Here is a 57,671-nt window from a genome sequence, read left to right as displayed (position 1 = left end):
TTCCTCCCTAAAATCTTTCTCTAATGTGAAACGATGAGCAATAACTTTACCCAATAAAAAAAAGAGATTGGATGTTCTCCAATCTCTTAGGTCTAAGAATAACAAATAATATTTATCATGCTAACGATTATCAGCATAACAAATAAATATTCAGTACTCTTCTGTCCTTTTGCCTGAGATTGTGAACCCTTCGGCGCCGCTTAATTCCAGCGGTCTCTCCAGAAGCTGCTCCTGCTATAGTGTGATCCATAGCAATCATAGCTGCTAATTATTAAATTTTTTATTGCGATAATTATTTTCAAATATTTTTTAATATTAATAGTAGTTAAATACTTTGTCAACAACATTTTAGTTTCGTTTATTTATGACATAGTTCTCCTTAAGCTTGCTAAATTATGTTTTTTAGCTGTTAAATCCCCATAAAGTTTTTCAATAAGCCTCTTAATTTCTCTAGATTTTCTAACCAAATAATAACTTTGTTGCTTGTATCCATGTTTTTGCCATCAGCATGTTCCCCATAGAATTCATATGGACACCATCTATTGTAAGAGTATTGTCATTATTAGACTTTAAAAATTCAATAAATGCTTTATGTGTTGGAACTATGGTTACATTATATTTATCTGCTAATCTATGAATAACTTCAACGTATTGGATGAGCTTCTTATTCCCTTCGGACTGAACATCTTCTCCAATAATCGTAGGCTCCATTAGTACAATAGAAGCATTGGTATTTTTATTGACGCTTGTTAAGAGAGATTCTAAAATTTCTTCAAATTGCTCTGGAAACACTTGATCGATCTCTGGAGAATCAAATTGCCGCGCTACATCATTGATACCGATTGAGATAGAAACAATATCCGGATTTATGGAAATGACATCACGCTCCCACCGCTCCGCCAAGTCTGTCACACGATTCCCACTAATACCTTTATTAAAAATTTCAAAATCCCACTCTGGATAGGTAACCTTTAAATAATCATGAAGTAAACGAACATAGCCAGTACCGATGTCATCACCTTCACTGATTCCCCACCATGTAATACTATCACCAATAAAAACAATTCGTTGGTTCATGCCTTTCCTCCGTTGTTCTAGTATCCTATTTCTTTTTTTCATTCCACTTAGATAAGTAATCATCTAATTTTTCATATAAATAATGAATATAAAAGCAAACCATGCTATATGGATCGACAATATCTTTTACAGCATTTCCTTTTATTTGTTCGATATCGTTTTTCCACTTTATTATTTCGTTGATAATCAAATGTAAGTCAATATGGTTTTCCACTTTTTCTGGATCGATTATCCGATTCGGAAATAATGGCACATTCCATTTAGATACTTCCGAGATTAAATTTTCAATTTTCCCAAGTGCTTGTTTTACTTCAGATTGATGTTCTTCAAAAATCGAATAAAAATCGTTTTCTATTTCTTCAAAAGCATCTCCCCAACTTAATCGTGCAAAATAATAACCATTCATTAACTGAATCGATTTCCACGGATACAACAAATCCAATTCAGCAGCATTTTGTTTAGGAAGATATGGAACAATAAGATTGACAATATGTTCTATCCCTAGCTCATAAAACAACTCGATATCTTCATGAATTCGTTTAAATAATGGTGGGAATAAATCACCAAGCATAAAATGATCACTATAGTATTCAAAAACAGTTAACTCCTTTTGCCTCACATTAGCGGCATCACGCCATTTTTGTAATGCTTTAATTGCCCTTTCTTCGTTTGCGAAAGATTGCTCATAATTTCTACCCCAATAAGCAAATAAAGTATTCACCGATTTCAAGCTTTCTACATTGTCTGTCAACTCTAACATTTTCCACGAAAGGCCTGCATTGTAGGCAATATGTTCCACTTGTATTTTAGGTAGCAGCTTTTGGATTTGTTCATTAAACTCAATATAATGACCTAAAAATGGTTGATCATCTTCTATCCCAATATCTGCTGGCCATAATGATAATCTTTCAATAGAAGTTGTTTCATCGCAATAATCGCTTATTTTATTGATGATCAAGCCTTTCCAACTATCATCTGCAAAATCTATCTGTTTTTTCTCCGAAACTGACATTTCCTTTAATAAATAGTGCATGCTATGTCCGCCCAAAGTGATGGACAATCCACGTTTTATAATCTCTTTTGCCACAATATGTTTTACTTTATCCCATAACATGAAAGTAAAGAATAGTTCATTTATATATTGTTTAGCCGCCCAGTCAATTAACTGCAAAAGAAAATCAGGATCATCATAATTCTCAACAACCAACCCTCTTCGTTTCATTTTTCCACTGTTAATAGTAGGAACAAGTATTTTCTGGTCATGATATTTTATTTTTTCATTCGAAAAAAAACTAACCCACTTATACCCAAACAATTTTTTACAAACATGATAAACACCAAAAAGGACCGAACGTGGATTTGTTCCAATAATATAAATTTCGCTTTCTTTTTGAAGCAGTTCAAAAGCATCAATTGAGCCGCCATCTTGAAATAAAGGTTGATCGATAAGCCCATTTTGAATAAAATCTTTATCCAATCCTAATACAAATGAATAATTGATGGGTTGTTGAACTTCTTCGGCATATTTGTGTAACTCTTCTTTCGCAAACTTAATAGGGGTTTCATCATTTAAAATTGTACAGATAATCGCCGGCACATAGCCCACTCCTTACTTTTCCTTTGCATCAAACTCTAGTAGTGACTGATTCAATTCCTTTAATAATAAACCAGACAATATAATAGCATTCGTCCAACCGCCTTCAATTACATAAGCACCCCAGCCGGTATCGCCATTATTACCAAAATACTCACCACGATTTAGGTGAAAGGAACGCATCCAGCCACCATCAAATTCGTGCCTTGGTGAAGAGATTTGAATAGAAGAGATAAATTGAACGATATTTTCATGGAAATTTTTGAAATCTAAATCTCCAGTTGCTTTCACTGCTTCCCAGGCATTTACACTTAAGAAATTATTTGTATATAACTGATCAGCAATGCCTTCATTATTCAATCGAAAAACACCCGTATCTTCCGTACCATACCGGTCTGGATCTGGATTATCGGCTTCCTCAATTCCACCTAATTCATGTTGATGTCCAGATAAATAATCAATAATTTCATCTAAACCTTTGCGGATTACTTCATCTTTTGTTACTGCATAGAGTTGGGCTAATGATAATAGGAATCTGCTATATCCGGCAGTTTTGCTATACATAAACTTCATTTTCTCTTTATTGTTCAACAATGTTAAAGTACCCTTATAGGCAGCCTGTAGAAATTTTTTATCATTTGAAACATAATAGGCTTGTATGAATGCAGCATGGACAACTGCTTCAAAATGGGGATTCATGCTGGCTTCCGTTGAATTTTGGAAATATGCTATTCCGTTATCTATTAATTCTTGTTCTCGGATACATTCCGGACGTAGTCCATTTACATTTTGCGTGTTTAATAGAGCGTACGCCGTTAGGAGACCCCTTTTTTTATATTCATCATTCCCTGTTTTTCGATAAAGATATAATAGAACAAGCGCCACCCAGCTATTATCATCTGAAAATATTTGATCAGGCTTACTCCTTGGACTTTGGAACCACTTCCAAAAACCAAATGTTACCGAATTTGAATCATCATCCTGGTAGCCTGCATCAAACAAATAGGTTAGTAAACTTGCAGACATGTTTATCCATTTACTATCCTTCGTATATTCTCCATACAAGTAAAACATTAAAGCAGTATGTGCATGACAATCAGGCCGTAAATCCTTACTAAAATCACTTCTAATCGAATGAACATTTTCATAAACTCCTAGACTTCCATCATTCTTCGGCAAAATACCAGAATTTAAAAACCAGTTCACACCTTTTTCAATGGTTTTTTCAATGTCGGTATCCTTTGAAATTTGAATGATCGGATCTATCATCTTAATTGGCAAATGATAATCATTTTGCAGCCATTTCACGACATCATTCCATAACGAGTTAGGTCGTAACGTCCAGATTTGTTTATTACTTAAAAAGGAAAATGTTGAAAAAATAGCTTTCCCTTTACCATGATTTTTTACTACGATTCCAGGATATTCCCCTTCCTCTTCCGTCCTATGGGTTTCTTTAAAATGACCAATATCCAATAATCTCGCTGTATCAAATGTAAATCCAGTTAGAAAGGGACCTTGCCATTCGAGCAGCTGTCCTTTTTTACAATAGTGGCTATCGTTGGAAATGACTAATTTCTCAAGACGGCGATTGGTCACAGCAAAATCTTGTTTGAACCCAAAAAGTCTTGATGTTGGAAATTCCTCACAATTAATAAGTTCCCCATATAAAGTTCCGCCATGCTCCACAAATTCCCATAACTTTTCTATCATTTCATAAGGCAATTTCATTGGTGTCCCATTGTCGTTACCATTGATCATAATATACTCATACTGTAGTAGATTTTTTTCTTTTAACTCTTCGATACTGGAAAAATAGTTTGTAAAGTTCACAAACTCTTTCATTTGCTTACTTTTATCAACCAGAGCGATCAAAGCTATCCACTCCATTCTAAAATAGGGTTATACTTTATGAATTTTTGGCCATTCTAGTTCGATTCCTGCCGTTACTAATCGTGACTGAAAGTCCTTTAAAAATGGTTCTTTATTTCTCACTTCATGTGGAACTATATTTTGATCAATACAATAAGAAGCTAAATGTCCCGCCGCTTCACCGATATTCCATTCAACGGGATGAAGCCGGTAACAGCCATTGGTAAGATGTGTGGTGCCGATATTTTTACTCGCAGGCAATAAATTCCGAACTCGTATTGGAATTAAACTGCCAAGTGGAATTTGGAATGGATAGGCAGAAATATCAATGTAACTATTCATTCCTGTGCTTGGATGGAGGTCTAAACGGTAACAGCCAATCCCTACACTATCTTCAAAAAATGTGGCACTATTCTTCCCATCGATTTCACCACTAATATGCTGTTCCTTCACTGTAAATTCTGCTTTAATTCTTCTTGATTCACGTATATATGGGTACATCGCCAAACCATCTTCTGTGCCTAAAACATCTTTTCTTAACCGTAAACCAGGATAACCGAAGCCTCCATCTGGTCGGAGAGCTTCGGTTTGCATCCAATATAATAAAGATAAGCTTAATTGTTTTGCATTAAATAAATGCTTTTCTCTTTCTTCATCATTAACATCAATAATAGGTCCTAACCAATAATCATTTTGTGGCCAATTGACAATTGTAATATCACTTTGAAAAGTTCCCGGTACAAAATTTGTTTGATTAATAATTCTCCGGTAATTCCATAATGAAAAACGGTTTGGCTCGTAAAAAAATGAATACTCAATCGGTTCTAATGTATGTGGTACAACCCCCCACCAGCTTAATTGCTTTGCTGGCCAAAAGTGCGCCTGATAGTCTTTCCAAAACTCATATTGGGCAGGTTTTTCGATTGTATGGTCTTCCGTTTCGAGATAATCCATAGCAAAACAATAAGTAAAAGCCTGCATATTAAAAGTTTCTGCATCCCCACTTACCGCATGGTCTTCACCGGTTTCTGCCTTTGATTCGGCTCCAATTACATACTCAACATTCGCAAGAGGCAATACATCTCCTGTTTCTGTTGCATCCAAAAAATACTTTCCGGTTAATAAGAGCGAATGTCCTGTCAATGGTCTATAAACTGTAAGGGCTAGCACTTGATCCTTTTCAGTTTCAGCCCTGATAATTTTGTACTCCAAAAGCAATGTGAGCTTGCCACTACTCAAATAAGGAGCCAACAAATCATATAGAACACGCAATGCTACTCTTGGCTCATGGCTAATATTACTTACGAGTGCATTACCAGGATTAAATTGCTGGTTGTTCTGTTGGTTATTCTTTACTGGATAGTTATTAAAATAGTAGTCTCTAATTTTTCTTCGGAATGTTCGATAATTTCTCGTAGCACCGAAACTCTCTATCCATGGATGTTCATCGGGTGGTACTCCTTGGTTCGTTAATTGACCACCAATCCATTTTGTTTCTTCTGTTAAAATCACCGTTTTTCCGGTCTGCAGTGCAGCAAGTGCAGCTGCACATCCTCCAAGACTGCCGCCAATAATGACAAGATCCGCAGATATTTCTTGTGTAACTGTCAATGTATTCACCCCTTCATTTTCAACACTCTTTGCAAAACAATTAAGGAACCAAGTGATTTCCTTGATTCCTATCATTATTAGCTCAGTTTTACAGGGGTCTTTTTTTCATTAGACTGATAGGCTGCAAGTGCTACCTCAACTGCCTTCATACCAGAAAAGCCAGTTGCCAGTGGAGATTTCCCTTCTCTTACACTCTTAACAAAATCCTCGATAAGTCCTGCGTCCATATCATCTCCCCAGCCAATCCATTTGACACCATCGTGATCAGAATATAAATCTATTTTTTGTGAAAAGGCATCCACCTTTACCGTTCCATTTGTTCCAATAATTTCTAATGTTACATCGCCCCATGTAGGATAGTAACTATTCCTAGACCAGCTGCAATCTAATGTAGCAAACATCCCATTATTAAATTCCATCGTAATAATGCCACAATCATCAATGGGATGATTCGTATAAACACTGCCTATTTCCGCATAAACTTCTGTCACTTCGGCACCTGTGAACCATCTCATAATATCAACAACATGGACGGTATGGTCAAGAACAGCTCCACCACCTGATTTCTCTTTTTCAATAAACCAGCCTCCAGGATTGGTTCCACGGTTTGTTCCTTTTATGGCTAAAATTTCACCTAACACACCCTGTTCAATCATCTTTTTTGCCTGTTGAATGGGGGTGTTAAATCGAACTGGAAAAGCTGTTCCTAATAAAACTTTGTTTTCTTTACATACTCGAATCATTTCTTCCATATCTTCTAATTTCGTAGCCAATGGTTTTTCACATAGTACATGTTTTCCAGCATTGGCTGCAGCCAACACATGTAAATGATGTAAACTGTTTTCTGATGTAACCACAACTGCATCTATATCGGTTTTTAGCAAATCTTGATAGTTTTTATAATAGGTCGTGTCAAAAAAGTGAGAATACTTTTTACCTCTTTCTTCATTATCATCGGCTATTCCTGCTAGTGTGACACCTTCCATACCTTTCAATACGGATGCATAACTATGTGCATGCATATGGGCAAAACTGATGATTCCAATTTTCATATCAGATCGCCCCTTTCTCTATCTAGGGATATAGGTAAACCTGTTTTTAAAGATTGTAGGGCAGCGACTGAAATTTCCATTGCTTTATATGCATCTTCCGCTGTGACAATTGGCGTTCCATTCGTTTTCAAACATTTTAAGAAATGTTCAAGTTCAATATAATAAGGTGATTTTTTCAAAGGACTTTGTGGTACAGCTACACCGTTTTTTTCTTCATTCGATTTCCTAATAGAAAGTAAAACTGGCTCTTCTTTTAAACTATCATATTCGAGAATGCCGCTTTTTCCTGCAAATTCAAATTGTGAAGAAAAAGTTTGATGAGCCCATGTTCCTTCTACATGTGCAATAACACCAGATTTAAATACTAACGTAACTAACGCATAATCAAGGTGTTCGATTTTTCGTTCAGCAAGACCTTTCGCAAACACTCTCTCAACTTCTCCAAAGCTCCAGCGTAAAAAGTCAAAATCATGGATGATTAAATCAAGGATCACTCCGCCACTTTTCGTCTGGTCTGCATACCAATCGCCCCATCCTGCAGGAAAGTTCCCTCCCCGTTTCGTACGAACGACACCTATATCTCCAATCGTTCCATTCGAAACGAGGTCGCGTACTTTTGCGTATTGCGGGAAAAACCGAACGACATGCCCTACAAATAATCTCACATCTTTCTTTTCACAGTAATCAATCATTTCTCGCGCGTCTTCCAGTGTATACGCTAACGGTTTTTCGCATATTACATCAATTCCATAATCCGCTGCTTTCTGCACATATTCTTTATGCAAAAAAGTAGGAACACAAACATCAATCACATCAATATGTTCCAAATTGTTTACTGCTTCATCTAAGGTTTGAAAAATCTTTGTATCATTATGACCAATAATTTGTTCAGCTTGTTCTTTCCTTAAATCTACGATCCCAACTAAATGAACATCTTCCATAGAATAATAGGAAGTCGCATGTTCCCTCCCCATGGTTCCTGCACCTATCAATAATATCTTTTGCATACTATTAATCCCTCTTTCGACTTATTCCGGATCGTACCAGCCAATTTTAATATTATTTTTTTTTAATCAGATTATATTGCTTGCTGTGGCAATCCGATGATAGAAGTGGTTTCAGAAAATATTATTTCTTTACTTAAAGTAAATTAGTTTTGTAAGTGTTGTAGATTCTTTATTAAACAATTTTTCAAATTCTTGTGGTGCTTCATCAAATTCAATTACTTCTGAAATAAAGGGGCGAACGTCGATTCGTTTTTCTTTTACTAGCCGGATATATTCTTCCACATTTCTACCTTCCGTCCAGCGAACATATTCATATGGATAGTCAATTGCTTCTTTTTCATAAACTTTGTCATATCTGCCCGGCCCGCCTGCACGAGAAATAAGCAGCTGTGCTTCTTTAGCAAACATTAAATCTCTTGGAAAATCTGGTTCAATATCTCCAACTATGACTGCCTTGCCTTTATTACGGATCCATTTCAAACATTCTTGTGTTAGTGGAGACCGTTTGCCACCCGCACATAATAGGACAGCATCTGCACCACGGGATTTGGTTTCTATTCGAATGGCCACTTCCATCTCTTCAATCGTCGAAAAGGATTTAATATTTTCACCCTGCAACATTTCAACTCGACTTTCATGAAGATCATAGGCGATGACATTGTACGCAGCAGCATTAGCGATTTTGGCAATTAATTGACCTAATACACCTAAACCTACAATAACTGCTGTTTCACCAAACTGAAGGTTTGCGATACGCAGTGCATGGATGGCAATAGCACCGAGTCCACCTAGAGCTGCTTCCTTTGGATCAACGGATTCAGGAACTTTTGCATATAAGGTTTTTGGAACTAACAAATATTCATCATGGTGTACATATGGAGCCCCATAACATGCTACCAAATCCCCTTTTTTCACATCAGTGATTTCACTTCCACATTCAATCACTTCCCCCATCGCACTATAACCAAGATGAACTTGTTTATTTTCACTATTTGAAAGAATAGTAAGTTCCGTTCCTGGAGAAATGACGGAATATAACGTTTTGATTAATAGATAAGAAGGTTTTCCTTCTATTTTTGGTAATTCATCTTCAATGATTTCAACCTTCTTGTTGTGTGCTACAATTCTTTTCATTTGAAATCAGCCTTCCGTCTATTATTTAGCGAACCACTTTGATAAATTTGCTCTCACAAATTCATCATCATGTAAGTGTGGATAGCTAGCATAAACCCGATTCAGTTCGTCTGCCTGCCCCGGACTTAAAACTTCACGATCAAGCAAACACCAATTACCTTGTAACAATCCTTGTCTAGCTAAAATTTCATTAATTCCAGCAATGCTTCCTTTGAATCCATTTCTAGAATCAAAAATCGCTGCATTCGCATCTGTTATTTGTTGACCAAGAGTTAGCAGCTCTTTTGGAATCGATTCATGATTTTGCACCATTTTTATTACATCAAAAATCTCAACTACTCGTTTTGTCCAAACTGACCAGTGTCCAAGAAGACCGCCGGTGATTTTCTTTTCTATCTTTTGATTTCCAATATTAAAATGAAAAGTCGTAAGCAAATCATTTATGATGTTATCGTCATTACCAGTGTATAAGGCAATTTCTTCATTACGAGGAGAATGGCAAACGGCGCGTACAACGTCTATCGAACAATACCGATCAAATGGAGCAATTTTTATTGCATAAACATTCGGGATTGAGGCGAATCTTTGCCAAAATTCATAAGAAAAAATTCTTCCTCCTACTGCAGGTTGTAAGTAAAAACCAAATAGTGGAATGATCTCTGCTACTTTTTCTGCCCGTTCAATTAAATCATCTTCTGACAGATGATTTAACCCACCCATACTTAAAAGTCCTAAATCATAACCAGCTTCTTTACTAAATTTTGCTTCCAAAAGGGCCTGTTCAGTCGGTCCGCAAATCCCTGCCACCTTAATAAAGTCATCCGGAACATTGGCCTGTTGTGTTTCTTCAATCGCAAGGGATAACACCTTTTCATATAGATTAAATTCAGGATCACGAATTTCAAATTGGGTTGTATGCACCCCAACTGCAATCCCACCTACACCAGCATCAATATAATAACGTGTTAATGCACGTTGGCCAGATTCATCCAACTGCCTTTCCATAGTCAATGCTAGAGGATGTGCTGGTATAACAGTACCTGCATGAAGCTTTTTCTTAACAGCCTCTTTTAGCATTAAAATGCACCTTCTCTTTCTTGGAAATGTGTTGGTTTATTAAGGGTCTGACCATCACTGATAACCCAGTCAGCAATCAAATCAATCATTTGTTGAACCGTTACTTTTGGATACCCAAATAATTTATGTGCATGTGAAGCATTGTTAAGCAGCGCAGTAGGACTTTCTGTATTAACAAACAATGGTTTCTTTTCCATTCTTTTTCCGAATTCAGTTGCCAGCCATCTTACTGATAATGTTTCAGGTCCTGTAACATTTATAAGTTTCGGAGGGTGATTTGTATGTAATAAAGAGCGAATAGCATACTCATTAGCATCTCCCTGCCAAATCACATTAACATTTCCCATTGTCAAATCAATTGGTTTTCCTTGATTCACATTTTTTGCAATTTCCAGAAGTACTCCATAGCGTAGATCAATTGCATAATTTAATCGAAATACAACCATTGGTGTTTGATTTTTATGAGAAAAATAAGTAAGTACACGTTCTCTTCCTAAACAAGATTGAGCATACTCTCCAACCGGATTTGCCGGTACATCCTCAGTACAACTATTGCTTAAAACGGTTGAAAATGGATAAACATTCCCTGTTGAAAAGGCAACGATTCGTGAATCTTTAAATTTTTCCGCAATTCGACCTGGAAGATATGCATTCATTGCCCATGTATAATGCTCATTTCCCACTGTTCCAAATTTATTTCCTGCCATATATATAATATTTTTCACATTAGGCAAGTTCTGGAGATCTTCTTCCTTCAAAAGATCAGCCTGTATCGTTTCAATACCAAATTCCTCTAATTCTTCTTTTAAACTACTATCGGTAAATCTTGCTACACCAATTACCCTTTTTGGTAATCCAGATTGATCAACAGCTCTTTTCGTCATTTTTGCTAACGTTGGTCCCATCTTTCCGCTAACACCTAGTATCATAATATCCCCATTCACCTGTTGGATGTCTTGAACTAATTCTTGGCTAGGTGTGGTCATAAAATCTTCTAACTCTGCAATCGTTTTCATACTAATCCTCCTAGAGTAAATATTAAAGTCTTTTACTATGAAATTCATAATTTACTAATTTAATTTCATTCTATATTTAGCATTATTAAAAGACAAGTCACTTAAAGGTCTTTTAATAAGCATCCGTTTTCAGAAGAAAAATTTTATGTTTGACAATTGGAATCGTTCATCTTAATCTATTAGTAAGATTATATAAAGACATTTCTTTAATGTGTCTTTAAACAGGAGATGACAAGATGAAGACTAACCAATTATCTAACAACGTCCCCGAAATTATTATTGGAATCGTTGGTCCTGAAGCACTTGACAAAGAAATAATGAAAGCGCTTGAAGCCTTCCCCAATTTTCATCCTATCTTTCTAAATGCTACACCATCTACTATCGTTCCGGAAATCATCGTTAACTTGATCAATAAAGTTGAAGTTCTTTTATTCACTGAATTTCCGACATACTTTAAGGCAAAACAGCTTGTGAACTTTTCAATTCCGGCTCATTATGTCCCTTTAATGGGGACAGGTCTTTATCGGTCATTGTTTCTGATTAAAAATCAATATGATTTACTATATTTATCGATTGATACCGTCGAAGAAAAATACATTCAACATATTTTTTATGATTTAGGTGAAACAAAATATCAATTTAAATCTTTTCCTACTTATAATCAGTCCAATTCGACTCAATCGATTGTTCAATTTCATCAAGAAAATTATCAAAAATATGGCTCTATCGCCATTACCGGCATTCAGGAAGTTTCATTGAAACTGTCAGAATTGGGCATTCCTAACGAATGGGTTACACCGACTTATCAGGATATTATTGTTTCTCTTGAACGCGCATTACTCGCAACGGAAGCCCGGAAAAATAAGGAATCTCAAATTGTCTTTGGAATTATCGATATTGATAAATTTGATAAAGCAACTGAAAAATATACAACTGAACATGAAGTACAATTACTGAAGCTGAGATTTCAACAAATGATGCTGAATTACACAAAACTCCTTGATGGCCATTTAATCAATTCAGGAGGGGAAGAATTTTCCTTTATAACCACACGTGGTATTTTTGAAAGAGAAACACGTGGTTATAAATTTATTCCATTATTAAATGCTGCCAAAAGCGAATTGGGCGTGTCAATAAGCATTGGTGTTGGATTCGGGCGCTCCGCAGCTGAGGCGGGCAGCCATGCTAGGATGGCACTTCGTCAATCTAAAGAATTAGGTGGTAATGTCTGTTACATCGTTCGAGAAGATCAAAGTGTAATTGGACCGGTTGATATTATAACCGATACCCAATATGAAAAATATGATTTATCAATCACAGATGCTGAATTACTAGACAAAGCGGAAAAAGCTGGAATGTCTGCTGCATATATGACCAAGTTAATGGCAAGGGTGGCACGTCATAAAAAATATGATTATACTGCCCAAGAGTTAGCCTCGACATTAACCATTACAACGAGAAGTGCCCACCGGATCCTTTTAAAATGGATGGATGCGAATTTGGTAGATATTGTAGGAGAAGAAAAAATCACCTATAAAGGCAGGCCAAGACGAATTTATCGGCTTAGTTTTATAATGGATGACAAAAAACAATAACTTTATAGAGATAATGAAACGGCAGGATTAGTAAATTTCCCGCTGTTTCATATTGTCTCTCATCCCAATAGCCACTCAAATCCACATTAGTTCCCCAGTCACTTTACTTTCATTGGCCGCTTCAATAAAACGAATAATTTCCAGCGTTTCACTTACGGGTACAATCGGTTTTGCGCCGCAAAAGAAAAGCAAAATTTGTTCTAGTAAACTAGCATAATACGGTTTTGATGATGAGTCGATTCGTACATATTCATTACCATTTTCATAATGAATAACTGCACCGAAATTATAATTGCCTTTTCTATTCCCTCTTGCCGTACCTATTCTGCCATCTTCCCATTGTGAAATAATCAAATCATAGTCCTGATTGGATACCGTCCTTACATTGTTCGCTCCAGACCCTAATATGGCATAAAGCATTTCAATTGTATGGATCCCATACCAAAAATAGCCTGGCTGCGTTTCAACCATTTCCATTGGACCAAAACAGTCTGCACCAATAATATTGCCTTTATCTTGTGCAGAAAGTGCCTGACCTAAGGTTTCAGCAAAACGCAACGCAGAAGAACTCATGATTGGAGTATTATATTTCTCTGATAGTTCCACCATTTTAGAAGCATCAGATGAACTTAGACAAAATGGTTTATCAATGAATATTGGCTTATTAAACATGACCATTTTACTTAATTGTTCTAAATGTACCCTGCCATCTACAGATTCTAATAAAATGGCATCACATTGCTCTGCTACTTCATCAATGGTCTCAACGATTCGTACCCCATATTGTTCAACTTCCTTCGTTATCCCGCTAATTCGAGAATAGCTTAAAGCAAAATCTAATGATCCAACTGGGCATGCCATCATAACCTTCCCACCTTTTACATGAAAGTGGTTATTCGGATCATTTAATAATTTTGTAAAAGCCACAGCATGAGAGGTGTCTAGACCAATCATCCCAATGTTTAAATTCCCCATATTCCTTCTCCTCTACTAAACTGAGAGACCTATTTCAAACCTGACATCTGTATGCCTTCTGTAAAATATTTCTGGAAGAACAAAAAGATTAAGAAGGTTGGAATAAATGATAATGTAGCCCCTGCCATTTCAATTCCAAAATTCCCTTCCTTATTTAAAGTAGAAGCTAAACCTACTGTAATGGGATACATTTTTTCATTCGTCATATAAATTAACGGCTGAAATAAATCATTCCAGTTACTTACAAATGCAAAGGTTCCAACGGTCGCAATCGATGGAAATGCTAATGGCATATAAATTTTACGAAAAACTTGAAAATCGTTGGCCCCATCCATCCGAGCGGCTTCATCTAATTCCATCGGAATACCTTGCATAAATTGGCGAACTAAAAATACCCCCATAATAGCCCAAAGTTCTGGAATAATTAATGCTTGATATTCATTAATCCAGCCAAATTTTGAAAACATGATAAATTTAGGAATGATTAGTAATTGTTGCGGAATCATAATAACTGCCATAAACGTCCAGAAAATGATTTCCTTACCAACGAATTGCTTCCTAGCGAATATATAACCTAAAACACCTGCAAAAAACATTTGTGAAAAAACAGGGATGATGGTCACGACAATTGAGTTAAAAATCCAACGCAGAAAATTGTCATTTCTAAACAGGTAAATAAAATTATTTAAAGATGGATTATCTGGGAGCCAAAATAATGGATCCAAGGATGCATAAGTTGTTTCTTTTAGTGAACTTAAAACCATTATTAAAAACGGAAGGAGAAAGCAAAATCCTAGGAAGAACATTACAAAATATTTTACTATTTTTTTTAACAAGTTATTTCATCTCCCTTACATCACGCTGTCTCATTAGTAAATATTTTGATCATTTCCAAAATATTTTCTCTGGATCAGCGAAATGACTAAGATAATAGCGAATAATACATATGATAATACGGCTGCATAACTAAAATTCAAATTAGTGAATCCTATCGTATATAAATAATATACAATCGTACTTGTCGAGAAGTTCGGTCCTCCACTTGTTAATAAATACGCTGAGTCAAAAATTTGGAAAGACCCAATCGTTGTAATAATTAATACATAGAAATGAATTGGTTTTAATAATGGGAAAGTAATCAACCAAAAGGATTTAAGAGGTGAGGCACCATCGATCTTCGCAGCTTCATACATTTCCTTTGGTATCGACTGCAATCCAGCAAAATAATAGATCATTGTACTTCCGGATACTTTGAAAATACTCAATCCAGCTAATACGATAAGTGCTTGTGATGAATCGGATAAAAATAATTGGGTATTAACCCCAATAAAACTTAACAAATAGTTAATAAAACCTGATTCTGTTCCCGAAAATAACCATTCCCATATTCCTGCTACAACAACAAACGATGTGACAACAGGAAGGAAAAATACTCCTTTAATCAATTTGGTGAATCGAATTCCTGACTTTATGACAAGTGCCAAAATTAATCCAAGTGCCATTGTAGGAACTATATAATAGAAGGAAAATAATAATGTATTCCAAATGGATTTCCATGCAATGTCGTCATTAAAAAATTGCATCCAGTTTCTTAAACCAACGAATTCTGAAACACCGATAATTCTATAATTTAGAAAGGTTAATATAAAACTATAAATAAATGGAATGACTTGAAAGACAAGGAAATGAGCTAAAATTGGTACAAGTATAATATAGACGAGTGCATTCTTTCTCCATTCGTCTTTGATTCTTTGCTTTAGAGGACGCTTTACTTTTTTTTCATTTTTCAAAGTCATCTTGTTATGGTTTACCATGACCTTTTCCAAGCAATCACCTTATTTCCTATTTTGTTAAGCTGCTTTAAACTTGAATGTTGATTTGCGCTCCAGGAGCTTCGCTTTCCGCGGGCGGCACGGGGAGCCTCCTCGGCGCTAAAGCGCCTGCGGGGTCTCCCCTGCCCCGTCCTCCCGCAGGACATTGAATAAGCTTCCTCGAATAATCACCGCACGAAGAAAATGCGATAGCATTTTCGAGGATCTCGCGCATTCCGCACAAATCAACATTGCTACAAAATCAACAATAACTTTTAACACAGCCTTTAGTTAAGTAACAGAGAGTTTTATTCACGTTGGAATAAAACTCTCTAATTAAAGAAACTATTCGTTTACGGCTTAGCTAATTCAGCTTCAATTTTCATAGCTGCTGCATCTGCTGCTTCTTTAGGAGTTTTTTCACCTGACATCATTGATTGAACTTCTGCTTGAATAAATGGCATTATTGCACGACCTTTAGGGTGAATGACACCAGGTAATGCATATTGTGTATAGGTGGATAGTTGTTTCATATGTTCATTTGAATCAAAAATATCTTTCGCTTCTTCTTGTGTTGGAATATATTGAGTCACAGTATTAAAAACTCGTTGGTTTTCAGCATTTGTAACTGCTTTTACAAATTCTGCTGCTGCATCAGGATTGTCACTGTTAGAAGGCACAACAAACATTCCAGTCGTACCATACGTTAATTGTTCTTTATTTTTTAATGGTGCTGCAATGGCAAAATCAAACTTACCTTCTTTTTTCAGCATTGTAACGTCAATTCCAGAACCAAGTACAGCCATTATTTTTCCACCAAACCATAATTCATTATGGTTGCTTGCTGTAATCGAATCTTCAGGAATATATTTATTTTGATACATATTGTTAATCATTTCGAACGCTTTAACACTATCTGCGCTATTAATTTGAACTTTATTATCTTCTGACACCACACCGCCGCCAGCTTGCCAAATCCATGGATAAATGGTACCGTTCATGGAACCGCCGCCGGCATAAGCTAATGCATAGAAATCTTTTTCTTTCGCTTTTGCTGCCCAGGCTTCAAATTCTTCCCATGTAGTTGGAAGTTTAGCCGGGTCTTCACCAATCGCTTTAACAACATCTACATTATAGAAGAATGTATAAGCTTCCTGTAAAATTGGTAATCCGTATTTCTTATCTTTCCATGTTGTTGATACTAATGAAGAATCAACAAATCCTTCAAGATCCGCATCATCTAAATATGGGTCTAATTCTAAAAGCATTCCTACATCTGCATATTGTGGCATTTGGTCAGGAATGGCATAGAATACATCTGGTCCATTGTTAGCAGCTAATGCAGTTAACACTTTTTGATCCCGATTAGACCATGGAATCGTTTCAATATTTACCTTTACATCAGGAAACTCTTTATTATAATTTGCAGTAATTTCTTTCCACATTTCTTCTTCTTTCTTAGCATCACTAGTATAAGGATGTACCCAAACCGTTATTTCACCATCAACTTTTTTCTCACCCTTATCATCACCTGGTTTCGAACTTGTCTCATCACTACAAGCTGCAAGAATCAAGCTAAATGCTACCATAAGTATCAGTAACCATTGACTTTTCTTTTTCATGTAATAAACCCCCCGTTTAATTATTGAAATAAAAATCTTAAAGTCTTAAAATCTTATAAACTTTTATTTTTTTATTGATCCCCTCCTTAAATCCTATATCCCTTATGTGAAGAAACATTAAGTTGAAAGCGTTAACAAATAGTACTGAAATGAGCACCCATAAATTCCTCATAACTACATTTTAGTTTTTTTAAAATATTGTGACAAGTCTATAAAGTGTCTTTAATATAAATCATGAAATAATATAGTCCCTCTATTATTTAAGACTGGTTAAACATAGTTTAACCCTTGTGGAAACGGAAAGGGCACTGGAAAGAGATCATCTAAATAGGAATCAAACTTTATGTTCCCTTTTAAAATCAACTCTTCTAATTCCTGATTACTTATGACTACAGAATTTTGTTTAAAGATAAGTTTTTTATTATTTTCATCTTCATTCGATATTTCTACTTTTCCATTAAAATATGAACCAAGCTGATTTAATAGTAAATCCACATTCATAATCTTTATTGTTCCTGGATACGGTACTTCCACTTTCTCTAGTGAGTCGAGCTGTTGGTTAAGGGCTTTTTCAAAGTCAGGAATATTGACCACCAAAGAATTTAAACGATATTTAAAGGATTCTGCAAGTAAACTTGGGATGGCTTGAGGGTCGCCTCCCCATTCTATCACCCGAGAATCTACATTTTCTTGTTCCAGATATGGCATCCCAAACACTAAGAATGCTTTTAATTCTTGATTCTCTTCCGCTACAAGAACTTTATGTTTCATTTTAAAAATACTAGCAAATCCCGCTGCCTCATTAAGGAGAGCCATTTCATAAATACTTTGTTCATATCGGATGGGACGATTATGACTTAGTTTTCTCATCTGAAACCAGTCAAATGGTTGTAGCTCGCGAATTGTATATGCCACTTCCAATGTAAGATCACCTTGATGAATTTTATATTGCTTCATTTTTCCATAATAGTTACATCCTTGTTTTATGTAGATTGGTAAATCTCCAGAAATAAATAGAACAGAGGCACCTGACTTATTGATATGTTCAAAAATCATTTGTAAAAGTGTATTGGCTAAACCTCTTTTTCGATAATCAGGCTCTGTACAGACAGCCCCAATCGAAAAGGCTTGGACTTTCGCACCTTGGATATGAAGAACTGATGGGACTAATCCGATAAAAGAGACTAATCTATCATCAATAAAGGCACCATATGATTGATTTAATGCTGGAGAAAACACTTGAGGAAAGGCAATTCCCATAGACACATGTCCTTCTTTACGAAATACTTTATCAGCTAAATCAATAGCCTGTTGAAATTCTCCTTCTTGTAATAATCGATACTCTACCATTCGTTTCACCTCTTCTTATATTCATTTAGTTAACATTCTGAATTATGCTATAATACAACTAAACTATATCTCCTACTTTCTATTATTTATTATGTGACAAGTCTATTAAATGTCTTTAAATATTTTCATTTACACTATTTTTACAAATTTATTTAGGCTGTGTTAAACTTGCCTGTTGATTTGTGCTCCAGGCGCTTCGCTTTCCGCACAAATCAACAGGGTTATAAAATGAACAATAGCCTTTAACACAGCCTATACTTAAAAATCATTTGGTGATAATGAGGTGGGTTATTTGACTGGGTGGGAAAAGTTTAATACTTTTGCAATATGGATGTTAAAGGTGGCTTATTTAAATATACTTTGGATCATTTTTACTCTAGTAGGTTTTGGTGTATTTGGTCTATTCCCCTCTACTGGTGCCATGTATATGATTGTTCAAAAGTGGCTGCGCAAAGAACCAGTTGAGAAAATGTTCCCTACTTTTTGGAACACCTATAAGAAAGAGTTTATTTCTCTGAATAAATATGGAATCTTTTTTATCGTGATTGGCTACATGTTAGTTTTTGACTTCTTATTTGTACTAAGAAATGTTGACAAATTACAGTGGCTTTACTCCGTTATCGGATTTATTACTATTTCTTATATCGTTACTTTATTGTATTTCTTTCCTATCTACACACAATTTGAAATGAAATTCTTTCAATATATTAAACAATCATTTTTAATCGGCGCCAGTGCCCTCTTAGAAACGATTCTTATTTTTACATCATGTATGCTTCTAATGATTATTGTAAGATTCATACCAGGGATCATCCCTTTATTTACTGGAAGTGTGTTAGCTGTAGCCATTACTTGGTGCAGCAACCGTGCTCTTCACAAAATTAATAGTAGGAAAAAAATTATAGAATATTAATCTAGTCCATAAGTATAAGAGTGCCCATACATGTGAGCACTCTTTTTTCCTTTTCTGGGCCGATATTTGTTATAAATACTGCTCGATTACGCGCAAGTTCTTCAATGGGACGATTCCATAGAAGATAACCCTGTCTTACGGATGAAATCGACGTTTGGGAAAAAATAAAAAGAAGGACTACACTACCATTTCTGGTAAATGTAGTCCTTTTTCAAGTTTCATTCAATCTAGTTTCCTGATTTTACTGGTTTTACTGGTTGCTTCCCCTTTTCTGAAGGTACAACCTTCACAGTAATGGATTGATCCTTTCCAGTGATTACGTCGTCATCACTGTCTACAGAGGAAACCACAGATTCATCCAAAAGTGTAATACTAGTTAAGTCAGTATTTTTTTTAGCTTTGAAGCGAATCACAGCTATTTGAGCATCTTCTGTTATCGACTTACCGTCTGTTAATGCAGCTGCAATCTTTAATTTGCCAGATTTATTTGTTACTTGGATTTCTGAACCCTTTTCACTAAATTTACCAACCAACTCAGCAGATTTAAATTTAAGGATTTTCGAATCATATTCCAATTGAGCAATAAAGTGATCAAGATTATTGACTTGGTTAGCATTAAGTGTTAGTTCAAATTCTTCCCCACGTTCAACCATTACTGGGCCATTCAGGTTTAATTTTCCTGGATGTGTTTTATCTGTTATAGTTACCTTGTACATCAAGGTTCGATTAGAACGTGGTGAATAATATAGATGCCCATCCTCACCAATCGTAAAGCTTTCAGAATCCTCGAAGTAAACAAAATCAAGTGTAATCGGATCAATGGCTACAAGTCGGCGGCCAAGCTGCATATAAAGAATATCGTCATGCCATTCGACATTATAAGCTCCCCATTGTCCCCAAGAACCATCTGAAGGGAACAAATTTTTATACTTAATTAATGCAAGTGATTCTGGATCCAATGCAAACACAATGCCATTCACAGCACCCCATAGTAACCCATCAGAACCAATGGTAAGTCCACCAATGGCAGGAGGGCTATAAAGACCAGGAATATTTAATGAAATTTCCTTTATTTTTTCTCCTTTTTCTATATCCCACACAAAGATTTTTGCTTCAGTAGCATTTGTCTCAGAACTAAGTCCACCGTTAATACTTGTGGACCCATAAATTTTTCCATCCTTATACGCTAAAGATATAATACTTTGATTTTCTACAATATTGCGGTATACCTTGTAAGATTCTTCTGGGATTTGACCAGATGGATCATACTCCATTAAAGCTCCACCAAGTTCGCCATATTCTGGTATCGACCCAACAAATATTTTCCCTTCGGCTTCAATTCCACTAATCGGGCGATCTTGTTCATCTCCAATATTAAATAGTTTCCTAGGATTATTGCCGCTTGCTGGAATATATTCCTCAAAACCACCACCTGGATAAACCCCAAAGTAGACTTTGTCTTCGTAAGGAATGACAGCTCCAGCTTGCCCCATAGGGAAAAGCTTTAATTCTTTCGTAAACACATCATATTCGGCTGCCTTAGAAGCTTGCATACCGGTAATATAGATTTTTCCGTTCGCACCCTTCTTAAACACGTGTGTGATAGAAGGAGAAGGAGGCAAGAAATTATTGATTGTTTTAATTTTTCCCGTAGCTGGATTAAAGAATATATAGCTGCCAGAAAAATTCATCGTCACCAAACTTATCCCTGGAAGTTCAGGGTCAGGTGACTCTACCCAATCAGCACCTCTAAATCCTGTACCATAATCAACAATCCCTGCTAACTCAAATGTATTGACATCAAAGGAAGCAATTTTCCCATTAACCGGCATATAAATTTTTCCATCTAGTGATGTATTCGGTAGATGAAGACCGGAAGTACTGTTTTCAATTTTTATATCTAGCCATTCTTCTGACTCCAAATCATACACATATCTTGTTTGGGACGTTTCAAAACGGGCAATTAACAGCCTGTCATCGACAATATCTAAATCATACACATAGCCTTCTTCATTAAGTGGAGAGGCAATTTCAACCTTCTCACCTGTTTTTACATCTATTTTATAAATCTCGCCGAGTGAAGTTCCAGCATATACATACCCATTACTATAATCAATAGAACGTACATATTCTTGGCTAATATGACCCATTAATCGACCATAATCATGTGCTGTTTGTGTACTTGGATCATATTTAATAATTTTCCCTAATGGACCTGTTGCAATATAAATATTGCCAGCTTCATCATGTTCAAGTGCCCAAAATACATTCTCTGTACTATGCGTATAAACTTTTTTAATATCCTTCGTTACAGGAGAGTAGACCCATAGCTGTCCGCCCGCAGCAACATATACATCTCCATTCGGTGCGATCGTATGGCTCCAAACGTCCCCAGCACCTTCCATCGGCAAACTGCGTATAAGTTTATGGTCATCAATATTAATAACATGAAATACTGGAGGAATTCCTTTTACTGTCGTATACATGACATTGACACCGTCTTCATTTCCAGCACGTCCATCAAACAATCCGAGAGTATCTGCAATCGGGGATTGGAGGTTTTCAGGCTCACCAAAAACTAAGTTTCCTAGTTTCCCATTCATTTCTCCAATAGTAATCAATGTAGTTTGATCATTTTCCAACTGAAATTCATTGTTCATTAACGTTTCTTTACTCAATACTGCCCAAGCCTGCCCAGAGTCCGAACTCGCTTTGAACTGTAATTGAACAATACCTGAATCCGTATCTATTGGCTGCTCCGGATTCGTAGAAGCTAGAATGTTAACTTTCCCATTTGAATCCACTGCAGTTACGGATGCATTTTCTGTTGCAAAGGAACCAAGTGGTTCAAATCCTATGAACTGTAAATTTTCACGATCATAGATAAGATCGGCATCAACATGATAAAGTTCTTTCACTCTTGCAGCTTCTAAATTGACTGTAAATGTCTCACCTTCGTCCACTTGAGAAGGAGCAGTAATCGTTAGTCTTGCTGGTGATAGATCTGCTTCATGAATAATCGTAGCATCATCATAATAAGCTTCAGCAATTTGGTACGATGTTGTATATAATACCATTCTTGCAAAGGTTGCATCATCCGGTGCAACTACTTGTCTAGTATAAATATCACTCCATTCTTCGACCGGAACGTCTTTTCCTGATTGATAATGCATTTCAGTTGCACCTACATCAATCCGGGTATCATCTGCATTATAAAAACGAATATCTATGCTTGCCGTACCACCATCTTTTAAATACAGCTTGCTCGCACCTGTATAAAAATCCCCTGGTGTAACAGAAACATAATCACTAATTAAAGCGACTGACTGATTTCTTGATTGATCATAAACCCTCAAACTATAATCCCCTGTTGAGCTAACCTCGTTATTCAATTCATAGTTATAGTCTGCTCCCACTTTAAACAACGAATCCCAGTATTGGATCTTCCCGTTGAATAATGGTTTTTCAAAGCTCCTATTTCTTACGTCAGTGCCGATCGGTTCTACTACTATTTCACCCTCAATTGCAACATCATCATAATAGGCTTGTGCAATGGCATAGCTTGTTGTAAAGACTACTATTCTCGCATATTTCGCATTACTTGGAGCCTTGGCAGATGGAGTGGAAACCTTTGTCCATTTTTCTACTGGAAATCCCTTAGATGTTTCACTATGTGTAACATACTCTACTGTTGGAATCTGTTTGTTATTTTCATCATAAAATTGTATGCGCAAGCTTGCAGTACTATCGGCTTTCAAATACAACATCGTAGTTCCTGTGTACGAATCCCCTGGTTGAACGACAATAGGTTCACTTAGCAAGCCAACTGATTTTCCCCTATCCGTATCGGAAATATGAAGACTATTTTCTCCTGTTGCACTTTGTGCATTTGATACTTCAAACTTGTTTCCTTCCCCTGTTGCGAACAATGATGTCCAACTTGGTATTCGCCCATCCACTACTGCTTCTTCAAAACTGCTATTATTTACTAAAATAGTACTTGAAGTAGTAGCCGCACTAACTTTTTCTAAAAATAGCGATGTTCCTTGAAAAGTATAAGAAAGCGCTAACAAAATAGATAACAATAACAGCATTACCTTCTTTATCCTAGCCACAGAAAAACCCCTCTCCTTTTTGATTGATAGTAGGTGAACTAACATCCACTTAATCTTCCCCATTGTATTTCTATCAGAAAAGTGTGACAAGTCCAAAAACTGTCTTTAATTAGACTTAAATAAATTTCATATTAATCGGACTTTTTTTGTTAATACATCCAGTTTATTTGAGAAAATTTTAATTCATTCTACCTACTAAAGACCTAAAATTATTATCGTCATTTTAAAGACTAGAACCCTTATATATTCTTTAACTGAAATTAGAAATTTTTTAATAGTTCTAATTATTATCTTTTTTATACTCCAGCTTACAAAAAGTAAGTGAGTGAGTAGGAAATCGAGGTGAATTAAGCAAGCATAAATTGTAAACGTTTTCAGAGGTAGTGAGTGAAACAACAATTTCAATACAACATCATCTCCCTAACCCATCATAACCTGAAAGGAAGGTAAGCTATGAAAAGCAAAACATTTACTTATTGTTTGATTACAGTTTTAGTCTTCTTGTTATTTTCAAGTTTTGTTGGAAATGATCGTACAGCTGCTGAAGAAAACAATGTTCGTGAGATTGGTACTGTTCTTAATTCAGTCTCCGTTCCCGCAGCTGATTATGGAAAAGGTCCAAATGGTGAAGATTGGATTTACGCAGTGGCCAACGGTTCCCCTGCTGTTTTCAATGTTCTTGATGCAAAAACCGGTGAACGTGTTGCTAGCTTTCCACTTGAGAACGCCAGTGGAGCATGGGGGGTAACGGTTGACCCTATGGGAAATGTCTATATCGGAACAAACTCAAAAGCCTCTTTGTTTAGATATGTTCCAGGTGCAGATCATGTAGAAAACTTAGGGAATCCGATTCCAGGTGAATCTTTTATTTGGCGACTAAAGTCAGATGACGAAGGACGCATTTATGGGGGGACCTTTCCTAGCGGAAAAGTATTCCAATATAACCCAGAGACCAATGAGTTTCGCGATTATGGGCAAATCATGGAGGGACAACAATATGCCAGAAGTCTCGCTGTCTATAAAGACAAGCTTTATGTTGGTCTGGGAACAAATGGAGCAAATCTTGTCGAGGTAGATATACATTCTGGTAATAAGGTAGAAATTCCACTGGCTGAAAAGTATGCAAAAGGAACCAATGTATATGATATCGATGTGATCCGCGATAAAATGTTCGCGCGGGTAACCGGTTCTAGTAATACGATTCTAGTATTTGACTTGAAAACAATGAAGATTGTGGATGAGATTGATGGTGCGAATGGACTTGATGTTTCTGAACCAGGGCCAGGTAATTTGGTTTATTTTATTAAAAACGAAGAGCTGTACTCTTATGATTTAAACTCTTTGAAATTAACACCAACTGGTTTTAATAAACTTTTCTCAGCAAGAGATTTCGGCTGGGCAAAGTTTGAAAATAGTCAATACCCAGGTAAAACATTAGTATCCATTGCTTGGGATGGAAAAATTCGTCATTACAATCCGATTACCGGAAATCATCAAATTTTACAGGGTCAATTGAGCGGTCAACCTGTTAGTATCCAATCCCTTACTCAAGGTCCTAATGGCAACATTTTTATTGGTGGATATTTATCTGGCGGACTAGCTGAATTTAACTATGTAACGAACCAAGTTACGGAGAACAAAGGACTTGGACAAATCGAAGGAATGATTACCCATCAGAATCGTTTATACATGGGGATCTATCCTGGTGGGTTCTTACATTCCTACGATCCGAATGAAAGCTATGAGATTGGTGAAAATCCTGTTCAGCATTTTAGCTTAAAATCACAAGGTCAAGATCGTCCCTTTGCTTTAAAGTCAGCAGGAAATCTTTTGGCCATTGGTACGGTTCCGGATTATGGACAGCTTGGTGGAGCATTAACCATATTTGATCCAGCAACAAATGATTATACACTTCATCGGAATATTGTTCAAAATCAAAGTGTTATCTCATTAGCATATAAGGATGGGCTATTATATGGGGGCACTTCTGTTTGGGGTGGTTTAGGTATTTCCCCGACAGAGAAAGAAGCAAAATTATTTGTCTATAATATGGACACCGGTGAGAAACAGTTCGAAACCATTCCAGTTCCCGGAGAAAAAGCAATTTCTGCCCTAACCTTTGATGAAGATGGAAACCTATGGGGCCTTACTTCAGGTATTTTATTTAAATACGATATAGCCACAAACCAGGTTGTTGCTACAAAGGAACTGTATTCAATGAATTGGGATTCAATCGGACATCTATGGCGTGGTGGCTTCCTACAATTTGACGAAGATGGCTATCTATACGGTCAAGCTCACGGAGAATTATTTAAAATCAACCCTGATACCTTGGCTCATGAAGTATTAGTAGACGATGCAAACCTATTCGCAATGGATCCAGATGGAAACATCTACTTTGCAAGAGGGCATAAGCTTTATCAATACCATAGATAGATTTGTAGACAAGGAGGAAAAACACTTTGAAATATAAATTAAAAAGATTTTATATCTGTTTACTGGCAGCGATTCTAGTTTTATCATCACTTCCCTTAATCCAGCAACCGGTTTCTGCTACCACTACAGATGGTTGGAAAGAGCTTAATGTAGAAAATGGTGGTTTTGAAGCAAAACCACCATCTGAAACAGCTCTGCCTTCATGGGTATATTGGTCTAGTGGTCTTAAAACGGGAATGACGATTTCAGAGAAAAACGTTTATTCCGGTGATCAAAGTTTAGCGGTTGATAATAACGGTGTTGTAGGATTATTCAGTCAGGAAATTGAAATAACTCCAGGAAATCAATATAAATTATCAGCACAGCTTTATGTCGAAAAATTAACAGGTAAACCAGGAATATGGCTTCGCTGGTATAATGATGAGGGAAAAAATATTTCTGACACACCAAAATATTTTGATATTCCAGCCCTGAATGAGTGGCAAACAGTAGAGATACTAGCAACAGCTCCAGCTGGTGCAACTGGACTAAAGGTTTTTATCTATCAACCATCAACCTCCAACATGAAGGGATATTATGATGATGTAAAGCTATTTGAAAAAGAATCTAACATCTTAGATTATCCTATTGAATATGGTAAACCCATTAATCATGGTCCTGCCGCATTAGCTGCTAAATCTCAAGGAGTAGCCATTGGTGATAGTGAACTCTACTATGCAACTAACGGTTCTCCAGCAACTTTCTATGCAACGGATGCTGTAACTGGCAAAAAGATTTTTTCTCAAGACTTGCCAGGAAGTGATGTAGTTTGGGCAATGGTCATCGGTGCGGATGGCAATGTATATTTTGCAGGCACATATAATGGAATTTTATACCGATACGTAGTGGAGGAAAAACGTCTTGAGCAGCTTGGAAAAAATCCATCTGATAATTGGGTCTGGCAGTTAGAGGCTTCAAGGGATGGGAAAATCTATGGCGCTACATATCCTAATGCTAAAGTGTTTGAATATGATATTGAATCTGCTCAATTTACCGATTTAGGCACTTTCTATGAAGGCCAACAATATGCACGTGGACTTGGAATTACCGAAGAGTCTCTATATGTAGGAACTGGTACAACTGCTTATTTAATGAAAATGGATCTTGCTACACGTGAAAGAACAGAAATTAAATTACCAATCACTGGCGTAGCTACACAAATATCAAATATCTGGGAATATGGAAATAATATTTTTGTCACCTATGGAACTTCGATGGTTACGATCGACAAGACTACAGGCGAAGAGAAAAACACCATGAATTGGCAGGATGAGCATACATTTGATGGGCTCATTTCATCTCCTTCACCAGATGACCAAAATATTATCTATTATATTAATAAAAATACACAACAATTATGGACATATGATATAACGACACATAAACAAGCAAAAGTAGAACCAACTGTTCAATTGCCTGCCACACCTGCAAAGGCGATGCGTTGGATAAAAGATGAAAGCGGGAAAGATGTATTAGCCATATTACATCACCAAATCGAGTATTCAATCTTTGACCCTACCACTAACACTGTAAAAATCAGTTACCCAGAAGTCGATATGCAAGGTTTGTTAATGCAAAGTTTAGAAATTAGTAATGACCAAAAAATTTATATGGGTGGCTATCAAGGTTCATTTGGAGTCTTTGATACTTCTATTGATAAATATATCCTGAATGAACGGGACCCTCACCAAATAGAAGGAATCGGATTTTTAAATGGCGATGTTTATTTAGGTACGTATGGGGGCGCCAGAATTTTTAAATATGACCCAGACCTTCCGTTTAACTATACAGGTGGTGTAAGTGGTGATAATCCTGAGATGGTACAGGATATCGGGGATGATCAAAGCAGGCCTTTCACTTTTACATCAGGGGATAACAAGCTCTTTGTTGGAACCATTTCTGATTATGGAAGACTTGGTGGTGCGTTAACCATTTATGATGCCAAAACGGATAAATGGAATACAATCCGTAATATTGTTAAAAATCAAAGTATTATTGGATTAGCTTATTTAGACGATACAGTGTTTGGCGGCTCAACCATTGCTGGCGGTCTAGGTGTTGACCCTACTGAACCTAAGGCTAAAATGTTTGAATATGATGTTGAAACTGGTACACATGAAGAATTTGATCTCCACGTCGAAGGATTAGCCAAACCGGAAATGATTGGAGAATTATCTGTGGGTCCTGACGGAAACATTTGGGGAGTCGCATGGGGATTGGATGAAGCAGGTGCCTATAACACGGTAATCTTTGCGATGAATCCAGAAAATAGAGAAATTATTAAAAGCACGGAACTTTATAAAGGTGTAAACAGAGGAAGTCAATGGCGACCATTTTTCATTCGCTGGGATAATCAAGGATACCTTTACACAACAGCAGGACGTCAATTAACAGTCATCGATCCGAAAACGATGAAAAGTAAACAGTTAGTTACGGGTACTGTTCAATTAATGGATGTTGATAATGAAGGCAATATTTACTATACAGCCGACCATAATTTATATCAATTACCAGTTCCACTAGAGAATGGTACATTGACGGTAGAAAGTGATTTATTGCTGCAAGGTACGGAACAGGACATCAATTTGTCTGTTACACTTGTAAATGGAAACACAATCGATTTAGCTGGTGCCGAAATAGAATGGGTAAATTCAAATCCTGATGCCGCTATCGTTGAAGATGGAAAAATCATCGGTAAAAATGCAGGAACAACAGAGATTCATGCAAAAGTTTCTTATAATGGAGATGAGATCACAACGAATACGATAAGTATAACAATTGAAGTAACAACGGGTACATTATCTGAGCAAATTTTCGAGCTTGAAGAAACAGGAAGCATTCCTCATTCTTTGGCACAACAATTAACAAACGTGTTAAAACAAGCGGATCATCATTATCAAAAAGAAGATAAAAATCAAGCGTTTAAGCATCTCGAAGATTTCCGTAAACATTTAAGTAACAGCGATATCGATGAAACAATCAAAAGTACCTTACACAACAATATTAAATCTATTGAAGAAGCATTTTCTAATTAATTAAGAACTGTTAAAAGAGTGTGTCCCAAAAGTTGGGACACACTCTTGATACTACTATTTATTTTTTCACTGGCTTATCTGGTTTTCCTGGTTTGTCTGGTTTGTCTGGTTTTCCTGGTTTTCCTGGTTTTCCTGGTTTATCTGACCAAACAATGTTATACGTTAACGTTGATTTTCCATCTGTGCCAATGACTTTAATTGCTGTTTTATCGGTTGAATGTACGATATCCAAAGTGGCACCTGATTGATTCGCTTCAACTAGAATATTTTCAGTTGGTTTAGCGTATACCGTATAGTTTAGTACTCCTTGCTGAAAACCTTCCAGGGCTTCCCCATTAATCGTAATCGATTTTAAAGTTGCATCAGTTTCAGGTACAGCAATTTTATGAAGCTCACTGCCTAGGGCATAATAAATGCTTCCATCAGTTCCAATTGTCATGCTGTTCATGAAATCCTCTTCAAGTACTTTGTAATCCAACGTTACTGGATCAATGGCAATTAGGCTACGAGCCAATGTTGTATATAACATACCATCAGGTCCCCAACTTAGCTGGTACGGAAACCATTTGCTGCTGTTATATAAACTAGACCTTATCACTTTACTATCACTTCTGGTTGAGCAAAAGATGGAATATTAACTTCGATTTCATTTGTAAAAGGATTTTCTAACCAACTAAAAAAAGAGTGACTCCTTATTACCGCACTCATTGCAGAATAAAGTCACTCTTTTTTTACTAATTCGACAGTACCACTAACACCTATTCATTTTAATAAACATCACGTTGGTAACGTCCTTGCTTCCGCATCTCATTTACATACGCTTCGGCTTCTTCGAGAGTCATCGCGCCTTCTTTTTCAATAATACTAATAAGCGTTTTGTCGACGTCTTTTGCCATATATTGCTTATCTCCACAAACGTAGAAGTAGGCTCCATTTTTCAGCCATTCGAACAATTCTTTGCTGTTCTCAAGCATTCTATGCTGTACATATACTTTTTGCGCCGTATCACGGGAGAACGCAGTTACTAATCTTGTCAGTACCCTATCTTTTTGATATTGCTCTAACTCGTCTTGATAAAGGAAATCCGACGCTGCATGCTGGCCTCCAAAAAATAGCCACGATCTGCCTGTTACTTCAGTCACTGCTCTTTCCTGGATAAAGGAACGGAATGGTGCAATGCCTGTCCCTGGACCAACCATAATAATGTCTTTATCCCCGGACTCTGGCAGCTCAAAGTGTTTATTTTGCTGAATAAATACGGGAAGCGTATCTCCTTCTTGAAGACGTTCAGCAACCAAAACAGAACAAACTCCTTTTCGTTCGCGTCCGTGGGCCGTGTAGCGCACAGCTCCGATGGTGAGATGCACTTCCTCAGGATTCGCAGCAATGCTGCTTGCAATAGAATAAAGACGTGGTGTTAACTTTCTTAAAAGAGACACAATTTTCTCAGCAGAAGCGTTCCATGGACCGAAATCGCGCAACATATCAAGCAAATCGCGCCCGTATGTATATTCTTTCAGTTGGTTTGCATTTTCAACTAACAAAATCCTTCGTAACTCTTCATTTTCTGTTAATTCCACTGCCTGCTGTAAAATCTTTTTCGACAGAAGTGTAATTTCAAAGTGGGTGGTTAGCGCTACCTTCAGTGGAAGAGTACCACCTTCCTTATTAATTGTTACTGGCGTTTCTTCATTCCACTCCATTTCCTCGAGAAGGGAAGCCACTAGTTCCGGATCATTTTGAGGGATAATGCCAAGGGCATCACCTGGGACATAGGAAAGGCCAGAGCTAATTAACGATAACTCGATATGCATCGTTTCTTTACTGGAGCTAGTTCCATTTAAATTAACATTTTTTTTAACTTTCGCTAGAAATGGATTTTTCCTTGAAAAAGCTGTTGGCATTTTATTCACTGCGGTAAGTTGCATAATCTTCACCTCAAAAATTTTCACTGTATGGATATGGAAGTAGTCCGAAATTATGTCGATACGCATGGACAAAGTGTCGTTGCTTTTGCTTTTTGTCATTTACATGGTTTTTAACTGATGCCACGCTTCAAAAATATTGGTTCTCAATTCCAGAAGTTGGCATGAATGAGGAGTATCCTCATTTACAGGAAGTTTTAAGTAGACCGATTAAAATAAGAATGGGATTGCGAATAGAAAATAACAATAAATTTGTATATGGCAAAGGGAGGGTAAGAGAAAGTATCGAGCAATTCCTAAAGGATCATTACAAAATGGAAATCATAGCCAATGAGTACATAATCTACGTCCCGTATACAACTGTCGATGATTTAGAAAAAACAGTGTATGATATCCTCAAGGTAATGGATAGCGAAGCAGATATGCGAAATTGTTTTATTGAAGCAGATGTTTATTGCGATGAATTAGGACTCACATGGTAATTGTTTTTTTGTTTTTTCTATTGTCATTTCTTTTATAAACCTTATCAAACAATTCAATTACTTTTATTGGAAATAATCCTTCGTACTAGAGCAGCAACCCTGTCACTAGGCCATATAAGTTGCAAATTTTTTAATTTTCAATTCCATAGCTTTAACCTCACAATTTATTTTTTTAGCAATTTTTCACTAAGTACTTCAGGACGCATCTATTTACATGACCTTTGATATATTCTTTTTTTCAACTACTTTTTCCAAAATGGATAAGGCACGCATTTCTTTTTTATGCAGGCCGTTGAGCGCGACTTTTTCATCCTTTTCTTTAATCCCAGCTAAGATTTCTATATATTCCTCAATAGACATTTCCAAGCTGGAAGAGTGTGTAATTGACATATAGCGAAAAGGAGTAAGCTGATTTTGAATCCTCATGTACAGGTCTTTCAACACTAAATTGCCTGTCAAATCGAAGAGTTCCAATTGAAATTGCTCAATCAATTCAAAATATAGCTTTACCTTTTTCCCCTGATTGATTTGCTCCATTTCTTTCACAAGTTCGCTTAATTTGGTTAAGTTATTTTCCGCTGTATTTTGAATGATTTTCTTTACTACAATTTCCAACAGGCGATAAACAGTATCATATAAATCAAACAATTCCTTTTTGCTGTATGATTTAACAAAAACGCCTCTTCTCGGAATACGCTCAGCAAACCCATTTTTTTCAAGAATAAACAAAGCCTCACGAATAGGGGCGCGACTTGTGCCAAAGCTGTCCATCAAATCATTTTCCAAAAGCCTTTCCCCTTGCTGGATAATTCCTTTGGATATACGCATAGCAATTTCATCAGCAATTTTCTGAGATAACGTTGATTTTTCAAATTCTGACATATGAATTTCCTCCTTTGATCACTCCTTATAGTTATTGTACTATTTCCTAGAGCGTCCAATTTATATATTGTCGATAATATATAATCTTTAATTAAATATAATATATTTTTTCTTTTCTGTAAATACTAAAAATGAGAGATTAATATGATATGGCCTCATATTTATTCTGATAAGTAAGTAGGCAACCATAGAGATAAATCATGCGAAACCACAATCACGATCAGCACCAAAATAAACACCGCAATAAAGGGAACTACTCCTTTCGTTACTTCCTCCAATTTTTCACGTACTATTCCTCTTATGATGAACAAATTTAATCCTACAGGCGGTACAATCATCCCAAGCTCCATGTTAACAGCCATAATGATGGCAGGATAGATTATGCTTCTACTCCTCTTCTAGAAGGACTTTTCCCAAAGTAGTGATAGCTTCACATTCATCTTCTTCACTCATACTAAATATCAGGAGAAGTTCAAAACTAGAAATATTTGATACCGCCAAATACGATTATGCTGATACAGAGTTAATTTCAGATAGTATTTTTTGTAACAATACAATTTTTCGGTATAATTCTTGATTGATTTTTATTGTCTCTGGATCGCCCATCCCTTTGTTCTTTGCCAAATCGTACATATGTTGGCGATATCCCTCTAAACTCATTTCTAAATCTAGTACATATTTCAACATCATGACCATATTCTTCCTTTCTTAAAATTTGGCTCATTTTTATTAATTTTAGTATCAAACACTTCTACAGTAACTCAACTAGTGTTTAACCATCCTAGAATTGGATGATTCTGATGGAATAGCATCAGACGATAGAAATTCATCCAACTATCCAAACAAAATAAAAGAGAATGCTCAGATGTGAACAGCCTTCGGTATGGATGCCGAAGGCTGTTCGCTTATTTTAAATTATTGAAGTAACGGATATCCCATAAATTAAGCAATACTCATATCATCTTTATCGATCACCTGGTTAGAACCCTTTCGTTGCTTCACAAACCCAATCGTGATGGCACCAATAATGCCTGGAATGGCATATGCTAGGAAATATTGTTGAGTTGGCAAGTTCAGCGACAAGAGGTACCCTCCCATAATCGGCCCAAAGATCGCCCCCACGCGCCCGACTCCCGATGCCCAACCAACGCCTGTCGAGCGTATTTGAATCGGATAAAATTGGGAAGCAAAAGCATTCGCTATAATTGATGTACCTGTGGTTGTGGCTCCTGCCGTAGCAACAAGAAAATATAAAACAAACATATTAAATTTAAACCCAAGTAATGTTAAGGATATAGCTGCTGCGGAAAAAAAGACAATCAAGACTTTCCTTGGACCCCAACGATCTGCAGCCCATCCCCCAAATACCGCACCGAAAATCGCTCCAAAATTCAACACTAAGAGAAACATGATGCTTGATCCCGTTTCATAACCTGCAGTCTGCATGATTTTAGGAAGCCAAGTATTTAAGCCATACGTCATAAGTAGACACATAATAAATGACATCCAAAGCATGAATGTAGCTAACCCGCGGTTATTATGGAATAATTGAGCTACAGTATTCCCAGATTTTTGCGGAAGCACTAGTTCATATTGATCGCTTTGCTGAGGTATATAGGAGGGATTCAATCTCGATAGCAAATAACCCACTTGCTCAGTTTTTCCTTTAGCCAAGAGATACGCTATTGATTCGGGTAAATACTTGTAGATGAAAGGCAATAAAACTAAAGGTAAAGCCGCAACAAAAAATACAGATTCCCAGCCCAATCGCGGAATTAATACGATTCCCATTCCCGCGGAGATCATTCCACCTACACAATAGCCGCTAAACATGATCGTAACCAATGAACTCCTGCGTTTTTTAGGAGCATATTCTGTAATTAATGATACACAATTCGGCATAACACCGCCAAATCCTAAACCAGCTAAAAAACGGAGCATTCCAAATTGAGTGGTCGTGTTGGCAAATCCAACCAATAACGTGCATAGACTAAATAAAAAAACACAAAACATGATCACATTTTTTCGGCCAATTTTATCAGCTAGCGGTCCAAAAAATAGGGCGCCAAGCATGATGCCAAACAGAGCATAACTCGCTAGTGAGCCTGCCTGAATAGGGTCTAATGCCCATTCCTTCATTAATACGGGCGCAACCGATCCATACACTACTAAATCATAACCATCAAAGACAATGATAAATGTAACCCAGAACAGAACAAGGCCATGAAACCGGTTAAATTTTGCTTCTTCAATCACCGTATTGATATTGATTGATTTCATATATCTTCCCCCTTTTTATAAAACTAATAATGTTTTTACAATAAAAAGTGCTTTTGTGGGAAGATATCCCATTCTAGTTGCGTTAAATTTAAGCTCAGAATAAGGCTTTATTCCGGCTTCATTCCGTATCAAAGTCTGCTTCAACACTGCCCAATATTAAATTTATTTTCTTTCTCTTCTTTTCCAGTATCCTTCCATAATACAGGGTATCCGGGATTGTTCTTAGGTAATCTAAACGAAAAAGCAAATCATTCTTCAGTCGATGGATCAACCTTTTGACCCAACATAACAAATTTTTTGGTTTATTGTTTTTAGTATTTCTTCAATTCCATTATGAACTAATTCATTATCTTTCTTCATATTTGAAACATCTAGCATATGTGATATTAAAAAATCTTTAGATAATCGTTCAAAAAATATATTACCATCAGTTAAAATTGGTACCAAAAGATAATTATTATTTCTATCATAGTCTTTAATTGTACGTTCAATATTATAAAGTAAATCAATATTTACTTTAGTCAAATGACCTGAAAAGACACAAAATACAATATCAAATAATGAAAGGATTTGCCTGAATAGAATTGAATTTCCGAAATTACTGCAAATAGGTAACCTCCAGCTAAGTATATTATTATTTTTTAGTATATTTGACATTTCATCCACGATATACTCGTCTTCAGGTGCATAAATAAACAAACATGTGTGCTGTGAATAAATACTAGAATCCCTTGAAAATTTTTCTAACTTAGGTATTCCGCATCTCTCCAAAAACTCTTCACCATTTGCTGATAACGACAACCTCTTTATCGTTTTATAATCTACACTGCTAGGGCCTAGATGAACTGTCTTATCTAACTTCTCGTTTAGAGTCAAATCAATATCGCTAAGTAAAGTTTGGCCAAATACTGCACCATCAAGATTAGATTTATACAATTTAGCTTTATAGAGATTTGTTTTAAGTAACCATGCCCTAGTGAAGTCACATTGAGCAATATTAGATTCAGTTAAATCCGTGCCTACTAAATTTGCTTGAATAAAGCTTGCTTCTATCGCTTCGACACCTTGTAATTTTGCCTTCATAAGGTTGGAATGATCTAAACAAGCTTTTTGTAATTGAGCATAGGAGAGATTAGCCGCTGTTAGATCGGCGTAGCTCAAATTAGCACCCTCAAAGTTAACATTTGCAAAATTGGCTGATGTCCCAATTTCATCAAACATTTTTAAATCTGCATTCCATTCACTAGCCCAGCCTAAATATACTCTTGACAAGTTTGCGTTTTTCATGTGGGCTCCACGCATATCCGCATGCCACATGTTACTGAAAGTAAGATTGGCATTTTCAAATGAGGAAGTGCGTAAATCAGCCCCTCTTAAATCTGCATTCATAATACTTGCGTTATTAAAATTGGCTATTCCATGATGTGCCGATGCCCTTCGCAGATCAGCTTCAACCATTGTAGCGCCTGAAAAATCAGTATCCGTTAAGTCAGATTCACGCAAAATAACATTAGTTAAATCGGCATTCCTAAATCTCGCACCATCCAGATTTGCTTTCCAGAGATTTGTGCGGACTAACTTTACTTCATCAAGAATAGCTTCTGAAAGATTAGCCCCTTGAAGAGGATAACCACTTAAATCAAAGCCCCTTAGGTCAGCATTCTTAAGATCTAAACGAGCACCTTTATTCATAGATTGCCATTGAATAACCGCCTTTAACCCTTCGGCTAGAATTTTTAAATGTTCAGTACTTGCCATATTAATCACCGTCTTTAAGAGTTTTTAAGAGGATGGAGTCTCATTCCGGAAATCCTGCATGCACATGCCGAGGAAACTGCCAAACGTACTTACACGTATCTGGAGTTCCTCGACAAGTTGCTGCAGGGAAAGATTATCGCCATTGCATACTGTTTCTTAGTAATGAAGGCGCTTACGAAAACTAATTCAAACATCTCTATCGTGAATATCAGTTGAAACGCCTTTGTTCAATCTTTTATGCCTTCTAGCGCAACTCTTCATAAGGGCTCACTCTTTGAATCTATTCCTTGTTGATTCGATTCTGCTAAAGAAGAACCCTTTTTCATCTATTCAGCTTAAAGTACTCTTGTTGGGGAAATTAACCTTAATTATCAAAAAAACAAATACTTAACAGTAATAAAAACTTACTACTGATTAACTATTTACTTCTTCTATATTAAAGAGATCATAGTATTCTTTCCTTAATTCATGCTTTTGAACCTTTCCACTCGCTGTTATTGGCAATTCTTTGACAAAGACGATTTTTTTAGGGACTTTAAATCCAGATAATCGTTCTTTACAAAAATCAAGCAACTCTTTTTCTTCAAGTGATTCTCCTTCATTTAATTTAGCGAATATTGTAATTGCTTCACTCCAACGTTCATGAGGTAATCCAACAGCGGCACATTCAGCTACTTTAGTATGGTTTCTAACAACTAATTCTACTTCAACTGATGCTACATTTTCTCCGCCCGTCTTAATCATGTCTTTCTTGCGATCAACGAACCATACAACATTATCTTCATCTATATAACCAAGATCACCAGAATGGAACCATCCATATTCAAAAGCACTTGAAGTTGACTTAGGATCCTTGAAATAACATGTCATTGATTGAGGACCACGGTATACTATTTCTCCAATCTCTCCAGGAGGCAAAAGATTACCATGATCATCCATTATTTTAGCGCTTTGAGCAACAACTGGTGGCCCCCACGCACTGGTTGATCCTTGTTCGGGTCGTTGGGCTGCATTCGGTGGGTTAAACTCCGTCTGTCCTGAAATCAATATAATATCAGCATTATTAAAAACAGATTTAACCTGTTTATGTCTTGATTGTGGTAAAGTAGCGATAGCGCATACACATAATCTCATTGAAGAAAAATCTCTTCCTGAAAGACCGGGTTGATCTGAAATTTCAAGCCACATCGGAGCAGAAAGCATCGTCCAAGTCGTCCTATATTGCTCCATCGCATTCAATATGTGCGATGCATTATACTGTCTAATCAACACATTTGTACCACCTACCAAAATGTTTGGCAGAAGTATACAGGTTAATCCCCCTACGTGGAATAATGGCAATACAACTACTGAGGAATCATTATGATCCAGTTTATATTGCAAAGATGTCCCCAGAGTTGAAATATAAATAGCTAGGTGGCTTGTTTGTACTCCCTTTGGTTTTGAAGTTGTTCCTGATGTGTACATTAATTGGAATGTATCTCTATCTTCAATAACGACTTCAACTTCTGAAATATCCCCAGACACCAGTTGTGAGAATGGGAAAATCTTCTTTCCACCCAACATAAACTCTTCTTCGACTTCTGTCATGTAGAGTTCTTGTAAAGAAGGAACTAGTTCTATTAAACTATTCAATTTTTCCTTCGAGCTTTGTGTAAAAACAATAACTTTGGTTTCAGATTGATTTAATTGGTAAGCGAGGTTGTCAATTGCCAGCTTTATATTAAGAGGCATGACGACTAAACCAGACTTAGCACATGCAAAATAAGTTATTACGAATTCATGTGTATTTTCGCACATTGTTGCGACAATATCACCCTTTTGAAAACCCTTTTGAAGAAGAGTGCGTGCTACCTGATTTACTTTTTCATTGAATTGCTTATATGTTAATGTGACATCCCCATCTACTATCGCAATTTTATTGGGGAAACGTTCGGTAGTTCTATAGAGCATATCTCCTACGCAAACCCTTTGAATAAGGTTTGTTTCTAAAGTACTTAACATTCATACATCCCCCATTCACGGAATTTAATAATTATAAACCTGAATTATTCATACCTTCTTTATGGTAATGATTTAATCAAAAATCAATTGCATTTTTAAACTTTGAAAGAATTATGTTCTTCTTTCTTGTTAAAAGTAGCACTCCTAAAATTAGGAACTGAAAATGGTCATTTTTAAGCAGACTACTCCCTTGGTATAACACATTGATTTTTTTAAGTGTCATTTGAATGGGTTATTCAGTTATTCAATCTGTAAGTGTTGAATTCTGCAAAGTCTCTGAACTAATGAATTTTATCGAGGAGCTCTTGATTGGCCTGTTTTAATTGTTCGATAGATGTTGGATCAAACCGTCTAAAGAAGCGAGATAAACTTGGTTGTGAAACTAACGCAGGTGTCCCTATAATTTGAGTAAACACAGGATCATTGGTTAGCTGTTCAGCAGCGTCATCATCTGAATAGCCGGCAATCATTTGATAAATCTTTTGCGGTAATTGCGGTAAAGTAGCCATTATAAGAATCCTTTCTGTGGTTATTTCATCGAAGTTTTAACCGTATCAGAAATGGATTCTTTTTTCATTTATTTCATGCAATAAATATTAACGAGAAAGCTGATTAGATAGGCGAAATTAGCTTATTTTAGAAATTCTGTGAATAATTCAGGATAAAGTAGTATAAAAGGTCTCCGCACGATTCGTGAGAAATTTCCAGAGTTAATTTCTCTTTATCGACTATTCTGAAAATAGATTTAATTGAACGTTAATAATGGATTGTGCAGAGACCTCGTACTACGAAATATCATTCTAACATTGATCAAATAGCAATAAGGCAACCACTAATTTTGAACTTCTTCTTTTGCCGGATAAAATTGATCGCACCATTTACGAAGATCCGAATAGGCTTTCGCTTCTTCAGCAACGAGAGGCGCACGTTTAACATAAAGCATATTCTCCCAAATAGGTACATCAAAATCTGTAAGTCTAAATTGCTCATCAACCGCTTTTTTTGCTTTTCCAGAAAGTTCATCTTTGTTGTCCCCATATTTTTTACTAACCCAGCATGAGGCTCTAATATCAGAATACTCTTCATCAATTGGAGTAATATTTAGTGCGTTTACCAAATCAAAATATTTAACGAGTCGGAAATTTATCAGTCCAACGCCCCATGCCTCAACCTCCAGGTCCCCCCAAATGGTTCCATCTGGTGTGAGATCAGAAGGCTTTTTACCATAAGGGTATTTATGAATCAGATGAGCATGATGACCTTTTATTTCCATAAGCTCAACTTTTGGCGTTTCTGGAGCACGATGAACAAATCGGAAATGGGCAATATCTGCTGCATTTTCTGCAAGAAATTGTGGATGAACACGAACCTTACCCCAAGTATACGTTCCACCGGGCTCACATTTGTAGAAGTTATCATCCTCTGCTTCAGGAATTACCGGTGGTTCCCATGCAGGCGGCTTACCCTCGCTGTCATACCAGGTTAAAATAGCTTCGTTTACTTCTCTGACTTCCCATGTTTTTATCGACTTTGCCCGATTTACTCTTTCACTGTAAGGAACTTCAACATTTTTTCCTTCACAATCCCATAACCATCCGTGGAAAGGGCAGCGAATATTTTCATTTTCAACGCATCCACCAACACCAAGATGTGCTCCCAGGTGCGGACAATGTGCATCCATTAAATAAAGTTTTCCGGACTCTCCCCGATAACAAACCAAATCTTGACTGAAATATCTCATGCTTTTTGTTTCTTTTAGCTTTATTTCACTAGACCATGCAATTTGATACCATCCTGTCGCAAATGCTGCGTGCGGAAAATTTCTTTCTACAAATGTAGCCATTTAGATCCTCCTCTTAGTTAATTTCTTTTTAATTAATGGTAATATTTCAACTATTGAAAAAGACATTATAAGTTTGGCGTTTGTTAAGATATGGCGAACCGTTCAACAACTACGTTTCTCCTTTAAATCACCCCTTTCAAGATTTATTTGGATTTCTTTGGACAAATGTACCTGTGCTATAAGATATCAAGATACCTTCCTCATTTTCTAAACGACATTCACATAAGATATGTCTTCCCGCTTTTCCAACTACTTTGGACTTTGCTTGAAAAACCTTTCCGTGTCCTGGGTTTATATAGTTTGTTTTCATTTCCAATGTAACAACGTCTCCATATAATTGAAGGAGCATAAAACCCATAGTAACATCGGAAATTGTTGCCTGTGCTCCCCCTTGCAAAACTTGAAATGTATTTAAAAGATGAGGTTTTGCCTCAATCTCTGAAATAAATACATCTCCCTCAAATCCTAAGAAATTCATACCTACAAAATTGCCAAAAAAATGGATGCCATTTTCTTTCGTTTTTTGTATGCTTTCCTCCAAATGCTGACGAATAACGCTTGCTTCCTCTTCCATTAATTTAGAGTTTTTTATTTTGTAATTTTCCAAAGAATAATTAGTTTTCAAAAGGAACACCTCTCTTGACTTTAGTTGAAATAATATATTGCCGTTAAGAGAGTCTCATAGATAAGTATTTTGTTTCCAAAAATGCTTCAAGTCCTTGATAACCTCCTTCTTTTTCAAGACCACTTTGTTTAAATCCTCCAAATGGAGCTTCTGCCACACTTGGTTGAGAATCATTAATACCAATAATTCCATATTCTAAAGATTCTGATATGCGTGTAACACGATTGACGTCATTTGTAAAAAAGTAAGCAGCTAGACCAAACGAAGTATTATTTGCTCTACTAAGAACTTCTTCCTCAGTTTTAAAACTCATAAAAGATGTCACTGGACCAAAAGTTTCCTCCCTATTTACCAACATGTCCTCCGTAGTATTTGTGAGTAATGTTGGTGAATAGAAGAAACCTCTTTTTAAATTCCCTTCAGTTAATTGTTTACCCCCAATCATTAACGTCGCTCCTTTGGAGACAGCATCATCTACATGTTTGGCAACTTTCTCTATCGCTTGCATATCAATTAAAGGCCCAACATTAACACCCTCATCTATTCCGTAGCCAACACTTAATTTTTGCATTTCATTAATAAAGATTTTTGTGAATTCGTCAATTACGGATTCTTGAACATACACGCGGTTCGTACAAATGCATGTTTGACCTGCATTCATATATTTATTACTTAATAATGCTTTTGCTGCACTCTTTAAATTCGCATCTTCAAAAACGATAAATGGAGCGTGACCACCTAACTCAAGGGAAATTCGTTTTACTGTATCAGAGGCATTACGATAAATGATTTTCCCTACTTCAGTAGAACCCGTAAATGTAACTTTAGATACATTGATATGAGTACTTAACTCTGTACCAACCTCAATAGGGTCACCACAGACTAAGTTAGCTACACCTCGGGGTAATGAAACTTCTTCAAAAATTTTAAAAATAGCCACTGCACTTAAAGGTGTTTGTTCTGCTGGTTTTATAACCACTGTACACCCAGCTGCTAATGCTGGAGCAATTTTACGAGTGATCATTGCAGATGGGAAGTTCCAAGGTGTGATCGCCCCCACAACCCCAACTGGTTGTTTAATGGTAAGTAGTCTTTTTCTTCCTGAGCTTGAAGGTAAGGTATCCCCATAAACACGTTTTGCCTCTTCTGCATACCATTGAACAAAACTAGCAGCATAAAGTACTTCTCCTATTGCTTCCTCTAGCGGTTTTCCGTTTTCAGCTGTTATTAATTGTGCTAACTCCTCTTTACGAGATACCATTTTCTGATAAATTCCATTTAAATACCTTGCTCTTTTAAAAGGCGATAAAGCAGACCATTCTGGGAAGGCTTTCTTTGCTGCTTCAATAGCATCTTGGGCATCTTCTTTACCACCTAGTGGAACTGTTCCTACTACTTCTCTAGTAGCTGGATTGATAACTTCAAAAGTTTTATTCGTTCGCGCAGATACCCACTCTCCATTAATAAAATTCAAATAGTTTTTAGACATAATGTTAATCCTCCAATTAATTTTATATTATTAGAGATAGGTCTTTACTCATCTGATGTCATAATAATAGATGCTCTAGTAACCCTACGTTCTGCAGCTAGTTCAAAAGCATAATTAATATCTTCTAGTTTAAATTTTGAACCAAATAATTTTTGGTAAGGATACTTATCTTTTGTCCTACTGATGAAATCCAAAGACTCTTTTAATTCTTGAGGCTCATATGTTGATACACCTATAATTGATCTGTTACCGAAAACTAATTTTGATGGCTCAATTTCTACCTTTGCGCCTTTAGTAATATTACCTACTACTAGATAACGACCTGATAAAGAAAGCATTTTTAATCCTTCATCAATAGCCTGAGGAATACCTACAAGCTCAACAACAACATCTGCACCGAGGCCATTAGTCAATTCTTTAACTGCTTTAACCCTTGAACGTGAATCTTTATATTCTTCCATATTAATAACCTCATCAGCCCCAAACTCTTTTACAAGTTCCAACCTCTCTTTTACACCATCTATCACGATTACTTGATGGGCGCCCATTTCCTTGGCGACTGCTGTTGCATAAATGCCCAATCCACCAGCACCTTGAATAACAATCGTTTCACCAAAAGATAAGTTAACCCTTTTCAAACCATAGATCAGTTGTGCTGTTGCACAATTGATCCCAGATACTATTTCGTCTTCCAAATTCTCTGGTATCTTAAAAATTACATGGTTAGGTTTTAAATAAAAGTAATCACCATATCCCCCTACGAAATGAGGGGATTGATCGCAATCTTCTGTCATGGCCATTGTCCGATTATAGCAACTTACTGTCTTGCCCTTTAGACAATTAGCACATTTACCACAATTGTAAAAATATTGAAAGACAACCCTATCTCCAACTTGAAGTGTTTTTCCACTTGAATCCTTATTAACACCCTCTCCCAAACTATGAACTTTTCCAACCATTTCATGACCCAAAACGGTTGGTAATTTACCTCCTGCACTACTTAAATCAAACCCCCCATTCCACGCGTGGAGATCTGATCCACAAATATTACACATAGATACTTTAATAATTACTGCACCTGGTTCTGGATTCGGCACCTTATATTCTCGAATTTCCATTGGTGAGTTTGGTTTTGAAAAAACAGCCACTCTTCCTGTAGTCATAAATACCCTCCTAAAAAAATGTTCAAATTATCATAATTTCAGAGTTTAATTTCTAAAAACGTAAGTTTCTATTTTCTAATTTTAATCCTTAGTTACTTTAATCTTTATATATATTCACAGAATATTCAATGATTTTTTATCTTTTACTCACTCAGATTATCTTAACCATTTCAATAAACCCTTCCTTTAAATCTTTAACAATATCTTTATATTATTTTATAGAATCTTTCTAAACTATAGAGAAGGATAGAGAAATAATCCTTTTCTAGTTTGTTTATTACGAAAACTCCACTTCGTGGGACATGTTCAACAAACTCATCAGTGCTTTACGAATAGGGACCAGCAATTTCCGTAGCAATAACTTCAGATATTCCTTGTGATAACGTTATTGACATGGAAAATAGGAATTAAATCTACAAATTTGGCAGTGCGATAAACGTTTACATTTCCCATCTAAAGAACTTCCAATTCATCCTTCGAGTGTATCGACAAAATGTACAGAATATATCTACTAATTACAAATTAAAAACCACAACTTTTAGCTCAGTCATATCTTCAATTGCATATCGCGGGCCTTCCCGGCCAATTCCACTATTCTTCACTCCACCATAAGGCATTAGATCGGCACGATAGGTAGAAGTATCATTGACAATGACTCCGCCCATATGGAGCTGTTGGGTTGCTTTCATCGCAATGTTCAAGTTATTAGTAAAAATACCAGCCTGTAATCCATACTCCGTAGCATTGGCCATATCGATCGCCTCATCAATATCATTATAAGGAATGACTGTTACGACAGGACCAAAAACCTCTTGACACACTACCTTCAATTCCGGTTTTACATCAGTTAAAATGGTCGGATAGAAGATCGCGCCTTCCCTTTTTCCTCCAGCAATCAACTTAGCCCCTTGCTTAACAGCCTCTCGGACCCAATTTTCAACTCTGGTTGCTTCCTTTACATTAATCATCGGACCAATATCTGTACGTTCATCATAAGGGTTGCCAACAATCAAACCTTCGGTAAAAGTTTTCAACTCATTGAGGAATAGAGTTAACACCGGACGCGCGACATAGATTCGCTGCACTGAGATGCAAGCTTGGCCCGCAGTAGAGAACCCACGAAGAGCACAAAGCTGTGCAGCCTGTATAATATCTGCATCTTCATGAACAATGTTAGGCGAGTTATTTCCTAATTCAAGAGAAACTCTGCGCAATCCGCTTTTCGCCTTGATATATTCACCCACTTCTGCACTCCCCGTGAACGTATATTTACCAATCCGCTTATCTTCCAGAAGCCAATCTCCCATCTGACTGCCAGAACCGGTGATAATATTAAGGTGGCCTGGAGGAAGTCCCGCTTCCGTTAGGATTTCAGCAAGAAGGAAGGCTGATAAGGGCGTTGCCGATGCGGGCTTCAGCACAACCGTATTGCCAGCTGCCAGTGCGGGCGCAACTTTGTGAGCAGCCAAGTTTAACGGAAAGTTAAATGGAGTAATGGCCCCGATGACCCCAATCGGTATGCGAACCGTATAACACATCCTATTTTCCGAGCCCGGTGAAGCCGATAACGGAAGTACTTCTCCATATATGCGCTTAGCTTCCTCTGCAGAAAGCAAGAGTGTTTGGACAGCTCGGTCCACTTCTCCTCTTGCGTCTTTAATGGTTTTTCCTACCTCTTGAACCAAGGCTAAAGCCATTTCTTCCTTTCTTTCCGCTAGAATCCGTGAAGATCTTTCTAAAATCTCATACCGTTGAAACGGGGAAATTTCTTTTCTTCTGAAGGCAGATTCTGCTACACCAACTGCTTCAAAAACATGATCCTTTGTTGCTTTTGCCGTAACTGCTACTATCTCCCCCGTAAATTTGTCATACACTGGGATCTTTTCTTCTGTTTCTACAAATTGACCATTAATCAACAAATCATATTTCATAACTTCCGACAATTTAATCCCCCCTAGATTAAAAAATGCAATCTAGCACACTCAAAAATTCTTCCGTTTTTTTATATAATATATTGTCGATAATATTCTTATTTATTAGATCGTAATATATATTTTGAATTTTGTAAATATTTAAATCACTTTGTTCCCTTTGTATTTTTAATTAAATTATTATTAATTAAAAATATATGGACCCCTGATCAAACGGATTAATAAAATTCATTCGAAATTAAGCTTTATTTTCCACAACCGGCATGGGCAATCCCAGCTCTTCTAGTATCAATGGGGTAGTATTCCAGCACATCGAACGCACAGGAGACTCACTGATTAACTATATAAGATCCCATTCAGCGAATGAAGAAAGTGGACACTAACACCACAAAATGGTTATAAAATCATAAAGCTAATTGTTAATGGGATCATATAGATGGAATTTCCACTCAAAATTGAGGAGAAGTATCTTTTTCAAGAGTGTAATGCACTGCATTCGAATATAGAAAAACTCTTATCATATAAAGCTACATAGATCGAGTTGAAAGTGATTTGGCAAATGGCACGATTTGCTTTATTTTTTCGAAGGAAATACCAGTTTCAATTCCCATTTCAGATGTCATCAAAAGTAACTCTTCTGTAGCCAAGTTACCTGTCGCGCCAGGAGTGTATGGACAGCCTCCGAGACCACCGATCGAGCTATCAAACTTTTCAACTCCAGATTGGATGGCTGCAATCGTATTGGCTAGGGCCATATTCCATGTATTATGGAAATGACCAACAAAAACAGTATCTGGATAGAGTTCTCGTAATCTGGAAAAGCGTTCATAAACCATTTGCGGATTCGCATGTCCGTTTGTGTCCCCAATTACGATTTCATCAGCACCTAACTCCACAAATCTCTGACAGACATGATTCACTTCTTCAAACGTTACTTCTCCCTGATAAGGGCATGTGAATGCCATGGAGATATACGCTCGAATGAATAACCCGTGTTCCTTAGCCCTCAAGAAAATTGCTTCACACTCAGCCAAGGATTCTTCAGTTGTTTTATTGATGTTTTTTTGATTAAATATAGTACTAGCTCCGATAAATACTGCAATTTGCCTGACCTTGGCTGCAATAGCCCTATCGAGTGCTTTCAAATTGGGAGTAAGTGCAATATACTCTATCCCTAACCTATTACAGTAGTCAGAAATTTCATCAGCATCAGCCATTTGAGGTACCCATTTCGGACTGACGAATGCGGTAGTCTCAATTCGAGAAAATCCCGCATCAGCCAGTTTTTTAATCAGTTCTTTTTTATTAGACGTCGAAACAGGTTCAGGTTCATTTTGAAGTCCGTCACGAGGCCCTACTTCGATAATTTCAATTCTCTCCGGAAAATTCACAGTACCCCTCCGATCTAATTAATAGGATCTAGGTAACCCAAGGACATGTTCCGCCACATATGACAAAATCATATTGGTGGAAATCGGAGCAACTTGATATAATCTTGTCTCCTTGAATTTTCTTTCTACATCGTATTCCTCAGCAAAACCAAAACCACCATGTGTTTGAAGTGCAACATTGGCTGCTTCCCAAGAAGCATCAGCAGCGAGGAGTTTAGCCATATTTGCTTCTTTACCACACGGGAGCCCAGCATCAAATAATTCAGCTGCACGATACCTCATGAGGTTGGCGGCCTCTAGATTAATGTAAGATTTGGCAATTGGAAATTGAATTCCCTGATTCTGACCGATTTGACGTTTGAAAACAACTCTCTGTTTTGCATATTCAGTTGCTCGATCAATGAACCAATATCCATCCCCGATACATTCCGCAGCAATTAGAATTCGCTCTGCGTTCATTCCATCCAAAATATACTTGAATCCTTTACCCTCTTCTCCTATAAGATTCCCTACAGGAACTTCTAAATTATCAATAAACAATTCTGTGGTAGCATGATTCATCATTGTACGTATTGGACTAATTGTTATGCCGTTCCCTACTGCTTCTTTCAAGTCAACCAGTAGGACTGACAAGCCTTCTGTTCTTTTTTTTACTTGTTCAATTGGTGTGGTTCGAACTAAAAGAAGCATTAGATCAGAATGTTCCGCCCTTGAAATGAATACTTTTTGCCCATTTACCACATAGTTATCGCCTTCGCGTACCGCAGTCGTTGTTAATTGGGTCGTGTCAGATCCAGTATTCGGTTCTGTGACACCAAAAGCTTGAAGACGTAATTTGCCATCTGCTATTTTGGGTAAATACTTCTTTTTTTGTTCATCAGAACCATGGCGTAATAGTGTACCCATCGTATACATTTGTGCATGGCAAGCGCCCGCATTAGCCCCCGATAAATTGATTTCCTCCATAATAATTGAGGCTTCTGTTAGCGATAACCCGGAACCACCATATTCTTCCGGAATTAGGGCTGCCAGAAATCCAGATTGGGTTAATGCATTTACAAAATCTTCAGGATATGCTTCCTGCTTATCTAAATTTCTCCAATATTCATCAGGGTAATTTTTACAGATTGCTCTAACACTACTACGCAGTTCATCATGAAATGTTTGTTTTTCCAATGTTTGATTCTTCATCTTATCATCTCTCCATTTCATTCTTTATTCTATAATCCCTTTTCTTGAAAACCCTTCCAGTTCTAATTGCGTAACGCCATAACGTCTTAATACCTCATTTGTATGTTCACCCAATTTTGGGGCACCTGTACGCAACTCAGGAGGTGTTTTTTTCATTCTGATTGGCAGCCGTGGAATTTTAATGGATCCAACGGAAGAGTGTTTTACAGCTGGCATCATATTTAACAGTTGAAGATGTGGATCATCCATGACTTGGGATACTCTTTGAATCCTAGAACAAGGTACACCAGCCATATTAAGACGCTCTAGCCAATAGGAACATGATTCATTGGAAAAACATTCATTTAACAAATTATCAAGCTCATTTCGATGAACAATACGATCACTATTATGGATAAACCTTGGATCTTCTGCCCATTCCGCATGATCCAATGCCTGAAGCAACCTTCCAAATAAAGAGTTATTCGATATACCCAGTAATAACAAATCATCTTTTGTCTGGTAAGACCCATAAGGGGCAAAGGCTGCATGAGATGTCCCTTGTGGAACTGGATCTTGCTGAGTTGCCTGATAAGAAGTTAAATGATAATTCATCCAATACACGCCTGTTTCATATAGAGAAGTTCCGATTAATTGCCCGTACCCTGTTTGTTCACGGTGATATAACGCTGACAAGATTCCAATTACACTCCACATCCCACTACCTGCATCAAGGATAGAAACTCCTGCTCGAGATGGCTCTTCCTGCCTTGATCCAGTAATGCTCATAATACCCGTCCTTGCCTGAAGCACAGCATCATATCCGGGATTCACAGAATCTGGACCCTCTTCCCCATAAGCGGACAAGGAACAATAAATGAGTTGTGGATTCTCCTTACAAAGTGATTCCCCATCTAACTGGTATTTGTGCAATACCCCCCGGCGGAAATTCTCCACAACTACATCAAACTGTCTTGCTAGCCGTCGGATAATGTCCTGTCCCTCTTCGGTGCTGATATCGATCACCACTGACTGCTTATTACGGTTAATTGCTAAGAAATAGGAAGATTCCCCCTGTATATAAGGTCCCATTCCACGTGCATCGTCACCTCGTTTTGGTCGTTCCACCTTTACCACCTCGGCCCCCATGTCAGCCAAAATGACCGTAGCACTTGGTCCCGAAATGTTGCTGGTTAAATCAAGTACACGAATACCTGAAAGTGGTCCACTTGTTTTCGGTTGAGATTCTCTCGACATGCTCCCCTCTCCTTTTTTTAAAATGTTTCTGCTAAATAAGAAACCTACTATTTCCCTATAAAACGTGGAGAACGCTTCTCTACAAAAGCTAGAACACCTTCTTGTCTGTCCTCAGTATCCACGCACCGATTATAAAACTCCAACTCGCGATCCCTAGCAGATTTGTCATCCATCCCGAATATTTCATCAACTGATGCTTTACAATTCTGAACAGCCAAAGGCGCATTTTTTGCAATCGCTTCTGCAAGCTCCAATGCATGTGAAAATAGAGTATCCGAGTCGGTTAAACGATTAATAAAGCCTGTCTCGTTAGCTTCTTGAGCACTAACAAATCGCCCTGTGCAAAGCCATTCCTTCGCACGATGCACTCCGATACGTCTAGGCAACAAACGGCTCCCTCCTCCCCCAGGCATTATTCCGCGCGTTACTTCAGGAAAACCAAATATTGCAGTTTTGGCAGCGACGATCATATCGCAGTTAATTACAATTTCTGCTCCTCCAGCTACTGCATACCCATCAACAACGGCAATAACAGGCTGAGGAAGATCATTAATACTGTTGAACATATTTTCGAATAACTTGTGCTGGTCCCGCCATTCATTTTCTGTCAGATCATTACGCTCCTTAAGATCGGCTCCCGAACAAAAAGACTTTTTATTTGAAGAACTTAGTAAAACAACCCTTGCATCACTAATAGAAATCGATTTAAATGCTTTTAACAGCTGATGAGCCATTTCCGTATTAAAGGCATTTCGAGATTCAGGCCGATCGAGTACCACATTTGCAATATGACCTTCGACCCCTATATAACTTAAATGAACAAACTCCATAAAATTACACTCCTTCCACCCAGTTCGCAATTTTTGGATGTTAGTTATTTTGGGTTAGGTATTTTTGACAACTTCTAATACTAGTTCATATTTCTTCTTCATTTAAAACTTCTTGAGCTATCCGAAAACTTTCAACTCCTGCAGGCACTCCACAATAAATTATAGATTGCAGGAAAATCTCCTGAATTTCCGCTTGAGTCACTCCGTTCCGTATAGCACCCTTGATATGCAGCCTTAATTCATGAGGACGATTGAGAGCCGTTAACATGGCAAGATTAATCATACTCCTAGTTTTACGCGGAAGATTAGGTCTTCCCCATACCTCCCCCCAACAATATTCAGTAACTAGTTCTTGCATAGGGCGATTAAAATCAGTTGCGTTTTTAATAGATTTTTCAACATACTCAGCACCAACCACTTCAGTCCGGATTTTAAGCCCCTCTTCGTATCTATCCTTATTCATATAAATATTTCTCCCTTCTATCTATTCAATTTCCTAATTAACGTAATAATCAGATAATAATTTTCGAAATAGGAAATTATTATTCTACAAATCCATTAAGAATCTATTCTTTCATCATCAACAATATAGAAGGTTCCGAGAGAGTGTGCCACTATTTCTACATTCTCATCAAGGATTTGACATTGTATGACCACCGTTTGCCTTCCCCAATGAAATAATTCCGTTTTTGCGGCTAACTTGGCTCCTTTACCTTTTTTTATGAAATTCATCTTCATCTCTAGTGTAAAAACCTTTTGTTTCTCCTTTAACTGATCCAATATTCGATAACCAATTGCTACGTCGGCTAGTGAATATATAGCTCCACCTTGGGTTACACCAAATGTATTGGTGTTAGTATCGCTTAATATCATTTCTATAACGCCCTGTTCATTCCAATTAATGCCGATAAGCCTTCCAAATTATGTAGTCTTTCGTGAGACCTTTTTAAATTGTCATCAATTGGGGTAAATCAAGTGTGTACAATTTTTCGGTTATTTTTTGTATGATTAATTCTGTATTATCCTTTACCATTCTTACTCCCTTTACTTTCTCTGGCCTTGTAAATCAATGAATTGTGAGATTTCCTCATCTGTCCCTATCTTTTCAGTAGATTTAATTTCAACTCCCGCCATTTGTTCAACTACTTTTGCAATTGCTGTATGGTCCAAATCTCCCCCATAGGTAACTCCTTTTTTCCATAGCTGCAGCACTGCTTCAGAAATGCCCAGTGGTAGGTCTTGATCTTGAGCTAAAGAAAGTGCAATGCTGATGTCTTTATACATGAGGTCGATTGTAAATCCTACCTCAAACTTCCGATTCAAAACTTGTTGAGGAAATTTCACTTCGCTTGAATGACTTCTTCCACTGCTATTATTTATCACTTTAAGCATCTTTTCAGGGTCCAATCCCATTTTGACTCCTAGCGCCAATGCTTCAGCTGTAATACCTAAAGTTGTTGCACAAAGCAGATTGTTTATCGCCTTGATCGTATGACCAGCCCCTAATTCACCTACCAGTATAATTGTAGTGCCAATTTGATTTAATATCGGAAGGACCCTTGAAAATACAGCCTCTTCCCCTCCTACCATGATGGAAAGTTCTCCGGTTTCTGCCTTTTTTACTCCACCACTAATCGGAGCATCTATTATGCTTATTCCATTTTCATAGAGCACTTTTCCAATGTCACGGGTCACTTCTGGAAGAGATGTAGTCATTTCAATAAGTGTGCTTCCAGGTTTAAACCCTTTGATCAAACCTTCATTCCCTAACACAACCTCTTTTACTATCTCAGCATTCGGTAATACAGTAATAATAATTTCATTCTTAGCGGCAAGTGCTTGTGGATTGGTAGCTGCTTCTGCCCCATACGCCACAAACTCCTGAATAATTTGTGGATTTTTGTCGTAAATGGAGATTCGGTTCCCCTCTTGAAGTAATCGTTTTGCAATTCGGCCTCCCATATTCCCTAATCCTATCAGTCCTACCTTCATGCACACTCATCCCCCTATATATTTGCCGGCTCTCATTTCTGGAAAGGTGCTATAAATTATATTTGCTTATTAATAGTTACTTATTTGGAAACACACGGGTATCTTCATTTACATCTTGATATACACATCATTTTCGATTACTTCAACTGGATATGTTTTTACTTTCCGTTTGCTGATACCAAATAAAGATTCTCCAGTTTTTAAATCAAATTCCCACCCATGCCAGGGACACTTCAACACTTCGCCTTCCATACCAAATTTAAAATCGCACGGATCACTTGGAAGCATAGTACCGCCTACCACGCCTTTACAGATAGGCGCAAGCTTGTGGGGGCATTGATTTCTTATAGCATACACATGGCCATTTTCAAAAAATACACCTATTGTAATTTCATTTATATCTACTAATAAGGCTTTTCCATTTGTCAATTGATCCATTGTACAGACAAGATACTCCATATTATCCTCCTTAATCTAATGAGAAAAATTCAGCGGCTGTATCATGAAATATTCGTTGTTTTAATTCTTCCGGAATAGACGTAAACGTATGATCAGGAAAATCATTATCCCAATGCGGATAATCCGTACTAAACATTAATGTTTTTTCTGCCTGAATCATTTCAAAAATTTGCATGAGATACTTGTTCTTATTTGGCTCCTCCACAGGTTGTGAAGTTAAACGAACCTTATCTAACACGATTTGACTCGGTTCCTCTGTAATCCATGGAATTTCTTTTCTAAATCCTCTCCAATTCTGATCCATTCTCCAGAGTACATGGGGTAGCCAACTATATCCAAATTCGGCTAAAACAACTTTTAAATTAGGGAATTTCACAAAAGTACCTTCAAAAACTAGGCTATTTAATTGGGCCATGCCGATCTGTGGAAAGCTGGTATGCCTCTCTATATAAGTGCTTGGCACCCCACCCGCAAATTGAAGACTAGTTGAGAATCCTCCTTCAGTACCTGTTGGATGCAGGAAAATCGGGAGTCCACATTCCTGAGCTGCATCATAAATGGGATGATAATGTTGGTTTCCCATCAAGATATTAAATAATGGCATAAATATTGCAACTACACTTTTATTTTGCGCAACTCGACGTATCTCTTTAGCTGCTTCAATAGGATTATGAACTGCGATGCATGCTGCCAATTTATACCTTGGATCTACTGTTAACCACTCATTAATCATGAAGTCGTTAAATGCTCTTGCTAAAGCAATAGCTTCATTTGAATTAGGTAAAGACACCAATTTTCCAGCCTGAATGGATGAAAGGATAGCATGCTTTATGTTATAGCGATCCAATAATTGACTGCTTACATAAGTAGGATCCGACCCAGGTTCTCCTCCATTTGGCGGTATTTCATCGATTCGATTGGATGATGCCCGTGCTAACGGTGGTCGTAATGCATGATTAGGCAAAGTGTATCTTCCATCAAAATGTTTTTGCCATGATTGGCTTAAATAAGGTAACAACCCTTTTATATCACCGTTCACCCATGGATGGACATCGGTATCTATAATTCCGGATTTCAAAACAGACATTGTAAATTACCTCCTTTTAAAATATATTGTCGACATTTTCAACGGAAAGATTGCCCCTAAATAATTTATTTAATAGTAAATTACAGATTATCCAAACGAGAAAGCCCATGCATGGGCTAGCCCATCTGTAGGCATGGGATGACAGTTCGGTGGTAGCTTTTGCTACCTCAATTATCTGAAAATATACTATAGATAAATAGACAGGTAAAAGTCTCTAAAACATTGTCGTTCATTGAAAACCAGATATAGTATAAGGTTCGATAGCCTAAGTGGCTTTTATAAGAGAAGCAGTACGCATATATACTCCATGTAAAGTAACGAAATTAATCCTATTAAAATCCTTTTTGTTTCCAAATTTCTAAAGCTCGTTTTTCTTTTCTTTTCAAATGAAACTTTACTTGGGTATAGTTTCGTTCAATAAGCCCATCTACAATACTTTTATATTCCTCGATTGAATGCTCTAGACTTAAAGGATGGGATAGGGACATAAAACGGAATCTGGTGATACGTGTGATTAGATTGGTGTACACTTCCTTTAATACCTCATTTCCCGTTACCTCAAAGAAACTTATTTGAAGCTTTTCCATAAGACTAAAATAATTCCTTATCTTCTTTTGTTCTGCTTCGCTTTCCATTTGTCCTATAAGATCTTTTAAGTAAATTAACTGACTTTCCGAAATGGACTCACTTGCTTTTTCAAGTGCAATTTCTTCAAGACGGTAAATTACATCATATAAATCAAACAGTTCTTTAGAAGTGTAGTTCTTTACGAATACTCCCCGACGGGGACTTCTTTCTACTATTCCTTCCTTTTCTAAAATATATAGTGCTTCCCGAATCGGTGCTCTACTTGTCCCAAAATGTTCAGTTAATTTCATTTCATACAATCGTTCTCCTGGCTTGTATTGTCCTTCAATGATTTCCATTGTAATCGAATCTGCAATTTGTTGGGATAAAGTTCTATTCGCAATTTCATTATCTTTAACTTTGTTAAAAGACATGCCTTACATTCCTTTCAAAGATATAAAATATAATGTATATTGTATATTTTTTATTTATAATGTAAGTATAGTACTAAATAGGATAATTGTAAATATATTTCTTTTGAATTTTCAGATTATTTATAAGGCAATGTTTTTTCTATCGTAACCCTAACTTCCATTCCTCTGACACTCTAAATCATTAATGAAGTAGTTTTCTTGGCATTGATATTTCTGAAGAAACTTCCAGATCTTCTTTTTTCCTTTCTTCATCTTATATATATTTGGATTGGTAAATCCTGTATCTGATTCACTAATTTCCATATTATTCCTAGGGATAAGATAATAAGCACTCTCCTACTATTTATATCTACCTAAGAGCCGATTTCTGTTTTTGACACTCTTCTATTTAAAAGCTTCTTCATCAGTAATTTTTGCATTGACTATTTTCAATTCATCATCAGTAAGCTTTCCTCTTCTGGACATAAAATCCCCTCCAAGCATAAGATTCGAAGCACACGATTTTAACTAATTTCAGTCTTTTGAAGAAAACAAAAAAGACCTCCAACATGAACTGTTGAAAGTCTTGATTCATAAGGCTTGGCTGCCTTATTTCAGATACCGGTGGTCGGGGTCGAACCGACACTCCAGAGGAACACGATTTTGAGTCGTGCGCGTCTGCCAATTCCGCCACACCGGCATAATAAAATTTTGTAAAAATAATGCCGAGGACCGGAATCGAACCGGTACGGTAGTCACCTACCGCAGGATTTTAAGTCCTGTGCGTCTGCCAGTTCCGCCACCCCGGCGCAATAAAATGCGCTATTAAATCTCAAGTGAAAAATTGAAGGCGGCAACCGGATTCGAACCGGTGGTAAAGGTTTTGCAGACCTCTGCCTTACCACTTGGCTATGCCGCCATATTATGGAGCGGAAGACGGGATTCGAACCCGCGACCCCCACCTTGGCAAGGTGGTGTTCTACCACTGAACTACTTCCGCAAATTGGCTGGGCTAGCTGGATTTGAACCAACGCATGTCGCAGTCAAAGTGCGATGCCTTACCGCTTGGCTATAGCCCAATGATATATTGTTTTTTTAATGATGGTTTTATGGGGCGACTGATGGGAATCGAACCCACGAATGCCTGAACCACAATCAGGTGCGTTAACCACTTCGCCACAATCGCCATAATAAAATTAATTGGCAGGGGTAGTAGGAATTGAACCCACACCAAAGGTTTTGGAGACCTTCGTTCTACCTTTAAACTATACCCCTATAAATGGTGGAGGGGGACGGATTCGAACCGCCGAACCCTGAGGGAGCGGATTTACAGTCCGCCGCGTTTAGCCACTTCGCTACCCCTCCACATAGTATGATGTTAATACCAAATGGTGCCGGCTAGAGGACTTGAACCCCCAACCTACTGATTACAAGTCAGTTGCTCTACCAATTGAGCTAAACCGGCAAGCATATAATCAATAGAATAAAAATGGTGGCTCAGGACGGAATCGAACCGCCGACACAAGGATTTTCAGTCCTTTGCTCTACCGACTGAGCTACTGAGCCACAATATTACGCCGTTTAATAAAAATGGCGGTCTGGACGGGACTCGAACCCGCGACCTCCTGCGTGACAGGCAGGCATTCTAACCAACTGAACTACCAGACCGAATTGCGGGGACAGGATTTGAACCTGCGACCTTCGGGTTATGAGCCCGACGAGCTACCGGACTGCTCCACCCCGCGACAATAAAAATTATTACATTTGCTTCATGCCCATAGTTGGTATGGACTGTATCAATCTCAGAAAGCCTATTCAAGCAGCAGCTCGATTGACACAACTCGCAGTTTATTCTGTGAAGTAACGCTCGTTGCTCCACCCCGCGACAATTTGAAGATTATTTTCACTTTGTGAAAAAATCATGGTGGAGGATGACGGGATCGAACCGCCGACCCTCTGCTTGTAAGGCAGATGCTCTCCCAGCTGAGCTAATCCTCCATATTAAGGTGAGTTATTTTACACTACCGAGAAAAAAACTTTGGTGACCCCTACGGGATTCGAACCCGTGTTACCTCCGTGAAAGGGAGGTGTCTTAACCACTTGACCAAGGGGCCATATAATAGTTAGAGTTTTTATGGCGGAGAGCAAGGGATTTGAACCCTTGAGACAGGGTTACCCGCCTACACGATTTCCAATCGTGCTCCTTCGGCCACTCGGACAGCTCTCCATAAAAGAATGGCTCCGCAGGTAGGACTCGAACCTACGACCGATCGGTTAACAGCCGATAGCTCTACCACTGAGCTACTGCGGAATAATAGAATTAATTCCCTAAAACTTGTTTACTTACGTGTGTCCCCACCTCAGAAAGTAACTCAAGGAGCGGCTCGGTGTGTACAACTCGCAGCATATTCATGATGATATGCTCTTCTCTACCACTGAGCTACTGCGGAATAATAATAGAATTGCAGCCTGGCAACGTCCTACTCTCACAGGGACAAAGTCCCAACTACCATCGGCGCTGAGAAGCTTAACTTCCGTGTTCGGTATGGGAACGGGTGTGACCTTCTCGCCATTATTACCAGACTACTTTTCTCAAAGACAATCTTTATTATACTGTCTTTTTGAGATTTTTCAAGAGGTTTTTTAAAAAAAATCATTCCCTCAAAACTAGATAATGCTCAAAGAAGTTGTAAAACGAGTTCGCTTTAAAAAATTGGTTAAGTCCTCGAACGATTAGTATCAGTCAGCTCCACACGTTACCGCGCTTCCACCTCTGACCTATCAACCTGATC

Annotated in this window: 42 protein-coding genes, 16 tRNA genes, 1 rRNA gene, 2 pseudogenes and 1 riboswitch; of the genes and pseudogenes, 5 read left to right on the top strand and 56 right to left on the bottom strand. The window is 37.3% G+C overall.

Features of this window, described 5'->3' with window-relative positions:
* Window positions 1-151: 151 nt before the first annotated feature.
* Window positions 152-232, bottom strand: a riboswitch (glycine riboswitch).
* A gap of 227 nt (window positions 233-459) precedes the next feature.
* The 9 genes from TR08_RS25445 to TR08_RS25405 all read right to left on the bottom strand — a co-directional run bounded on the left by TR08_RS25445 (window position 460) and on the right by TR08_RS25405 (window position 11,440).
* On the bottom strand, window positions 460-1,077 hold the full coding sequence (locus tag TR08_RS25445; protein WP_045523016.1) for an SGNH/GDSL hydrolase family protein: 618 nt from the start codon (window positions 1,075-1,077) through the stop codon (window positions 460-462).
* A gap of 25 nt (window positions 1,078-1,102) precedes the next feature.
* Window positions 1,103-2,674, bottom strand: coding sequence for a hypothetical protein (locus TR08_RS25440; RefSeq protein ID WP_045523015.1), 1,572 nt, complete (start codon window positions 2,672-2,674; stop codon window positions 1,103-1,105).
* 12 nt (window positions 2,675-2,686) lie between these two features.
* Entirely contained in the window at window positions 2,687-4,546 is a 1,860-nt protein-coding gene (locus TR08_RS25435) for a hypothetical protein (protein ID WP_045523013.1), read from the bottom strand.
* Between the two features lie 27 nt (window positions 4,547-4,573).
* On the bottom strand, window positions 4,574-6,154 hold the full coding sequence (locus tag TR08_RS25430; RefSeq protein WP_045523011.1) for an FAD-dependent oxidoreductase: 1,581 nt from the start codon (window positions 6,152-6,154) through the stop codon (window positions 4,574-4,576).
* A 77-nt stretch (window positions 6,155-6,231) separates the two neighbouring features.
* Window positions 6,232-7,206 carry a Gfo/Idh/MocA family protein gene (locus tag TR08_RS25425; protein ID WP_045523009.1) on the bottom strand — a complete coding sequence of 325 codons (975 nt, stop codon included), beginning with the start codon at window positions 7,204-7,206 and terminating at the stop codon, window positions 6,232-6,234.
* Complete coding sequence (locus TR08_RS25420) at window positions 7,203-8,213, bottom strand: Gfo/Idh/MocA family protein (protein ID WP_045523007.1); 1,011 nt, start codon at window positions 8,211-8,213, stop codon at window positions 7,203-7,205. The genes TR08_RS25425 and TR08_RS25420 overlap by 4 nt, the downstream gene beginning before the upstream one ends.
* Before the next feature lie 129 nt (window positions 8,214-8,342).
* Entirely contained in the window at window positions 8,343-9,347 is a 1,005-nt protein-coding gene (locus tag TR08_RS25415) for a zinc-dependent alcohol dehydrogenase (RefSeq protein ID WP_045523005.1), read from the bottom strand.
* A gap of 21 nt (window positions 9,348-9,368) precedes the next feature.
* Window positions 9,369-10,424, bottom strand: coding sequence for a dihydrodipicolinate synthase family protein (locus TR08_RS25410; protein WP_045523004.1), 1,056 nt, complete (start codon window positions 10,422-10,424; stop codon window positions 9,369-9,371).
* Window positions 10,424-11,440 (bottom strand): NAD-dependent epimerase/dehydratase family protein, encoded by a 1,017-nt coding sequence (locus TR08_RS25405; RefSeq protein WP_045523003.1) that lies wholly within the window; start codon window positions 11,438-11,440, stop codon window positions 10,424-10,426. Before TR08_RS25405 ends, TR08_RS25410 begins: the two co-directional genes overlap by 1 nt.
* 236 nt (window positions 11,441-11,676) lie before the next feature.
* On the opposite strand from TR08_RS25405, the gene TR08_RS25400 reads away from it, so the two are divergent.
* Window positions 11,677-13,035, top strand: a complete 1,359-nt coding sequence (locus TR08_RS25400) for a hypothetical protein (protein WP_045523002.1) — start codon at window positions 11,677-11,679, stop codon at window positions 13,033-13,035.
* 75 nt (window positions 13,036-13,110) lie between these two features.
* Here TR08_RS25400 and TR08_RS25395 read toward each other — a convergent pair whose 3' ends face one another.
* The 5 genes from TR08_RS25395 to TR08_RS25375 form a co-directional block, all read right to left on the bottom strand.
* On the bottom strand, window positions 13,111-14,010 hold the full coding sequence (locus TR08_RS25395; protein ID WP_045523001.1) for a Gfo/Idh/MocA family oxidoreductase: 900 nt from the start codon (window positions 14,008-14,010) through the stop codon (window positions 13,111-13,113).
* A 29-nt stretch (window positions 14,011-14,039) separates the two neighbouring features.
* The gene (locus TR08_RS25390) at window positions 14,040-14,816 is read right to left on the bottom strand and encodes a carbohydrate ABC transporter permease (protein WP_045523220.1); all 777 of its coding nucleotides are present in this window, start codon (window positions 14,814-14,816) and stop codon (window positions 14,040-14,042) included.
* 63 nt (window positions 14,817-14,879) lie between these two features.
* On the bottom strand, window positions 14,880-15,806 hold the full coding sequence (locus TR08_RS25385) for a carbohydrate ABC transporter permease (protein ID WP_045523219.1): 927 nt from the start codon (window positions 15,804-15,806) through the stop codon (window positions 14,880-14,882).
* Window positions 15,807-16,174: 368 nt separating this feature from the next.
* Window positions 16,175-17,443 (bottom strand): sugar ABC transporter substrate-binding protein, encoded by a 1,269-nt coding sequence (locus TR08_RS25380; protein ID WP_045522996.1) that lies wholly within the window; start codon window positions 17,441-17,443, stop codon window positions 16,175-16,177.
* A 270-nt stretch (window positions 17,444-17,713) separates the two neighbouring features.
* Window positions 17,714-18,793 (bottom strand): GNAT family N-acetyltransferase, encoded by a 1,080-nt coding sequence (locus TR08_RS25375; RefSeq protein WP_045522994.1) that lies wholly within the window; start codon window positions 18,791-18,793, stop codon window positions 17,714-17,716.
* A 292-nt stretch (window positions 18,794-19,085) separates the two neighbouring features.
* On the opposite strand from TR08_RS25375, the gene TR08_RS25370 reads away from it, so the two are divergent.
* Window positions 19,086-19,706: a YesL family protein gene (locus TR08_RS25370; protein WP_045522992.1), complete on the top strand. Its 621-nt coding sequence runs from the start codon at window positions 19,086-19,088 to the stop codon at window positions 19,704-19,706.
* A gap of 227 nt (window positions 19,707-19,933) precedes the next feature.
* Here TR08_RS25370 and TR08_RS30565 read toward each other — a convergent pair whose 3' ends face one another.
* Window positions 19,934-23,821, bottom strand: coding sequence for a cohesin domain-containing protein (locus TR08_RS30565; RefSeq protein ID WP_052427632.1), 3,888 nt, complete (start codon window positions 23,819-23,821; stop codon window positions 19,934-19,936).
* Between the two features lie 453 nt (window positions 23,822-24,274).
* Between TR08_RS30565 and TR08_RS25360 the strand changes: the two genes are divergently transcribed.
* Both TR08_RS25360 and TR08_RS25355 read left to right on the top strand, forming a co-directional pair.
* Window positions 24,275-26,257, top strand: a complete 1,983-nt coding sequence (locus tag TR08_RS25360) for a hypothetical protein (protein WP_081954654.1) — start codon at window positions 24,275-24,277, stop codon at window positions 26,255-26,257.
* 26 nt (window positions 26,258-26,283) lie between these two features.
* Window positions 26,284-29,331 (top strand): FIMAH domain-containing protein, encoded by a 3,048-nt coding sequence (locus TR08_RS25355; RefSeq protein ID WP_045522990.1) that lies wholly within the window; start codon window positions 26,284-26,286, stop codon window positions 29,329-29,331.
* 58 nt (window positions 29,332-29,389) lie between these two features.
* Here the strand turns inward: TR08_RS25355 and TR08_RS25350 are convergent, their stop codons facing one another.
* Window positions 29,390-29,860, bottom strand: a complete 471-nt coding sequence (locus TR08_RS25350; RefSeq protein ID WP_045522988.1) for a hypothetical protein — start codon at window positions 29,858-29,860, stop codon at window positions 29,390-29,392.
* A gap of 238 nt (window positions 29,861-30,098) precedes the next feature.
* Window positions 30,099-31,259, bottom strand: a complete 1,161-nt coding sequence (locus tag TR08_RS25345; protein ID WP_052427631.1) for a sulfite reductase subunit alpha — start codon at window positions 31,257-31,259, stop codon at window positions 30,099-30,101.
* 21 nt (window positions 31,260-31,280) lie between these two features.
* On the opposite strand from TR08_RS25345, the pseudogene TR08_RS31500 reads away from it, so the two are divergent.
* Window positions 31,281-31,468: pseudogene (locus tag TR08_RS31500) on the top strand (Tn3 family transposase); the annotation flags it as partial.
* 480 nt (window positions 31,469-31,948) lie between these two features.
* Here TR08_RS31500 and TR08_RS25335 read toward each other — a convergent pair.
* From TR08_RS25335 to rrf, 39 genes and pseudogenes are all read right to left on the bottom strand, one after another.
* A complete protein-coding gene (locus tag TR08_RS25335) occupies window positions 31,949-32,620 on the bottom strand; it encodes a GntR family transcriptional regulator (RefSeq protein ID WP_045522982.1) in 672 nt (223 codons plus the stop codon).
* Window positions 32,621-32,781: 161 nt separating this feature from the next.
* A complete protein-coding gene (locus TR08_RS25330; RefSeq protein ID WP_045522977.1) occupies window positions 32,782-32,982 on the bottom strand; it encodes a TRAP transporter large permease subunit in 201 nt (66 codons plus the stop codon).
* A gap of 145 nt (window positions 32,983-33,127) precedes the next feature.
* Window positions 33,128-33,316, bottom strand: a complete 189-nt coding sequence (locus TR08_RS25325) for an aspartyl-phosphate phosphatase Spo0E family protein (RefSeq protein WP_238579245.1) — start codon at window positions 33,314-33,316, stop codon at window positions 33,128-33,130.
* 246 nt (window positions 33,317-33,562) lie between these two features.
* Window positions 33,563-34,900, bottom strand: coding sequence for an MFS transporter (locus TR08_RS25320; RefSeq protein WP_045522973.1), 1,338 nt, complete (start codon window positions 34,898-34,900; stop codon window positions 33,563-33,565).
* 267 nt (window positions 34,901-35,167) lie between these two features.
* Window positions 35,168-36,658, bottom strand: a complete 1,491-nt coding sequence (locus TR08_RS25315) for a pentapeptide repeat-containing protein (RefSeq protein WP_045522971.1) — start codon at window positions 36,656-36,658, stop codon at window positions 35,168-35,170.
* Between the two features lie 414 nt (window positions 36,659-37,072).
* Window positions 37,073-38,662, bottom strand: a complete 1,590-nt coding sequence (locus tag TR08_RS25310; RefSeq protein WP_045522969.1) for a class I adenylate-forming enzyme family protein — start codon at window positions 38,660-38,662, stop codon at window positions 37,073-37,075.
* A gap of 284 nt (window positions 38,663-38,946) precedes the next feature.
* Window positions 38,947-39,147, bottom strand: a pseudogene (locus TR08_RS25305) (transposase); the annotation flags it as partial.
* A 347-nt stretch (window positions 39,148-39,494) separates the two neighbouring features.
* Entirely contained in the window at window positions 39,495-40,505 is a 1,011-nt protein-coding gene (locus TR08_RS25300; protein WP_045522965.1) for a Rieske 2Fe-2S domain-containing protein, read from the bottom strand.
* A 136-nt stretch (window positions 40,506-40,641) separates the two neighbouring features.
* Window positions 40,642-41,130 (bottom strand): PaaI family thioesterase, encoded by a 489-nt coding sequence (locus tag TR08_RS30560; RefSeq protein ID WP_052427629.1) that lies wholly within the window; start codon window positions 41,128-41,130, stop codon window positions 40,642-40,644.
* A 43-nt stretch (window positions 41,131-41,173) separates the two neighbouring features.
* Window positions 41,174-42,619: an NAD-dependent succinate-semialdehyde dehydrogenase gene (locus TR08_RS25290; protein ID WP_045522963.1), complete on the bottom strand. Its 1,446-nt coding sequence runs from the start codon at window positions 42,617-42,619 to the stop codon at window positions 41,174-41,176.
* Window positions 42,620-42,663: 44 nt separating this feature from the next.
* Complete coding sequence (locus tag TR08_RS25285) at window positions 42,664-43,782, bottom strand: zinc-binding dehydrogenase (protein ID WP_045522962.1); 1,119 nt, start codon at window positions 43,780-43,782, stop codon at window positions 42,664-42,666.
* Between the two features lie 515 nt (window positions 43,783-44,297).
* Window positions 44,298-45,713: an aldehyde dehydrogenase family protein gene (locus TR08_RS25280; RefSeq protein WP_045523213.1), complete on the bottom strand. Its 1,416-nt coding sequence runs from the start codon at window positions 45,711-45,713 to the stop codon at window positions 44,298-44,300.
* A 527-nt stretch (window positions 45,714-46,240) separates the two neighbouring features.
* On the bottom strand, window positions 46,241-47,104 hold the full coding sequence (locus TR08_RS25275) for a hydroxymethylglutaryl-CoA lyase (RefSeq protein WP_045522960.1): 864 nt from the start codon (window positions 47,102-47,104) through the stop codon (window positions 46,241-46,243).
* A gap of 18 nt (window positions 47,105-47,122) precedes the next feature.
* Window positions 47,123-48,295, bottom strand: coding sequence for an acyl-CoA dehydrogenase family protein (locus tag TR08_RS25270; protein WP_045522958.1), 1,173 nt, complete (start codon window positions 48,293-48,295; stop codon window positions 47,123-47,125).
* A gap of 24 nt (window positions 48,296-48,319) precedes the next feature.
* On the bottom strand, window positions 48,320-49,531 hold the full coding sequence (locus TR08_RS25265) for a CaiB/BaiF CoA transferase family protein (RefSeq protein ID WP_045522956.1): 1,212 nt from the start codon (window positions 49,529-49,531) through the stop codon (window positions 48,320-48,322).
* A gap of 47 nt (window positions 49,532-49,578) precedes the next feature.
* Window positions 49,579-50,361 (bottom strand): enoyl-CoA hydratase/isomerase family protein, encoded by a 783-nt coding sequence (locus TR08_RS25260; protein WP_045522954.1) that lies wholly within the window; start codon window positions 50,359-50,361, stop codon window positions 49,579-49,581.
* 85 nt (window positions 50,362-50,446) lie between these two features.
* Window positions 50,447-50,824 carry a carboxymuconolactone decarboxylase family protein gene (locus tag TR08_RS25255; protein WP_045522953.1) on the bottom strand — a complete coding sequence of 126 codons (378 nt, stop codon included), beginning with the start codon at window positions 50,822-50,824 and terminating at the stop codon, window positions 50,447-50,449.
* Window positions 50,825-50,919: 95 nt separating this feature from the next.
* Window positions 50,920-51,240 (bottom strand): PaaI family thioesterase, encoded by a 321-nt coding sequence (locus TR08_RS25250; protein WP_274521056.1) that lies wholly within the window; start codon window positions 51,238-51,240, stop codon window positions 50,920-50,922.
* A 165-nt stretch (window positions 51,241-51,405) separates the two neighbouring features.
* Window positions 51,406-52,353, bottom strand: a complete 948-nt coding sequence (locus tag TR08_RS25245) for an NAD(P)-dependent oxidoreductase (protein WP_045522950.1) — start codon at window positions 52,351-52,353, stop codon at window positions 51,406-51,408.
* A 108-nt stretch (window positions 52,354-52,461) separates the two neighbouring features.
* Complete coding sequence (locus tag TR08_RS25240; protein WP_045522948.1) at window positions 52,462-52,812, bottom strand: Rieske (2Fe-2S) protein; 351 nt, start codon at window positions 52,810-52,812, stop codon at window positions 52,462-52,464.
* A 10-nt stretch (window positions 52,813-52,822) separates the two neighbouring features.
* Window positions 52,823-53,899, bottom strand: coding sequence for an amidohydrolase family protein (locus TR08_RS25235; protein ID WP_045522945.1), 1,077 nt, complete (start codon window positions 53,897-53,899; stop codon window positions 52,823-52,825).
* A gap of 332 nt (window positions 53,900-54,231) precedes the next feature.
* Complete coding sequence (locus TR08_RS25230; RefSeq protein ID WP_045522942.1) at window positions 54,232-54,900, bottom strand: GntR family transcriptional regulator; 669 nt, start codon at window positions 54,898-54,900, stop codon at window positions 54,232-54,234.
* A gap of 598 nt (window positions 54,901-55,498) precedes the next feature.
* A tRNA-Leu gene (locus TR08_RS25225) sits at window positions 55,499-55,579 on the bottom strand.
* Between the two features lie 23 nt (window positions 55,580-55,602).
* A tRNA-Leu gene (locus TR08_RS25220) sits at window positions 55,603-55,688 on the bottom strand.
* 39 nt (window positions 55,689-55,727) lie between these two features.
* Window positions 55,728-55,798 (bottom strand) — tRNA-Cys (locus TR08_RS25215).
* A 6-nt stretch (window positions 55,799-55,804) separates the two neighbouring features.
* Window positions 55,805-55,879: transfer RNA gene (locus tag TR08_RS25210), tRNA-Gly, on the bottom strand.
* A 4-nt stretch (window positions 55,880-55,883) separates the two neighbouring features.
* A tRNA-Gln gene (locus TR08_RS25205) sits at window positions 55,884-55,958 on the bottom strand.
* A gap of 31 nt (window positions 55,959-55,989) precedes the next feature.
* Window positions 55,990-56,065 (bottom strand) — tRNA-His (locus TR08_RS25200).
* A gap of 15 nt (window positions 56,066-56,080) precedes the next feature.
* A tRNA-Trp gene (locus TR08_RS25195) sits at window positions 56,081-56,154 on the bottom strand.
* 5 nt (window positions 56,155-56,159) lie between these two features.
* Window positions 56,160-56,244 (bottom strand) — tRNA-Tyr (locus TR08_RS25190).
* 24 nt (window positions 56,245-56,268) lie between these two features.
* Window positions 56,269-56,344: transfer RNA gene (locus tag TR08_RS25185), tRNA-Thr, on the bottom strand.
* A gap of 25 nt (window positions 56,345-56,369) precedes the next feature.
* Window positions 56,370-56,445, bottom strand: a tRNA-Phe gene (locus TR08_RS25180).
* Between the two features lie 25 nt (window positions 56,446-56,470).
* A tRNA-Asp gene (locus tag TR08_RS25175) sits at window positions 56,471-56,547 on the bottom strand.
* A gap of 3 nt (window positions 56,548-56,550) precedes the next feature.
* A tRNA-Met gene (locus TR08_RS25170) sits at window positions 56,551-56,624 on the bottom strand.
* Window positions 56,625-56,801: 177 nt separating this feature from the next.
* Window positions 56,802-56,877, bottom strand: a tRNA-Val gene (locus TR08_RS25165).
* Between the two features lie 41 nt (window positions 56,878-56,918).
* Window positions 56,919-56,993: transfer RNA gene (locus TR08_RS25160), tRNA-Glu, on the bottom strand.
* A 21-nt stretch (window positions 56,994-57,014) separates the two neighbouring features.
* Window positions 57,015-57,106: transfer RNA gene (locus TR08_RS25155), tRNA-Ser, on the bottom strand.
* A 9-nt stretch (window positions 57,107-57,115) separates the two neighbouring features.
* A tRNA-Asn gene (locus TR08_RS25150) sits at window positions 57,116-57,190 on the bottom strand.
* 156 nt (window positions 57,191-57,346) lie between these two features.
* Window positions 57,347-57,462 (bottom strand): 5S ribosomal RNA (gene rrf / locus TR08_RS25145).
* Window positions 57,463-57,671: the final 209 nt, after the last annotated feature.

The organism is Neobacillus niacini (assembly GCF_000759675.1).
GTDB lineage: Bacteria > Bacillota > Bacilli > Bacillales > Cytobacillaceae > Neobacillus > Neobacillus niacini_A.
Note: the sequence above shows the minus strand (reverse complement) of the source record. Positions and strands in the feature narration are given on the sequence as shown.

Coding starts and splice junctions, on each gene's coding strand:
- TR08_RS25285 (WP_045522962.1), bottom strand. CDS start 43,782: ATGACTACAGGAAGAGTGGCTGTTTTTTCAAAACCAAACTCACCAATG.
- TR08_RS25280 (WP_045523213.1), bottom strand. CDS start 45,713: ATGAAATATGATTTGTTGATTAATGGTCAATTTGTAGAAACAGAAGAA.
- TR08_RS25350 (WP_045522988.1), bottom strand. CDS start 29,860: ATGTTATATACAACATTGGCTCGTAGCCTAATTGCCATTGATCCAGTA.
- TR08_RS25405 (WP_045523003.1), bottom strand. CDS start 11,440: ATGAAAACGATTGCAGAGTTAGAAGATTTTATGACCACACCTAGCCAA.
- TR08_RS25265 (WP_045522956.1), bottom strand. CDS start 49,531: ATGTCGAGAGAATCTCAACCGAAAACAAGTGGACCACTTTCAGGTATT.
- TR08_RS25325 (WP_238579245.1), bottom strand. CDS start 33,316: ATGGTCATGATGTTGAAATATGTACTAGATTTAGAAATGAGTTTAGAG.
- TR08_RS25395 (WP_045523001.1), bottom strand. CDS start 14,010: ATGGGGAATTTAAACATTGGGATGATTGGTCTAGACACCTCTCATGCT.
- TR08_RS25445 (WP_045523016.1), bottom strand. CDS start 1,077: ATGAACCAACGAATTGTTTTTATTGGTGATAGTATTACATGGTGGGGA.
- TR08_RS25335 (WP_045522982.1), bottom strand. CDS start 32,620: ATGTCAGAATTTGAAAAATCAACGTTATCTCAGAAAATTGCTGATGAA.
- TR08_RS25260 (WP_045522954.1), bottom strand. CDS start 50,361: ATGGAGTTTGTTCATTTAAGTTATATAGGGGTCGAAGGTCATATTGCA.
- TR08_RS25235 (WP_045522945.1), bottom strand. CDS start 53,899: ATGTCTGTTTTGAAATCCGGAATTATAGATACCGATGTCCATCCATGG.
- TR08_RS25230 (WP_045522942.1), bottom strand. CDS start 54,900: ATGTCTTTTAACAAAGTTAAAGATAATGAAATTGCGAATAGAACTTTA.
- TR08_RS25310 (WP_045522969.1), bottom strand. CDS start 38,662: ATGTTAAGTACTTTAGAAACAAACCTTATTCAAAGGGTTTGCGTAGGA.
- TR08_RS25345 (WP_052427631.1), bottom strand. CDS start 31,259: ATGCAACTTACCGCAGTGAATAAAATGCCAACAGCTTTTTCAAGGAAA.
- TR08_RS25400 (WP_045523002.1), top strand. CDS start 11,677: ATGAAGACTAACCAATTATCTAACAACGTCCCCGAAATTATTATTGGA.
- TR08_RS25360 (WP_081954654.1), top strand. CDS start 24,275: ATGAAAAGCAAAACATTTACTTATTGTTTGATTACAGTTTTAGTCTTC.
- TR08_RS25315 (WP_045522971.1), bottom strand. CDS start 36,658: ATGGCAAGTACTGAACATTTAAAAATTCTAGCCGAAGGGTTAAAGGCG.
- TR08_RS25320 (WP_045522973.1), bottom strand. CDS start 34,900: ATGAAATCAATCAATATCAATACGGTGATTGAAGAAGCAAAATTTAAC.
- TR08_RS25425 (WP_045523009.1), bottom strand. CDS start 7,206: ATGAAAATTGGAATCATCAGTTTTGCCCATATGCATGCACATAGTTAT.
- TR08_RS25245 (WP_045522950.1), bottom strand. CDS start 52,353: ATGAAGGTAGGACTGATAGGATTAGGGAATATGGGAGGCCGAATTGCA.
- TR08_RS25240 (WP_045522948.1), bottom strand. CDS start 52,812: ATGGAGTATCTTGTCTGTACAATGGATCAATTGACAAATGGAAAAGCC.
- TR08_RS25385 (WP_045523219.1), bottom strand. CDS start 15,806: ATGACTTTGAAAAATGAAAAAAAAGTAAAGCGTCCTCTAAAGCAAAGA.
- TR08_RS25410 (WP_045523004.1), bottom strand. CDS start 10,424: ATGCTAAAAGAGGCTGTTAAGAAAAAGCTTCATGCAGGTACTGTTATA.
- TR08_RS25255 (WP_045522953.1), bottom strand. CDS start 50,824: ATGAATAAGGATAGATACGAAGAGGGGCTTAAAATCCGGACTGAAGTG.
- TR08_RS25420 (WP_045523007.1), bottom strand. CDS start 8,213: ATGCAAAAGATATTATTGATAGGTGCAGGAACCATGGGGAGGGAACAT.
- TR08_RS25330 (WP_045522977.1), bottom strand. CDS start 32,982: ATGGCTGTTAACATGGAGCTTGGGATGATTGTACCGCCTGTAGGATTA.
- TR08_RS25290 (WP_045522963.1), bottom strand. CDS start 42,619: ATGTCTAAAAACTATTTGAATTTTATTAATGGAGAGTGGGTATCTGCG.
- TR08_RS25270 (WP_045522958.1), bottom strand. CDS start 48,295: ATGAAGAATCAAACATTGGAAAAACAAACATTTCATGATGAACTGCGT.
- TR08_RS25390 (WP_045523220.1), bottom strand. CDS start 14,816: ATGTTCTTCCTAGGATTTTGCTTTCTCCTTCCGTTTTTAATAATGGTT.
- TR08_RS25375 (WP_045522994.1), bottom strand. CDS start 18,793: ATGGTAGAGTATCGATTATTACAAGAAGGAGAATTTCAACAGGCTATT.
- TR08_RS25300 (WP_045522965.1), bottom strand. CDS start 40,505: ATGGCTACATTTGTAGAAAGAAATTTTCCGCACGCAGCATTTGCGACA.
- TR08_RS25415 (WP_045523005.1), bottom strand. CDS start 9,347: ATGAAAAGAATTGTAGCACACAACAAGAAGGTTGAAATCATTGAAGAT.
- TR08_RS25380 (WP_045522996.1), bottom strand. CDS start 17,443: ATGAAAAAGAAAAGTCAATGGTTACTGATACTTATGGTAGCATTTAGC.